Source organism: Meiothermus sp., from assembly GCF_037443965.1.
GTDB lineage: Bacteria > Deinococcota > Deinococci > Deinococcales > Thermaceae > Meiothermus.
The window spans coordinates 1-52,973 of sequence record NZ_JBBINI010000027.1; the positions used below are offsets into that span (position 1 = coordinate 1).

The window sequence follows — 52,973 nt, forward strand, 5'->3', positions numbered from 1 at the left end:
GGCCCGGTCGTTTGCAGGTTTCCTGGCGCGGGTGAACCTGATTCTGCTGGTGCACAACCTCATCCGCAGCCGTCTTCTGCTCAGGATGGCGGGGGTGGAAGGGTAGACTGCAGGTAGCACACGAAGGAATGAGTAAATCGGGTGCGAGGTGGTGGTTTTTTTTGAACTCTGCCCAGGGGTTGAAAGCCCTTGGTTCTAGAACTGTATCGTCTAAATCGAAGAAAACAGCTTTCAATTTTCCCACAGACCCCAGCGTACCAAGTTTTTCGCGAGAGGAGCGGGGAACAAGAGGCGAGGCGACGGGTTGCTAACTGTCTGCAGCAGATAAATGCCTGTTGTGACCTTTATCATTTTCCCCTGACAAAAGAGGTGCTATACTACCCTTCAAGTTGAGACTGCGAACTGCGCTCCTGGAAGCCCGAAAAGTGGAAGGAGCGGGTTTGTCTTTTTGCTCGGCTTAGGTGATAGATTAGTGGAGAAAATCTTTGGTCGCACCAACGGTTTGAAACCCAGCGAAAAGAAGCGCCTTGCCAACCTGTACAACCGCCGTGTAGGGGCCAACCGCCTGCTTACCGCCGAGCTGGCCCGTACCCTGGCGGCTTTGTCGGGGGAGTTGGGCAAGCCCATTAGCCTGCTCCTCGACCGGGGCGGTCGAGTGATGCGGGTGGCGGTGGGGGATGCCAAAGAGCTGCCGGTGCCCGAGAGGGCCCTGGTGGAGACCCGGCTCTCCGGGTATCGCATCCTGCACACCCACCTGGGTTCGGGGGGGCTTTCGCGCCCCGATCTCTCGGTGCTGTTTTTGCACCGCCTGGATGCCATGGCGGCCCTCGAGGTCGAGCAGGGCCACCCCGGCAGGCTGCACCTGGCCCAGCTCTCCCCGCCTAAGGCAGACGAGGAAGATTGGCAGATTTTCGCTCCCAAGCCCTATCACGACTATCTTGACTGGGACGTGACGTTGGCGGTTGCCGCGCTAGAAGAAGAACTCTCGCGCCAAGCCAGGGGACTCGATCTCAAAGATGGCTCCGGTGAACGAGCAGTGCTGGTAGGCATAGATCAAGGCGAAGGTGTGCAGGCCGAGGTAGACCTGGCCGAACTGGCCGAGCTGGCCCGCACTGCGGGGGCGGTGGTGGCCTACGAAGAACTGGTCTTCCGCCCCAGCCTCGACCCGCGCTATGCAGTTGGGCGCGGTAAGGTGGAGGAGCTGGTCTCCCACGCCTACCACCAGAACGCCGGCACCCTCATCTTCGGTATTGACCTCAGCGCGGCCCAGGCCCGCGAACTGGAAACCATTACCGGCCTCAAGGTGCTGGATCGCACCCAGCTCATTCTGGACATCTTCGCCCAGCACGCCCGCACCCCCGAGGCCAAGGTGCAGGTCGAGCTGGCCCAGCTCAAGTACCTGCTGCCCCGCTTGGTGGGTAAGGGCAAAGAGTTGTCGCGTCTGGGGGGTGGTATCGGAACCCGGGGGCCAGGGGAGACCAAGCTGGAAGTGGACCGGCGCCGCCTGCAAGACCGCATCGCCGAGCTTACCCGCAAGCTCCGAGAAATCGCGACTCGCCGTCAGGAAACCCGTCGGCAGCGCGACAAGTCGGGACTACCCATCGTGGGGGTGGTGGGCTACACCAACGCCGGCAAGACCACCCTGATGCACGCCCTGGCTAAAAAGGGCGACGAAGGGGAGAACAAGCTTTTTGCCACCTTGCGCCCCCTCACCCGCCGGGGTTTCATGCCCAGTATTGGCGAGGTGCTGTTTACCGATACGGTGGGCTTTATTCGGCATATGCCAGGCGATTTGCTCGAGGCCTTTCGCTCCACCCTAGAAGAGCTGCGCGATGCTGATGTGCTGCTACACGTGCTGGACGCTTCGCAGGAAGGAGCGCTGGAGCGCTATCAGGTGGTGGAAGACCTGTTGGCCGACCTCGAGGTAGAGGCCCGGCGCGTCTTGGTGCTCTCCAAAGCCGATGCAGCAGGGGGGTATGACCTCGAGTTTCTCAAAGAGCGCCTGGGCGGCTTTCCGGTTTCAGCGGTGCGGGGGCAGGGCCTGACCGAGCTCAAGCAGGCCGTGGCCGAGGCGTTGCTGGCGCAAGGGGTGCGCCCAGCAGCCTGGGCCTACGTTCTAGCAGAACCGCAAGTGGCCGTCCCGGCTTCCGCCGATTGATTTTGCCTCAGAAAGTTTGAAATCCCTTGAGGCCGGTGGCTTCGCTCCACTGTACGTCTACCTGGTCTACTCGAGCCCCCCTGGGCCCCTGGCGCAGGTGGTGGATCAGGTGCTCGAGGTCGGCCTTTTCGCCCTCGGCCACTACCTCTACCCGTCCATCTGAGAGGTTCTCGGCGTAACCCGACAGACCCAGCTCAAAGGCTTTCTTGCGGGTGAAATAGCGATAGCCCACCCCTTGCACCTGTCCGCTAACCAATACCGTAATTCGCTGCACGTCTTCAATCTACAACGAATTATTGCGGTCTTCACTGTTTTGCCGCTTGGAAACTCGAATCCCAAGCACCCGTGGGTCGCTCGCGGCCCACCCTTGTCTGTATTGCGTCTCTTATCGTTTTCGTGCAGAGGCAAAAATAAGCCTGGAAAAGCACATGTTATGACTGCGATGGTGCCATCCTTTCTAAAGACCGCTCTAAACTTTTGCTAAAGAGCACCTCGTTTTGGACTTGGACTAAATTTTCTTCCCAAAAGCTAGATTTGATTGGCTACCGATGGGTTTTTCCTAGATTCCACTCAGAGTTATGGGCTAGACTGAGCACGTGCGGTTTTGGCGCTGGATTCCAGTAATTTTGCTCCTCCTGCTGGTGGGGCTCCCGGCGTTTCCCCCGCTCATCAACTATGCCTTACAAGAAGGGCTCAAGGCGGCCAATTTCACTGGACACTGGCAGGCAGTAGGGGGCTACTTGCTGGGTGGGATTGAGCTGCGGGGGGTTGAACTGGAGGGGAACGGGCTCCGGGTGGAGGCCCAGCGTGTGCGCATTGGCTATAACCTGCTAAGCCTCCAACGCCGCGAGCTGCCTTTGCGAATTCTGGCCGAAGAGGGCGATGTTTTTTTGCGATGGGACTCCATTATTCCACAGCAGCGGCAACCTAGTGCCCCCGCCCCTATTCAGTTGCGAGTAGACGAGATGGTACTCAACCGCGTGGGTGTGCAGATTGAGCAGAGCCAGAAGTTTTTTTTGCCCACCCTGCGTGCTACCGTGCGCGGCAGTGGCCCCTATCAGGTTTCGGTGGCGTTGCCCGATGGAAAACTCAGGGGTACGGTTCAGCGCACTGGGCGCGAGTTTGAGGCCTGGCAGATCGAGGCCAAAGGCGACTTGCGGGCTGCTCGCTACTGGTTTGATGGCTTTGAGTCGGGCGAGCTCGAGGGTACCTGGATCATTGGCCCCAGGGTCAAGAATGGCATTCTGGGAAAGAACCAGATCAAAAACGCCACCGTCAAAATCGTCGGCTTTACCCTCACCGATATTTTTGGCAGCGCCGATTTTGATGGGCAGATGGTCACGGCCAACTTGGTGGGGCGTGGCCTGGAGGGCCCCCTCAAGGGTTCGGCCACGGTGGATCTGCAAAACCAGGAGTACCGCTTTAGGGTCGAGGGAAACCCCACCTTGCCTGCACTTGCTAAAAACTTTGGCTTGCAGCTGCCGGTCAGTGGGGGAGGGCCGCTGGTGTTGGAGGGCCGGGGCTGGCAAAACATCGTGATTGATGGGCGATACAGTGGCCAAGGCCGCCTTCTAAACGAACCCCTGACCTACGAAGGAACCCTGGCCTTCGACAAGAAATTCCGCCTGGATACCGTAGTAGACGGGGCTTTTTTTGATCGAACCTTTCAGGCCAACGTGGCCCTGCGCAATACCGACGAGTACACCGTCACGCTACGCGACTCACTAAGCAGCAGCCTGCGCCTGGTGGGAAAAGGTTCAAACACCCAAGCCGAAGGTACCCTGGTCTGGCCACGCCCTCTGCTGGGAGAGGCCGGGGTGAGCTTTTCCAGTACCGGGCCACGCTGGAGCCTGGGGGTGCAGTCGGAAAACGTCAATCTGCCCACCGCCAAACCTTTCAGCCTGTCGGGCACCTTGCAGGGACAGGGTTCTGGGGTACAGGGTCGGCTGGGGGCGGTGAATCTGAGCGGCACCTGGGACGACCTGCAAATGCAGCTTTTGGGATTGGAACTGCTGGTGGGCCAGCTCACGGGCCAGGCTGCCCTCAAGGCCGGGCGTTTTAGCGGCAATTTGAACTACGACTCACCCTACACCCGCTTTCCCATTGCGGTGCAGCAGGACGGACAAACCTGGCGACTATCCAACCGCTGGGCCAGCGGGCAGTACCGCAACGGGGTGTTTACCCTGGGGGTACGCGACCTGCCCCTGCAGATTCTGGAGGCCTTGAAGCTCTCCGGCGATCTACGCTACGCGGAGGGCAAGCTCTCAGGCAACTGGAACCTGCAGGGTGAGCGGGTGGGCGTAGACGGAGAACTCTATGATCTGGCCACCCGCTACCGTGGCGAGGTGCGTTCCCCTTTCCGGGTCTTGCTCCTCAGCGGAACCGCGGACAGCGCGGGACTTAAAGCCCAACTCGAGACCCTGCGCATCACCGCCGACGGAACCAACGGGTTGCTGCTGCGGGGGCCGCTCGAGCTAGGACAGCAGATTCGCCTGGAATCCAATCTGGGTTTGCAGGGCTCGCTCTATAAGGGCGAGGTGCGTTTTGACACCCCCTGGCTGAGTGGCACCGTGGAGGGACGCGGAGCCACGCTGTGGGCCACCGCCGATGGCTATGCCCAACTTTCTGGCCCGGTCTGGCCCACCACCGCGCTCAGGGGCCGCCTGACCCTACCCCTGGCGGGGTTGGTGGAGGTGCCGGTGGTACCCCTTGAGGTGAGCCGCACCGAGGTGCGCTGGCCGGGGGGGCAGGTGGCGCTACAGGCGGGCTTTCCCTTCGAGGGTACTTTGCCGATTTTGATTAATCGCGAGCCCGGCAGCCTGGAGGCCCGGGGCAATCTCGAGCGCGGAAGCCTAGAACTGCGTACCCCCTACGGAACCCTAAACGGGGAAGGGGCCTGGCGCGACCTATCGGTGCGTGGCAGCCTGAATTATGCCGGGTACGCAGGCCAGTTGCGGGGTCAGGCCGATTTGTTGGGTCTGTCTTACCAAGGGCGGCTGCAGGTGCCCAGGCTCGAGGGGGCGCTGGAGTTCAGGGGGCGCGGCAGCACCCTGAGCTACGCTGGGCGTTTGCAGAACGGTCGCCTTACCCTGGCCGGCGATTATCGTCTGGTGGCTGGAAAACCGCTGGACGGGCTGCGCCTGCGGGTTATTGCCAGTGACTATGACCTGCGCGGCTGGGGACTGCCCGGGACCCTCAAGGGCAGCTGGTCGGAGCGTGGGGGGCGTCTCAGCCTGGACACCCCTTACGGACGGGCCCAGTTAAGCGGCTCGGGCCTGTTGGGGCCGGCTAACCTCGAGGCCCAGAGTCCCTACGGAACAGCGCGTGGTGTGGTCGGTACCGAGGCTATCGCTTTGCGCGGAAGTCTGCGTTTGCCCTATGTGAGCGGCACGGTCGAGGTGCGGGGGCCGTGGAACAACCTCGAGGCCCAAGGCCAAGGGCGCTACAGCTTGCCCTACCTGGAGCCTCAGAACTGGCGGCTGAGCGCGGACGTACTGGCCCAGACCTGGAAGCTGGAAGGGCCGCTGGAGCTCGAGGGAAAGGGCCTGTCCTACGTGGGCCGGGTCAACTGGCCCTACCGGCTGCTCGAGCGACAGGGGGTGTTGCAGGGTAGCCTGGAAGGCCAGAGCCTCTCGGTGCGGGGCAGTCTGCGTACCACCTATGCCGGCCTTCCCCTAAGTGCCACCCTACAGGCCGAAGGCGCCGACCTGGAGCGGTTGCGAGCCACCCTCGAGCTGCCGGAAGGGCGGGTGCAGCTTGCCCAAAAGCAGGCGGTCTTCGACCTCGAGACCGCCCCCCTGGCCCGCCTATGGAACGTCGAGGTGCAGGGTCGGCTGCGGGGCCGCCTCGACCTGGCGGAGGTTTTATCCCGTAGCGGTGCGGCCATCCTTGCACCCGCGGGCGAGCTGGAAGGGGCGTTGCAGGTATACGGCCAGCAGGTGGCACTCGATTACAAAGACCGCTCTCTTTCAGCTTTCCTTCCGGCCTACCGGGTGGGGGCTTTGGTGGAGCTCGAGCCCGGCCAGAATCCCCAGGTAATCGGGCTCGGTAACCTGGAGGGCCGGCTCGAGCTGGGGGAACAGCTCAGGGGCCGGCTGGCCTACCGGGTGGAAGGGCTCGACGTGGAGGCCCAGATTACCGGGCCGCGCCTGCGTCCGGAGTTCACCCTGGAGGCCCAGGCCCCGGCCCTCCAACTACAGGCCCAGGGCAGCTACGCCCTCCAGCAAAACCGGGGGCTGGCGCAGGTGCAGCTCGAGAGCCCCTATGCCCAGGCCAGCCTGGAGCTTTCGAGCGTGGGGAGCCGCTACCAGGCCAGTGGGCGGCTCTCGAGCCTGCAGTACCTGCGGCAAAGCGGCCCGCTGCGGCTCAGCGGCGAAGGGGCCCGCTGGACGCTGGCCTGGGCGGCTCCCATGCGGGTCGAAGCCCAGGGTCAGGCGGCCAGCCCCGAGCAGGTGCGCTTGGCGGGGCAGGGGAACCTCGAGCTGGCGGGACGCTTGTTCGCCCTCTCGGGCAGCATGGCCCTCACCGACGAGGCTTTTACTGGACAGATGCAGGCCCGTGGCGAGCAGATCGCCCTGGAACTGCGGGGCGAGGGGGCCAGTCTGGTGGCCCGCGGAACCGCCTACGAGGCCTACGTGGAAGCCCGCACCAACCGCCGGGGCGACCTGGGTGGCCAGATCGGCTATACCCGTACCCTGGCCGCGAACACCCTCAAGGCCCGTGGGGCCCTGAGCGGCACCCTGTGGGCCCCGGTCTTGCTGGGCGAGGGCAGCCTGGCGGGGCGGGGAGCCGAGGTGGCGTTGCGCTTTGGCTACGGGGTGGAAGCCCCCTGGGGTTCATCCTCCGATACAGCAGGGCCGTCCAACGGCCTGCCGGCTGCACTCTGGGCCCAGGCCGAAGGGGCGGGGCTGTCGGCCCGACTGGCGCAGGGCATCCTCCGGCTTCGCGTGGACAGCGACCTCGAGCCCTTCGTGGGCCTGCCCATCCGCCTCCAGACCCAGGGCGAGGGGCCCTGGGAAAGCCTGCGCCTGCCCCTCACCCTGAGCGGCCCCAACCTCGAGGCCAGCGGGACAGCCTTCCCGGCGGGGCTACAGGTACAGCTTCGGGGCCGCTATGAGCAGCAGCGTTTTGACCTGCGCTACGACCGGCAGGTGCAGTTGCAGCTCGATGGCCCCTACGCCGCCGGCACGGCCCGTTGGGCGGGGAATGCGCCCAGCGGGTTGTTGCAGCTCGACCTTCCCTTACCCGGCGGACGGCTGGTGGGGCAGGCCCGTCTGGACGAGGGCCGGGTGGCGCTCGAGGGCCGCGAAGGCTGGCAGGGGAGCCTGAACGGGCGTCTGCGCGAGGGCTGGGGCCAGCCCACCCGCTGGGCGCTCGAGGCCAGCCTCAAAGGCCCCTATCCAGCCCAGAACACCCCGGCGAGCGTGGAGGGGCGTTTTGAACTCGATGCTGCCCCCCTGGCCTTGCGGGGCAGCGGACGGGTGCAGGTGCCGGAATGGGGAGCGGTGCAGCTTCTGGCCCAGGGCAGCGAGATCGAGCTGCGCGGCCTGGACGAGCTAGCCCCCCTCACTGGGCGCTTGCGGCTGAGTCCTTTGCAGGTTAACTGGTCGTATGTGGGGGCCTTGCCGCGCGGTTTGGGCAGCCTCGAGGCCAGAGGCACATACCCCGGACAGTGGGTGGTGGGCCGCTATCAGATTGCAGGCCAAACCGCCAGTCTCGAGGGGCAGGACACCCGCCTGCGCCTCCGCGCACCGGGGCTGGAAGCCACCCTCACCCCCGAGCGGCTCGAGGCCCGCCTGCAGGACTACAACCTGAGCGGCCTGCGCCTGAGCGGCCAGGTGGCCGGGCCCTGGAGCGGGCTGGAAAGCACCCTGGACTGGGAGGCTTTGGGCCGCAGGGGGGCGGTGCAGGCTGCCTGGCTGCAAAACCGCCTGCAGGCCAGCTTGAGCGGCGACCTGGCGGGTACGGTGAGTTATGGCCCGGCCTGGGCGGGGCGGCTGCGCTTTCGCGAGGGGAGCCTCGAGCTCTCCGGCACCGGAATCCCCATGCTCGAGGGCGATGTCCTGGGCCTGGCCTTGCGCCTGCGCTATCCCATGTTGCAGGTGGCTCCCAACCGCGAGAGCCTGGATAGCCCCACCCCAGCCAGCACCCGCCGGGCCAGCAGCCTGATGATTAATCTCTCCGAGCGCAGCGCTTCGGGGGAACTGGATGTGCGAAACGTCGAGGTGCGGGGCCAGGGGCCCGAGCTCGAGGCGGTCTATCCCTTTGCCGGGGGGCGCTTGGTGGCAGGGCTGGATTTGAAAAGCTATGCAGTACGTCTCTCGGCACCCGAACTGGGTTCGGGTGAACTTGCGTTCAAGCAGGGGAAGCTCAGCGGTGAGCTCAACCTCACGGCCTACGGACTGGGTTTGACCCTCGAGGGGGCCGGGCAGCAGGCCAACCTCCGCGTGGTGCACCCCGCAACCGAGTGGCTGCCCTGGCAAAGCGGCTCCTTGACCGGGCAGATTGGCCTCGATGGGGGCTGGAAACTGCTGTACCGCGACCCCGAACAAAAGCAGCAGATCGAGGCTGAGGGGCGTCTGCTCGAGGCCAAACTCAGCGCCAAGGGGCCCTGGCTTGACGGTCAGATGAATTACTCGGGCCAGGGGGACTGGCAGGGCAGCCTGCGCATCAACCTGCCCCTGGAACTCCTGGCCAGCCGACTCGAACTCGAGGTCGAAGGCAAGGAAACCCTCTCGGCCCAGGGCACCCTGGCCGGCGACCTCGGGCGTTTGGAAGTCGAGGCCCGTCTGGCCCGCGAGGGGCTCCGGGCCCGTGCGGGTTTTAGCAATCTGGCCCTCGAGGAAGTTCCGCAGGTCAGCAGCCGCCTGCCCTTTATTACCGGGCGGGCTACCGGATCACTGGACTACAACCTGGGGCAGCTCGAGTTCAACCTGCAAAGCCCGGCCCTGCGGGTCAGGGGCGACGATCTGGCCCTGGCAACCCAGGCCAAGGGCCAACTGAGCAACGGCCTCCTACAGGCAGAACTCAGCTTCGAACGCACCGGCCATCAGGGCACGCTGGGTGAGAACGGCGCTCTGGGCTCCAACCGCACCACGGCCAAAGTCAGGCTGGAAAATGGCATCCTGAGCGGCGAAGCCAGTGCGGCTTCCTTCCCTTTGCACTGGCTTTTTTCCACCTGGGCGGGCGATCTGGCCGGGCAAGCTTTCTGGACAGGCCAGACCACCTTCAGCTTCAACACCCGCAACCCCTGGGCCTCCAAAGGCATCTGGGTGGGGGAGTACCTGCGCTTCCAGGGCGGGGGCGATACCCTGGTGGGCACCGCCGCCTTGCGCTTCGAGCAGGAGCGGTTGTACATAGACCAACTGGCCCTTTCGGGCAAGGGAACCTGGAGCGGCTCGGGTTATTACGGGCGGCAAGGCAGCAATCTTCGACTGAACCTCGAGAACACCTCCTTTACGCCGGTTCTGCAGGTAATCCCCAACCTCAAACCCCTCACCCCCGAGGGCAGCGGCACGCTTAGGCTGGCTTCCAACGGGCAGGCCTTCGACCTGACCCTGGAGAACTTCAACTTTAGACTGGGGCCGATCCGGGCCGAGACCCCCCGGGCGGTGCTCCGGGTGGGCGAGACCGCCAGCGCCGAGGGAAGGCTCAAACTGACGGTACCCTATCCCGCCGAGGCCGAACTGTCGGGTGAGGGCAACCTCAGCAACTTCACCATTCGGGCCAAAGGCACCGCCGATCTCCCCTTGCTGAGTCCCAAGGAGCCCTTTGTCCTGACTTTTGGCTACCCAGCCTACACCCTGGATGTTCAGCTCGAGCGCCAGAATGCCCGTCTGGCGGGTACAGTTTTCCCCCAGCTTATCCTGGCCTTGCAGGGGCAGGTGCCGGTCAGCTATCCGCAGTATTTCTTGCTCGAGGGCTTGCTCGATACCAACCTGATCCTGCGCTACCAGCGCGGGGCCTACATTGTCCAGGGTTCTGCCGATGTGATCCGGGCCCGGCTGGGCCTGCCGGAAGGCCAGCGCGAGGTCGCCATTACGCCCCCCCCGGAGCCGGGGGCCAGTCGTGCGGCCAGTGCGGTGTCGGTGGAGTTCAGCAATATCCGGATCCTGGCCGAGCGGGGGGTGCTGATTCAAGAGTCGCTGGCCCAAGGCGAACTGGCGGGCGAGCTTTTCCTCAACGGGGATTTCACCAACCCCTTCCTCTCCGGCGAAGTGGTGCCGCTGCGGGGCAACTTTAAGCTATGGGATCGCGATTTCACCATTCGGGATCGCCTGCCGGACGAACGTAGCTATGCCCGCTTCAGCCCTGCAGCGGGCATCCTGCCCGATCTGCAAATCGTGGCCGATACCCAGGTGCAGGACCGGGGTCAGGACAACCGGCGCATCCAGATCAACCTGACCCTCAAGGGTGAGTTTCTCAGGCAGAACGGACGCATCAAGGTCAACCTTACCCCCACCTTTGTAGCCCGGTTCAACAATGAAATCGCCCGCAAGAACGACGGTCAGCCCTATACCGACGCCGAGATCTATGCCCTGCTGCTGCTGGGCCGCTCCGACCTCTCGGCGCTGCCCGCCGATATTGCCCAGACCGGCCTGCAAGCGGCGGTGCAAAACTTCATCGTGGGGCAGCTCGAGCGCGAACTGGCCAAAGCCCTGGGCTTAGATCAGGTTCGGGTTGAAATCCCCGCGCTCAACGGAGGTACCATCGAAGAAACCCGTTTCACTATTGGGCGTTACCTGTTGCCCGAGCTGTTCTTTGCCTACACCGTAGACTTGCGGGGCTACCAGACCATCTTTGCCGAGTATCAGCAAGGTGATTACCGCCTGCGCTTTAGCAGCGAAATCTTCCCTCAACCAAGGCCCGAGCTCTCCTTCGGCTACACCATTCGCCCCATTGGGGCCGATCTGACCTTTGACCTGGCTACCGGTGTGGGGGATGGTTCCCGCAATGATGGGATTAAGTTCGGTTTAGGCTTTACCTTCCGCTTCTAGAATCAAAATCTGACGAATCGGGGTTTGGGATGGGATACCCCGACCAGGAGTTTGACCTCAACACCGAAGTGCCGTTTGGATGGAAATTCCAGATTGGCACCAACAAGAACATCTCGGTCAGAATCGGATTTTTTGGGAAATCGTGCTGGACGAGATTCTTCAAGCTATCGGCTCTAAGCGCGGCCCAATTCCTCTGCAAAGATTGAACTTGGCGCAAAACTGGATTTTCGGCCCCCTCTCGAGAAAACAATCAACCATATGCAAATCTGAGTAATACCAGTTCCGCTTGAATACTTCACCGTTGGACGCAGTCAGAGGTGAAGGATTCAAGCCGATCGAAGGGAGTAGGAATGCGTATAATGTCTACGTTTTTACCTTATTGACCGAACTTCCTTCGATGCAAGAATCAAAAAAGTCGCACTGAAGGCTACGCTTTGAGAAGCTTTAGACTCTTGCCCAACCAAAACTCGGTTTATTTGGCGAAGCGCCCGAGGTGTCCATAAAGCACCATACCCACTGCAGCCAGATGTGGACAGTCGGTCACCACATTGGAGTGGGCTACCTTGGCTCCGCGGATGTTGAGTTTAGACTTGTTGAGCCGTTCTGAAAAACAGCTTGCTGACTTTAGCGCAAATTGGTGAGGCTACCTTGTGGCAGGCGAGGGAAAGGAATCTTGAGGCGGCGTGGTTCAATTTCCACCAGGCGGGTAGCCTCGTCGTAGATGGCTACAATCTGCTCGGCTACGCGACGGGCAGTTCGCTGGTCGGCGAATTTGCGGGCTCCGTCACTAAAGCGTTGCCGAAGGTTCTCATCGTGCAATAGTTCCAGTGCCCGCTCGGCCATGGTTCGGTGGTCTCGAGGCTGCACCAGGTAACCGCTGCTGCCCACCTCTACCCCTTGCAAAGCGCCTTCGGCTCCTACCGCCACCACCGGTACACCTACAGCCTGAGCCTCCCAGATCACCAGTCCCTGGGTCTCAGTCTCGCTGGCAAACAAAAATAACTCGGCCATGCGATAATAACCGCCAATTTTCTCATACGGCACCGGCCCCACGAAGGTAATATGCTCACCCACGCCCAGTTGGTAGGCCAGTTGGGTCAGCTCCTCTCGATCGGGCCCCATGCCCACCAGTGCCAGGTGGGCGTCCGATTCCTTGCGGATCTCGGCCAGGGCACGAATGACCACATCCACACTTTTTTCCTTGCCCAGCCGTCCCACATGCAGCAAGCGGCGTTTGCCGGAAGGCCAGGGCGATATCGGATCGGGGGCAGCCTGCAAGATGTCGGTGTCTATACCCGTTGGAATTACCTTGATCTCCCGCTCGATCTCGTAACTTTCGGCTAGCTTCTTGACGGGGTCGGTGGGGGCAATAACTACGTCGGCACGGTTGTAGAATGCTTGACAGACTTTTTGCATGATTCCAACGTATTTATCCAGCATCGCCACGCCAGGGATGTAGTGGGCGTATTTTTCCAGGTGGGTGTGAAAAGTCGAAACATGGGGCAGGCGGTTGCGGTAAGCCAGCCGGGCACCCCAGATGCCAATAAACAGTGGGGTATGGGTGTGGAAAATCTCAAACTCGGTTGGCAGCAAGCGGCTGCTGGGCATGGCCAGGCGCTGGTTTTCGAAGAAAGGATAGGCCACGCTGGGCACCCGCACCACCCATTCCTCGCGCGGATCGGCATCTGGCATCTCCGGGGCCAGTACCCAGGCCTCATGCCCCATGCGACGTAGCTCACGTTTGAGCAAATAAACGCTGGTTGCAACCCCGTTTGGCCCTGGCAAGTAGGCGTCGGTGAACAGGCCGATGCGGTAAAGACGCACGGGTATATGTTAGCACAGCCCCAATTGGCACTCATTGCGGGTGCATGTTAATGTTCTACTTGTCAGAGTTCTATAGTGCGATGCAAAACCGGACTAAACAGGCTCGAGGGGTGATTAATCTCGTAAAAACCGAAGTAGATCAATCATAAATAAGCACCTAATACGGCCTCAATACTTCTGTGGCCAAGTGGTTTGGTGAGCTAAGGATGGATTTGTGATGAGATCCCCGAAGCGAAATGTTCGGCGCAACTCTCGGGTCGTTGAGGGGTTGAATACATCCCAGAAATTAAGTTATCAGAGCATAATGAACGCTCTAGTGCACAAGGTTGCTTGAAGATACCCCACCCACTGTTCGCTATGATAGCCCCATGAATCCTTCCACGCCTACTTTCGATTTTGATGGCTGGAAACTCAACGGGATCGCCATTGGTGAGGATATTGCCAGACTGGCTTTTCTGGGGGAGGAAGTTCCTACCGAGCGTTCTCGACCAGGCTGGTTTGAAAGGCTGGCTAACCGCTTCGGGGGACGCAAAGCGCGCTATCTGGAAGATAGTATCCTCGAGTACGCCCCCTATGGTCTGGCCATCGAATTCCAGGACAACACTATTCTCGGCTACACGTTTTTCCTCAAACACAGCGACCCTGTTGGCTACGAGGCCTACCGCGGCCAGTTTGTCAATGGCCTGCAACCCCTCAGCCTGACCCCTACACCACCCGCGCCGATCTAATCGCCCTCTTCGGCGAGCCCACTCTACCGGAGGGCGAAGAACTCGATCCCGAAGACCCCTGGCTGACCTATGTACAAGGGGAATGGGACTTGACCTTTTCGCTCGACGAAGATGGGCAGCTCGAGACCATTGAAGCCTACTGGTATAGAGAACTGCCGTGAGCAAACGTCCGTTGGTCATACAGCCCGAACCCCAGCTACCCGAAGCGATCGCGGTATGGATTTGGGCCTTACAAGACACCCGTACCCGCACCAAGCAAATCGTCGAAGATCTGGCCCAAGCCCACCTAGACTATTTGCCCGACGGCTTTGCCAACAGTATCGGAACCCTGCTTTATCACCTAGCCGCCACCGAAATCTCCTGGCTGTATGAAGATATGCTCGGCAAAGAAGGCCAGCAATTACCCGCCGATTTGCAGCAGTATTTCGCCCCAGGCTTCTGGGTCTCCGAGCAGGATCGCCGCTTGGTGCCCATCCTGGGCAAGCCGCTGGTGGAGCACCTGCATTTGCTCGATTACGTGCGCGACCTGCTGCTCAAAAGCTACCAGACCATGAGCCCGGAGGATTTCCGCCGCCCTCGCCGCTACGAACCCTACGATGTGACACCGGAATGGGTGTTGTATCACCTGACCCGCCATGAAGCCGGCCATCAAGCGCAAATGTTGTTCCTGAAACGGCTCTACACCCAGCAGCAAAGGTAATTTCAGCACCCCAGCTCCACCACAACCGGCTAGAATGAAGTATGCAGCCCTCTAAAGCAATGATTTTCTCTGGCAAGGCTGCATGGTATCTTCGCTAAGTACCTGGGCAAAAGTTCCTGAACCTCAAGCCCTTGTACCCAAAGAGGCCGCCTCGAGGGAGGTTATTTATGAAGCTGAGCGCAAAGGTTCGCAGCGAACTCCTCTCCCGTATCAGCTCCAACCCCGATATTCTGCGTGGCAGGCCGCGCCTAAAAGGAACCCGCATCGCGGTGTACATGATTTTAGAAGCCCTGGCTTCGCAAATGTCCATTGAAGAGGTTCTCTTGCAGTGGCCGGAGCTGACCCGCCAGGATATCCAGGCTGCGCTGCTCTATGGGGCACGCTCGGCCAACTACGAGTGGATTGCCCTGCACGAAGAATAATGCGGATTCTGCTCGACGAAAACATACCCCAACGGGTGCTGTGGTGGCTGATTGGCGAAGGCCACGAGGTAGTCACAGCACGGGAGGTAGGCCTTACGGGGCGCTCCGATCAGGTGTTGTACGACTACGCCGAACGTCACAATTACGTGCTGGTCACGCTCGACCTGGACTTTTCCGACCCCGTGCGCTTTCCCCTGAGCTTTCCGCGCATCGTGTTGCGCCCCGGCGTGATTGACCCCGAGCTGATGCGCGAAATCCTGCGCGATGTCTTCCGGCAGGGCTTTCCGCTCTGGGGCGAACTCTACGTGGTACAGCCGGAGGGCTTGGCTCGGTATAGTGAGGAACTGTGAAGTGGGTGGAGTGTCCACGGGACTCCTGGCAGGGTTTTGCCCGGTTCATCCCGACCGAAGAAAAGGTGGGCTATCTGCTGGGGCTGCTCGAGGCCGGTTTTACCAGCCTCGACCTAACCAGCTTTGTATCGCCCAAATGGGTGCCCCAGCACGCCGATGCCGAGGCGGTGCTGGCCGCCCTGCCTGCACCACAAGGGCGGGAGTACCTGGCTATTATCGGCAACCTGAAGGGCCTCGAGCGGGCCCGACAGGCCGCCCACCTCACCACGGTGGGCTACCCCTTTTCCATCTCCGAGACCTTCCAGCGCAAAAACCTCAACCTGGGGATTGAGGAGTCCTGGCCGGTGCTGGCGCAACTGGTGGAAGGGGCCCAGGGGCTCAGGTTTGTGGTCTACCTCTCCATGGCCTTTGGCAACCCCTACGGCGATGTCTGGACACCGGGCCTGACGGCGCAGTTCGTGCAGCGGCTAAAGCAACAACCTGGGCTTGCGGGCATCGTGCTGGCCGACACCTACGGGGTGGCCTCGGCCCAGACCATCGCCCAGACCCTGGAAGCCGTGGCCCAGGCCGGCGGGCTGGACGAGCGCCTGGGACTGCACCTGCACAGCCGCCCGGAGCACACCCTCGACAAGGTGCGGGTGGCCTTGGCGTTTGGGGTGGGCTGGCTCGAGGGGGCCCTGGGCGGGATTGGCGGCTGTCCGTTTGCCGGCGACGACCTGGTGGGTAACCTGGCCACCGAGCAGGTCTTGCCTTACCTGGCCCAGCAAGGCCAGGTTACGGGGGTTGACCTGAACCGGCTGTCAGAACTCGCCAGCCGCGCCCATTTGCTCCGCACCAAGTACGCCTAGCCCCGCCGCAGGCCCAGCAGCAAACCCGCCACAAAGGCCCCTCCGAAGGGCAGGTTGGTGGTGAGCACCCGAACCAAAGCATCCCAGGCGCCCTTGATCTGATCCTGTTGCAGCAAAGGCTCCACATCGCGCTGGATGCGCGTCCAGTCTACGGCGATGTAGCCCATCGAGGCCAGCACCTGCACCACCACAAAGATCAGGCCCAGAATAATGGCCACCCAACGCCCCACAGTCTTGATGGCATAGCCTACGGCGAAACCTGCCAACCCTCCAAAGGTGAGCTGGCCGATGTATGGTTGAATCAGTTCCACGCTTCTATTGTGCCACGCTCAGAGCATATCGAAAGGTCAGCTCTTTTTACGCAAGGCCTCGAGCATATCCCACTGCTCCTTGGTCACCGCGTCCAGCACGTTGAACTCCCCGGCGTTCCAGACTGTCTCGCCCCCGTCAATGGTAATAACATCGCCGGTGATAAAACCGGCATAGTCCGAGATTAAATACGCAGCCAGGTTGGCGAGTTCGATGTGCTGGCCCACCCGCCCCAGGGGAATCTTCTTCTCGAACATCTGGGCAATTTCCGGGGTGGGCATCAGGCGCGTCCAGGCTCCCTCGGTGGGGAAAGGCCCCGGCGCGATGGCGTTGAGGCGGATGCCGTACTTGCCCCACTCCGCGGCCAGCGATTTGGTCAGGGTCACCACCCCGGCCTTGGCGGTGGCCGAGGGCACCACATACCCCGAGCCGGTCTGGGCGTAGGTGGTAGCGATGTTGAGTATGGTTCCTTTCTGTCCTTTGGCAATCCAGCGCTTGCCCACTTCCAGAGTGCAGTACACCGTACCGTGCAGCACGATGTTGAGCACGGCATCGAAGGCCCGGTAGGAAAGCCGTTCGGTGGGTGAAATAAAGTTGCCCGCGGCGTTGTTGAGCAGCACGTCAATCCGGCCAAAATGGGCCCCCACCGCATCTACCATGGTCTTTACGGCTTCGGGATCACGCACATCCACCGGTGTAGCGAATACCTCTCCTCCGGTCTGTTGCATCATCTCCTGAGCGGCCTGCGCGATGGTCTCGACCCGGCGGCTGGTAATGGCCACCTTGGCCCCGAGTTCCAAAAAGCGCGTGCTCATTGAGCGGCCCAGCCCGGTACCGCCCCCTGTTACCAACACCACCTTGTCTTTCAAGAGCCCTGGTTCAAACATACTTTCACCGTCTGTGCCACTGTACAACGAAGGCGAGGAATATGAATAGGGCAGCATCGGTATTGTCGCGCTTAGGGAAGGATGGCGCAGAACCTGCGCCTAAGGATCCCATACAGGAATCCTCGAGCTCCCTCACCCGACACCTGTCATTCCGACGGGAATCTGATAGTGCACGGACGTCGGCGATTTTCTCGAGCGCACCCCAACAGATGCCTCGGCCCACTACGCCTTGGAATGATGGGGTTTTAATGCCCGATGTTGCGTCGTTTGCGCGGTTTTGTATAGCTGCAAGCTTTGAGAAAACCCTATCTTGGGCGTACCGATTTTTATTCCGGCATGGCGCCGAGCGGCGTTTGGGGTTAGGCTGGTAGGGTGAAGCTGCTTCGCTGGGGGCTGCTGGTGCTGGCCTTGTGGGGGATGGCCTGGGCGAGGAGTTATTCCCTCGAGCGGGTCGAGCAGGACGTGTATCTACAACCCGATGGACGGGTGCGGGTGGTGGATGTCCGCACCTGGCGTTTTGAGGGAGCCTACCGTGAGGTTTTTCTGGAAATTGACCCCCGTCCGGGGGGACAGGTGCGTTTTGAGGAAGCCAGCGCCCTCGACGATGGGCGGCCCATACGGTACGAAGTACAGGGCAACCGCATCAGCATCACCGCAGGCCCTCCCGACCGCTCGGGTAACCTGCCGGTGCTGGCCGAGAATCAAAGCCGCATTTTTCGTATCAGCTACACCCTCACGGGCGAGATCACCGTGGCCAGCGATGCTGCCCTCTTTGACCGGCAAGTCCTGGAGCCCGAACACGCGGCGGTGGGCGCCTATGTGCTACGGCTGCATGCGCCGCAGGCCGTGCCCGAGCGATTCCGGGTATTCATCTTCACCGGGCGGGGGCGGATTGGAACCCTCGAGTTCGACGAGGCCAAGCAGGTGGCCACGGTGCAGATTGCGCCCGTCAGCCAGGATGAGTTCGTGCGCTCGAGGGTAATTCTGGCCTCGAGGGTGTTCAATACCCTCACCCTAAACCAGCCCCGCTTCGAGCAGTGGCTGCAAGAGACCGAGGAGGAGACCCGCACCTTTCGCGAGCGCTCCCGCCAGCTAATCGAAAACCAGCGGGTTCCCGGCTGGGCCTGGGGGCTGGCTCTTTTGCCGCTGGGGTTGCTGGTGGTTCTATTTGGCCTCTTCCTACGGGCCTACCAGCGTTTTGGCGCCGAGCCGCCCACGGAAGAGGTGGGGCGCTATTACCGCGAACCTGCCGAGGAGATTCCGCCGGGCATGGTGCCGTACGTGATGACCCAAGGCGACCCTGGGCACTCCATGCTGGGTCGGATGATCTCGGCCACCTTACTGGATTTTGCCCGCCGGGGCTCGGTGGAACTCATCCTCCATGAGAATCCGGGCTTGTTTGGGCTGTTTGGCGGCGTCGAGACCCATTTCAAACTGGTGGCTCCCCCCGAGAATGCCACCGGACTGGAAACCGAGGTCTGGAACCTGCTCCGGGCCGCTGCGGGCAAGGATGGGGTGGTACGGCCCGAGGAACTCAAGAACTACTTCCAGCGCAATCCCAGTCTGCTCGCGCGCATGAGCCACCGTCCTAGGGCCGTCTACGAAGCAGCCCACGGCAAGCTGCTCGATGCCCGGAGTGGGCGGGTCGCGCTCTACTGGGGGGGTTGGCTGTTGGGGCTGGGCTTTTTGTTCCTGCTGCTGTCGCTTATTCTCGGGCCTATTCTGCTCGATAACCTCGGTGGGGCTATCTGGGTAGGGGTTTTGATGGCCAGCGGTTTTTTGAGCGGCGTTGGTCTGATGGCCCTGGGTCTGCTGGCGCTCAACGTCCTGGCCCGCTGGATGCCGGACAAACTGCTCAATGCCAAGCGATGGCAAGCCTACCGCAACTTCCTGGCCGACTTTTCACAGATGGAGTCGGCCCCTGCTGAGCACTTCAAGATGTGGGATTACCACTTCATCTACGCTGCGGCGCTGGGGGTGGCCGAGCGCTACTTGCGGAACCTGCGCCAAATCGCCCAGAAGCGGCCTGATCTGATCGCCGTGCCGCGCTGGATTCCGGGGCAGGGCCTGGGCCAGGCCTCCAACGCGATGGCCTCCAGCGGCGACATGCTGCGGCAGATTAGCCAGATGACCGGGGGCCTCGAGCAGATCACCCGCAACCTAGAGAGCCTCGAGCGCGCCCTCAAGCCCTCGTCCAGTGGCTCGGGCGGGGGGTTCGGGGGCAGCTCGAGGGGGGGTTCCTCCGGAGGTGGGGGTTCCAGTGGAGCCCGGTAAGGATGCACGACGCACCCTGGCGTGATAATAGTGGACAAGGAGGCCTAGACTATGGAAGTCCTGCTGATTCTGGTTCTACTGCTGGTAGCCATCTTCATCTTCTACTACAACCGCATCATCACCCTGGAAAACCGTGTCAATAACGCGCTTTCTCAGGTAGACGTGCAGCTCAAGCGCCGCAACGATCTGATTCCCAACCTGGTCAATACCGTCAAAGGCTATGCCGCCCACGAGACCGGGGTTTTCGACCGGGTGACCCAGGCCAGGGAGCGGATGCTCTCGGCTGGAAGCATCGAGGAAAAATCGGCGGCGTCGAACCAGCTAACCCAGGCGCTGCGCAGCGTGTTTGCCATTGCCGAGGCCTATCCCGAGCTCAAGGCCGACGCCAACTTCCGCGAGTTGCAAGGCCAGCTCGAGGAGACCGAAAACAAAATCGCCTACTCCCGCCAGTTCTTCAACGACACCGTACTGGATTTCAACAACACCGTTACCACCATCCCCGGTATGTTTGTGGCTCAGCCCCTGGGCAAACGGGCTAAACCCTTCTTCGAGACCGATGAAGCCACCCGCCAGGTTCCCAGCGTGAATTTCTAAAGTGGTAGGGGCGGGCGCTATGTCGGCCTGGGCTAGAGGGCTTTTGCTTTTGGCCCTCAGTGCGCTGCTGTCGGCTTGCTTCGAGGCCAACCTCAAGCTCGAGGTCACACCCGGCGGCAGTGTGATCCAGACCCTAACCCTCACCGAGCCCCAAGGTCAGCCACAAAGCAGAGAACTACTAGCCGACTTCGTAAAACAGCTCCAAGCCCAGGGCTGGCAGGTTCGCCTCGAGGGGAACAAGACCATCGCTACCCGCAGGATCGCCCATGCGGACGGTACCACCCTGGGTACCAACGCTTTCCTAGAAGAGCGTTTCAACCTCACGCGGACGGGCTGGTGGCTGCTCGAAAATTACCGGCTGGATGTCCGCCTGGGCCAGCCCAATCCTGTGCTGGCCAGCTTGATACCGGCAGCCCCTATCTTCTCGCTCTTTGCCAGTTCCCTGCTACCCAGGCTATCCCTCTCGCTGCAAACGCCGTTTACAGCCAGCCAGCACAATGCCGATGGGCAGGAGGGCCGTACCTATACCTGGCAAGTGCGGCTCGACCAGGCCAACAATTTCTACGTCGAATACCGGGTGGTGCGTTGGGACAGGCTCTTGCTGCTGGTTCTGGGCGGGGCTTTGCTCCTGATATCCGCCAGGTTTTTGCAGCGCCTGTGGAGGCCATGAAATGCCCGGTTTAGAGTGTCGGTTGCGTTCGTGGGTCGAGGGTACTCGGCTTCTCGCAGCCGGTATGGCCCTGTAAAACTGGGTATGTCGCAGCCGAACCTCCAGGTCATAACGGTTCCGCCTGAACCCTTCACCTTTTGATGTAATTAAAAGTGAAGGGTTCAAGCCGACCGAAGGGAGTTGGAGTGCGTTTCATTGGGCGTTTGCTAAAATCTGCTCTCACTCACACTTCACGCGCTTCGCATATGGTTGGCAGCATGAAGCGATTGTTGCCCCTGGTAATGTTGTTGGGAATGGCCCTGGCGGCCCCCATCGAGGAGGTGGAGGTGCGAGGTACCGATGCGGTGCTGGCCGCACTCGTGCGCATCTCACTGCCCTTTGGCGTTGGCGATGAACCCGGCGATCTGGAGCAGGCCCGGGCTGCGGTTTTGGGTACGGGTTATTTTCGCGATGCCAGGGTTCGAATGGAGGGCAATAAGCTGGTGGTGGAGGTTACGACCAACCCGGCGATTACCAAAGTTACCGCGTCCTCCAAAGCCTTCCCAGAGGCCAATGTGCTGCGTTACCTGGAAACCGAGCAGGCCATTGGGGTCGGTTCGGTATTCAACGCCAAGAAGGCGACCGAGGCGGCCTCTGCGCTGGCCCGGATCTACCGCAACGAGGGTTTCCCGTTCGAGCCCAAGATAACCCCCGAAGCCAAAGATGTGGCTGGGGGAATAGAGCTCAATTTCAAAATCGAGGAGAATCCTGAGCTCAAGTCCATAGAGGTAGGAACAGCAACCTACGTGCCCAAAGAGCGCCTCGAGCCCCTGTTCCAACCGGTGGTAGAGGACGGACGCTTTTCTTTCGATCGTTTCCGTGATGCCGTAGGCCGCACCGCCGATGTGTACGCTTCCGCAGGGTTCCGGGGTAGTGGGGTAGACCTGCTCCGCACCAGCCTGGTTGAGGGTGTGCTCAAGGTGGCTTTTAGCGAGCTTAGGATCGTCGAGATTAACGCCAAAGAGGTGGATATCAGCTCTCTGGGCCTCAAGGTGGGCGATCCGTTCAATGTAGATAAAATCTTAGACGGTGTAAATGCCTTGTCCCGGAGCATCAGTCGGGTGGTTGAGTTCAGACCCGAGCGGGTGAGCCAGGACGGGGTGCGTCTGACTTTTCAGGCCGGTGAGCAGCGCTTTGGCGCTATCCGCGAGGTTCGCATAGAAGGTAATACGGTCATCCCTACCGAACAACTGCTCGCCAAGCTCCGCCTCAAACCAGGCGACGAGTATAATCCCACGCTGGCCAACGAAGATTTCGCTCGAGTCCTGCGTGAATACCGTGACGCGGGCTTCGACCTGGTGGGCCAGCCTGACATCAGCTTCCGTGAAGGGGTTTATGTGCAGCGCCTACGTGAACTGCGCATTGCCGGATACCGTATAGAACCCGCCCTAACCCGTACCGACCCCAGCGTGTTTTTGCGTGAGATGCCTCCGGTGGGCAGCTTGTTCTCGGTAAATTCGCTCAGGCAGGGCATCACCAATATCCTGCGTACCGGATTGTTGCGCGAGCCGCCGGGTGTGCGGCCCCAACAGGGCGAAAAGCCAGAGGACATAATCATCGTGCTGAGCTTTAGAGAGGCCCAGACCGGTAGCTTTATCCCAGGTATCTCCTGGAGCAGCCTGACGGGTTGGGAGGGCAACATCGGTATCAGCGATACCAACTTGTGGGGCCTGGCCCATCAGTACAACGTGACCCTGGGCATCAACCCCAACGATGCGGGCCAGTTCCTGACCTTTAGCGCCTCCTACCGGATTCCCTGGGTTTACCTCGATTTTGCCGATTTCAAGGAGGTGCGTACCTCGTTTGGTGTGAACCTGTACAGCCAGCCCCAGGCCAACATCAACTTCCCCATAGAACAGCAATACGGCGGAGGAACCCCAGACCTGAACGGAGATGGGGTCATTGACGATAAGGACAAAACCTCGGTCTGGCAGTACACCGAGCGCAAAACGGGCATCAATTTCTCCATCTCCCGCCCCCTTAACCGCGATTTCCCCAACCTGCGGCTCTCGGCAGGCCTGGGGTGGGAGTGGAATATCCCCTTGCTGGAGGTGAATGATGCAAACCGTCCGCGGTGTTTGGTGAAGGTGCCGGATTCAAGCAACCAAGCCAACCCGCCCGTGGCCGAGGACACCGCTTGCAGCGATGCTTTGCTGCAGGATGCCCAGAGCAGATTCGAGCAGAACGTGCGCGAGTTTCAGGCCATCACCCTGAGCCTGGGGGCTACCTATACCACCCTCAATAACCCCACCTTCCCCACGCAGGGATTTTCGGTCAATCTCAATACCGGTTACGGTATTACCTTCCCCAAGGGAGGCGATGTCACCCAGTACGTGCCGGTGGTGGTAACGGGTAGAAACTACTTCCAGCTTGATCAGGCGGCCCGCCAGGCCATCGGTCTGCGGGTTTCTTTCGGGACCATTCTAGGCACGGCCCAGGACAGCCAAAAGTTCAGCCTGGGGGGCAACAGTACCGACATCACGACCCTGCGTGGCTACGACCCCCGTTTTCTCGATAAGGGAACCACCGTGCTCAATGGCACCATCGAGTATGGCTACAACTTTGGCCTGAGCCCTACCGGTGGAACCAACCTCTACGGTTTTGTGTTCACCGATTTTGGCCGTCTGTGGCCAGCTCCGCCCGGCCTGGATGCCTTCTTTTTGGGGGCAGGGGTCGGTTTGCAGATCAACCTCGACCTGCTGGGGGCTATCCTTCCGCCGATTCGCTTGGATTATGGCTTTAGTGCGGTCAACCCCACGGGGCGTTTCGCTTTACGGTTGGGGCTTGGTTTCTGAGTGCCCCCACGGGAAGCTTCGCCTCTTGGCCCGTTGCAGCAAGCGGCGTAAGGGATTCTGAATTTGCCCCTCATGTGCTGTATAGGTTCTGGGTTGGCTATTGCACTGCTCCGAGAATGTGCCAGAGACCTGCCCCGGAATACTTCCTAGAGCCTGTTTTATCAACTTTGGGGACCGTCACCAGTAGTATCGGTACCGTACGAGGTGCTTCGAGTACGGGTGATGGTGGTTTTCAGGTTTATGATGGTCGTTGATGAATTCGGTAATCCGCCCAAACCGCACTGTGCTCGAGGAAAGCCCTGAATATTTCTGGGAACGCTTTTCGCAGTATGCCCAGACCTGGCCGGTAAGCCCTGAGCCGCTGGGTAGCCCTTTGCTCGAGGTGCTTACCCCGCTTGGCCCCCTCTTTGCCTTTGACCGTAGCCTGGTTCCCTTTTCTGGCAATGAAACCCCTCTTATTTTTCATGGCCAGGTAGACCGCTGGGAAATCGCCCAAAATGCGGCTTCGGTTCAACACTTGGGTGGCGGGCGTTACCAGATGACGGGTCAGGTAGAGGCTTTACTGGATGCGCTTTTCTTTGTTTTTCATGTACAGAGCTCGAGCGGAGATGCCAGTTTGCGGCTGGTATTGTCCGCCCAGAACCTTCCCACCCCTGGAAGCTGGGTAACGGTGGAACTGCTGCCCCCCCTTATGGTGTTTCGGCCCGATTCGTATTCACGCTGAAGGGGCGTACGAGAATGCGAAAGTAGATCGGTTTTCAGAATAAACTGAACCGAAAGAAATATCAGCGGCAAACATCCTGTCCCCAATACGTGCTTCCCTGCAAGCCGACTAAGTTGCGCCAGGGTAGATTGGCAAAATCAGCGGAATCGGCAAGGCGTACCTGACGCAATTCCCCACTGATCTTTGAGGATCGGATCTCGCATTTCAACTATGGAGACACTTATACCGTTTCCGCTTGAATCCTTCACCGCTGGACGTAGTCAGAGGTGAAGGATTCAAGCCGACCTAAGCGAGTAGAAAAGCATTTCGGTAGTATCCGTTTAGGCTTGCCGAAGTGAACGATACTGCCGAAATGTGTATTAGATTGCTTCGGCCCCGCGGTGCGGCGCAAAAGGCTTTACGAATCTGGTGGTTTGGTAAGTTAAAGATTGATATGCCGTGAAGTTCCCAAAATGAAGCGCTCAAAGCAACTCCCAGATATCAGGGGAGTCAGATTCATCCCAGGAATTAAGTTACCGGAGCACTAGTTGCATTGATAGTCATTGACTCGGTTATTCGAGACCTGCAGCCATATTACGCGCTCGGTGGGGGTTTCGGGCGTGGCTAGACAGTTGGTAGCCCGATCCAAAGCGATGGTTTGGTAGGCATTGGTATTGGCAATAGCCGGGCCGGGACGCGCGATGTAGGTGGGTTGAGGCGGGGTATCACGTACCACCGCCTGGGTACGTTGAACCTGGCGACCAGGGAAGAGGGCTGCGACCCCGCTCGAGCTATCGTTACCGGTAAGCAGATCGAAATTCGCCAAGACCAGCCCAGAAGGCTGCGGAAAGTCTCCAGCGGGGCGGCCCCGCAGGGCCTGCTCGACAAAATCACGCCAGATGGGAGGGTTGACCAGCGAACTGCTGGGCTCGATGCCCCCAAGGCGCTGGGGCTTGTGGTCATCGCGCCCAATCCACAGCGCGGCTGCCAGTCCCCTGGAAGCCCCAGCGAACCATAGGTCAATGGCATCGTCGCTGGTTCCGGTTTTGCCACCTACAATACGCCCCGGGATGCGGGCCTCTGCGGCCAGGCTGCTGCGAAAACCGGGGGGCACATCGTAAACATAACCCTTGAGCATGTCCCAGATCTGATAGGCCACTTGCGGCGTCCAAAGCAGCACCTTTTTGGTTTCGGGCTGATAGATAATCCGGCCTTTGTTATCCTCAACCCTGAGTACTAAGCGTGGCTCCACCCAGTAGCCGCCGTTGACGAAGCTCGAGTAGGCCGCTGCCAGCCCCATGGGGGTGATATCGGCCCCTCCACCAATCGAATTGGCCAGCACCGCCATATTGCCCGTCAGCCTAAAACCTGCCGCCCGCAGCTTGTCGCCCAGACGTTGCACCCCGATGGCCTCGGCGGTGCGGATGGCCGGCAGGTTGAGCGAGCGGTCCAGGGCATAGCGAATGCTGACCGGACGATCCAGGAACTTGCCATCGAAGTTTTTGGGACGCCAGACACCGCGCGGGGTGGGATACTCCACGGGGGAGTCGCGCACGGTGGTGGCTTGCGTCCAGCCGGCTTCCAGCGCAACCCCGTAGGTGAAGGGCTTAATGGCAGAGCCGGGGCTGCGCCAGGCCTGGGTGGCTCGGTTAAATTCACCCTCGGTTCCGGGCCTTGCACCCACCATGGCCAGCACTTCGCCCGAGTTGGGCTCGAGGCCCACCATCGCCAGCTGGGCCAGATCGGGTAGGCGGCGGCCCACCACAGCCTTCTCGGCGGCGGTCTGCATCTTGAGGTCGAGGGTCGTGATGATGCGTAGCCCCCCCTGTTCGCGTAGCTTGTCGGAGCCAATTTTCTCCTTCAAATAACGCTGCACCTCGAAGACAAAGTAGGGGGCCAGCCGCACGTTGCGCTCGGGCACTATGCGCACACTGGGGTCTATAAGTTTAGCGCTTTTGAGATTACCGGCCTCGTCGTAAGCCACTTCCCAACCCTTGGGCACCAGCTTGTAGCGCCAGGCTGCATCGGCATCGGCTTGGCTGACCCAGCCTTCCGTCACCATGTTGCTAAGCAACACCTTCATGCGGCGGCGGGTAGAAGCATAGTCGAGATAGCGGGGGTTGGGAGCGGGCAACAGGATGGCCAGATAAGCCCCTTCGGCCAGGTTGAGCTCGGAGGGTTCCTTGCCAAAATACGCCTGGGCAGCGGCCCAAATCCCCTGAGCATTGCCACCCCAGGGAACCACGTTGAGGTACATCTCCAGGATTTCCTCTTTGGAGTAGCGACGCTCGATTTGAATTGCCAATGGAAACTCTTTGAGCTTGCGCTCGAGGCCGCTGATGCTCCGGCGCTCGAAGGCCAGGTCGCGCAACAAGGTGTTCTTGACCACCTGGGTGGTGATGGTCGAGCCTCCCTGCAGGTCACCGCGTAGGGAATAGTACAGACTGCCGAAAAGGCGCACAAAATCTATGCCGTAGTGCTTGAAGAAGCGCTGATCCTCCGAAACCACCACTGCCACGGCAGCAGCCGGTGAAACCTCGCTCAACCGAACCAGTTGCCGCGCGATGGCCCGCCCATCCTCCACCGAGGCCAGGTCGGCAATGGGAATGCCGTCGCGGGTGTAGAAGGTTGAAGTGGCCGTAAAGCGCAGGTCATCGAGGGTCTCGAGGCTCGGCAGGTCGCGCAGCAGCAGCCAGGCCACATACCCCGCGGCCCCAATCGCCCCTAAAATACCGGCAATAAAAACAATCCGTACCACCTGAAAAAGTCGGCGCACGTCCCACAGTGTACCAGCCGCAGATTAGACTTTTTGTAATTCCGATTCTGCTGGGGAATGACCCTAACGAGGACTTTTGATTGGGCAGGCGGCTGATGAACGAAAGAAGAGCGCCTCACCTAAGGATCTCACGATCATTTTTGCCTATGCGCCGGGTTGATGCTGTGGGAGGTTTCGCAGGATGGAGGAGAATGCTTTGCGATCGACAGGTTTGGAAAGCACATGCTCTACACGGGCAAATTCGGCAGTAAGCTTGGTGCGATCGTCGCTATCCCCAATAAAGAGCACTACCGGCACTTCCCGCAGGCGGCGGCTCATTTTGAGGCGGGAAGCAATGGAAAAGGGATCAATTTCAATCCCGTCGTCCAGCACAATTGCCCGAGGGGTATGAGCCTTGAGGAAATCCAAGCCTTCCTGGGCTTTCTCATAAAACTGGGCTTCGACGCCCTGCTCTTCAATGGCAAGCTCGAGCAAGGCCCGAAGGGTCAGGCTCGAGGTGACGACCAGCACTTTATCAACCTGCACTGCTTCCGCCATATTAACTAGCATAGTATCAGACTTTCCGCCAGAGCAGCACTCATTTGCCACAGTTCTTGTAAGAGGTCTATCCAAAAAATGTCCCTCCGAGCAAGGCCCGGAGGGATTGATGGCTGGGGCACGTGGACTCGAACCACGACCGACGGTTCCAAAGACCGTTGTCCTGCCATTAGACGATGCCCCAGCGCAGAGCGGTCAGACGGTTCGCACTCTGAGCAACTGCGAAACCCGCAGGACAGCAATCGGTATTTTAGGGGTCTGGCCGTCTTGTGTCAAACTTGCCAGCATGTATAAAGGCAGCCGTGCTATTTTGCCGCCACAAACAAAAAAGAATGCGACATATGTGTTGGCGTTACCAGGGGCAAAGGCTGGCTAGACCATCGAACAGCGTAGGGTTCTTTAGGGAAGCTACTCTAACCCGCACATATCAGCATGTGGTTTAGCAGACGAGGGTTTTGGGTGTGGTTCTGCAACTGAGTGGCCAGCAGCTTGAGGTACTCGGCAAAGAAGGGCTCGAGCTGGGGTCGCCAAACTGCCAGCACAGTATCAGACAAACCCAGGTGTAGCGCCCACAACTCTACAAGTTCGTTGGCCTTGATGGGGAGGTGGGCTCGCAAGCGGTATAGCAAGGTTGGAGTCAGGTGCTCAGTTACAAAATGCCGGTCTATCAACCAATCCAGGTGGGTTCCTTGCTTTTGTGCAAACAGGGTGAGGGCGGTAAGGGCGCTTTGCTCCAGATGTTTCGCATTGAGGGCATGTTTCATATTGTTCTCCCCGACTGGCTCGCCTGGAGCCAATATCTTTATGGTAGTGGGCATATTTGCTTATGAAAATGATTTATCGAAAAAAAAGAGGGCTGTAATTGATTAAAAGTAAAGTAATATAAGCTTGTGACCATTGAATCAAAATATCTTGACCAAACTTCCTGGAAAATCCTCGTGCTACTTCAACAAAATGCTCGCTTGCCCTTTAGTGAGATCGGCCGACAGGTGGGGTTGTCGGCCCCTGCCGTTGCTGAGCGGGTGCGCCGGATGGAAGAAGCCGGGATTATCCGGGGCTTTCGGGCTGATATAGATCCAAGCAAAGTGGGCTACACCCTCGAGGTCTTCATTCGGGCCGAGGTAACCCACAGCAACCACGATGCAGCCATTCGCTATATTTCTCAGCTACCTAACGTGCTCGAGTTCTGGAACCTGACGGGCCGCGATGGCTACCTGATTCGGGCCGTGTTTCGTTCCGTGCAGGAGCTCGAGCAAATGCTCAACCAGAAACTGGGTGTATACGGCACGACCACCACCGCCTTGGTACTTTCCAAACCGGTTGCCTTTCGCGTCCTTGGCAATGAGCAGGCTGGTTTGTAGATGGGCCGGATGGAAACGTGACACGGAACTTAGGAGGTGCTAATACCGTTTCCGCTTGAATCCTTCACCGCCATGCGTAGTCAAAGGTGAAGGATTCAAGCCGACCGAAGGGAGTAGAAAAGCATTTCGGCAGTATCGTTTAGGCTTTCAAAAGTGAACGATACTGCCGGAATGCGTATAAGAACCTCTAAAGATCGTACCAGGGGGGTGTGCCCCGAAAGAGCTCGAGGGCCTGGTCAAACACCTCGTCACGGCTGGCTTCCACCAGCGAAATCACCTGTGGTGGGCAGCTTTCTACACAAGCCCCACACCCGGTGCAAGCCGAGACGTTCAGTTTTAGCACATACTCTTCACTTAAACCCTCTACGGCCTCGCGCTCACGCTCAACCGCCTTGGTGGGGCACACATTGGTACAAACCGGACATAGGGTACACCCCTCAGCCACTGCAATACGGGGCCAATGCACAACCTCCGCACGGTGGGCCGCCACCTTCCTCAGGCGCAGCTCCGCAGGACGGTCAGAACGCCGGTCTTCGTACGATTCAGTTTGGGGTAAAGGTAAGTTGGGTACCAGTTCTGCCGCGGAACGCTTGGCCCCACCGAACATAGCACCAAAGAACTCCCGACGGCCCACCTCGGCCCCGCGGAGTGCATCCTGCTGTAAATGCACTTGCATTCCAGGAAAATACTTCCTTGCCTCTTGCGCCGCCCACTGTACCCTTTCCGGGATGGTAGGGCCGCCAATCTTACAGTTTGCGCAGTCGCCATGGGCTAGGGTGAGCACCCCAAAGCGTGAGCCCGCTTCCGCCAAAACACCCGGTGTTAGTTGTCCCAGACAGTGAATTTCGTCACCTGCTCCAGGGGCTTTGGAGCAACGGATCTGGCCCTGCCCCCGGTGTAGCTTTTCCTGTATCGGCCCCAGAGGGAACTCCAGCGCGATGCCTGGGCAAACCGCCGTGCAAAGGCCACAACTGGTGCACTTGACCTCGTCAATTTCCACCGTGAAGCTTTGGAGGTTGATGGCCTCATGCGGGCAGGCTTGCTGGCATTTGTCACATCCCCCCACGCTGTTACGCTCGAGCAGGCAGCGTGGCCCGGTGTACTCCGGGGTGGGGTCGGTCAGTTTTAGAAAGGCGCCAACAAGGTTATCGAAGAGTCCCACAGCTCAAAGCCTACAGGGTAGTGGGGTTGGGGGTCGGGTTACGATCAACAATTGCCCGCCTAGACCCTCGAGGCTTCCTTGGGCATCAGGTCCTCGATGGCTTTCGTGAACTGATCAAACTGTGCGAAGTCCAGTTGCTGCTCGTTGTCCGAAAGGGCCACCTTAGGGTTGGGGTGCACCTCGATGTGTACCCCGTCGAGTCCGGCGGCCAGCGCGGCCCTGGCCAACGGGGCCAGCAGGTCGCGTCGTCCGGCGGCGTGGGTCACGTCCACAATCACCGGCAGGTGGGTGAGTTGCTTGGCCAGGATGGCGGCGGAGAGATCGAGGGTGTTGCGGGTCCATTTTTCGTAGGTGCGGATACCCCGCTCACACAGAATCACCTCGCCATTGCCTTGAGAAAGGATATATTCGGCGCTGTAGAACCATTCCTCGATGGTCTGGGCAAAGCCACGCTTGAGCAAAACCGGTTTGTTGGCCTTACCCACCTCGCGCAGCAGGGCGAAATTTTGGGCGTTGCGGGTGCCCACCTGCAGAATGTCGGCGTACTGGGCCACCAGCTCCACATCGCGGGTATCCATCACCTCGGTAACAAACACCATATCGTGGGCGTCGGCAGCCTGGCGGCCCAGCTTGAGGCCAGGTTCGCCCATCCCTTGAAAACCATAAGGCGAGGTGCGGGGTTTGTAAGCTCCTCCGCGCAGCACCTTAATGCCGTAGCCCGCCAGATACTTGGCGGTAGAGAACATCTGCTCTTCAGACTCAATCGAGCAAGGCCCAGCCACAATCACCTTGCCCTTTCCAAAAACCACCTCGCCCACCTGGACGGTGGTGTCGTCGGGCTTGACCTGGCGGGAGTACAGAAACTTTTGCTTATCCTGCTGTTCCTCGAGGTCGAGCGAAGCCTTGAAAATTTCTTTGAAGAGCCGCCGGATGGTCTCGGCAGGGTAAGGGCCAGGGTTTTCTGAGGTAAGGTAGGCCAGCATCTCATCTTCGCGTTTGGGGTCGTAGTGCGCGAGGCCAAGCTCGGTCTGAACGCGCCCAATTTCACTCACCAGCTTGCCCCGCTCGGAGAGCAGCTGGAGCAGTTCGCGGTTGATACGGTCTACATCCTTACGCAGGTCTGCGATTCGCTGATCCATGAACTCAATGGTATACCAAGATTTAGGGTGCAACGCAAGTCACGGGAATTGAGTAGGGTTCGAGATGCAAGTTCTATGAGCGGTACTGGCTGAAGCCATAAAACATTATTTTCATGTAGCGCTGGCTTCAACTTCTTTTGGACGACTGCGCTCAGCCCACCTGACTAGGAGAATTGAAATCCCGTACAACACCATCAGGGGCACCGAGACCAGGCTCAGGTTGACCACATCCACCGTCGGCGTAATGAGGGCTGCGAGTGAAACCAGCAGAACCACTGCAATGCGCCAGTTATTGATTAGAAAGCGGCTGGTAATGAAGCCAAGCCGAGCCAATAGGTAACTCACCACCGGCATCTCGAACAAAATCCCCATCAAACCCAGGAACGTAAGAATCTGGCCCATATACATCCCGATGGAAATTTGCGGGGTGACCACATCCCCCAAGAAGCCTAGCAGGAAAGGAACCGCAAAGGGCAACAACACAAAGTAGGCAAAAACTGCTCCCAGGCCAAAGCTGAACCCCGCGCCCAGCAAGAAGGGGATGGCCAGCCGCCGCTCGTGGGCGTACAAACCCGGTGCAATGAAGGCCCAAATCTGATAAACGATAAAAGGTAAAGCCAAAGCCAGGCCTCCGAAGGCCGCAACTTTGAAAGCGGTAAGGAAGGGTTCGGTGATGTTTAGAACGATGAGCTCGGCTTTCAAGGAAGCACTGGCATTGTAGGCATCCAATGGACGCCGAAGGGCCTCGAGGATTTGCACGCGGAAGGTGAAGGCCACTGCCGTCATCACCCCCCAGGCCACGATGGCCCAGATCAGGCGGTTGCGCAGCTCTTCCAGGTGTTCCATCAAAGGGGCTTCTCGCATACTCAACCCCATCAGGATTTGCTTTCCTCTTTGACCTCGAGCGGTTTTTTGATCTCCTCGAGGGGCTTGCTAATTTCCTCTTTGATCTCCCTGAACTCCTTCACATCGGCAGCTTTTTCAAACTCCTCGCGGATGCTCTTGGCCCCCCGCTGGAATTCGCGGATGCTCTGGCCCAGGCTGCGCCCCAACTCGGGCAACTTGCGTGGACCAAACAGCAGCAAGGCGATCAGCAAGATAATCAAAATTTCAGTCATTCCCAGGTTCATGGCAGTCTCCTAGCCCCAGTTTACTCGGTTGGCTGAAGCTTGTTTGAAAGCCTAACTACCCACCATCAAAAGAGTGTGAAAAGCCATAGGTCAGAGGGAAAGAGGGTTACAACTCTGTGAGTGAGGGGTGTGTCCGAGGGTTCCTTTCACTTGTTGAATCATATCGGATTCAAAAAAGATAATCTTCCAACAAAGAACCTTACGAGGCTTTCTTTTTGAATCCTACGGTTGCTAAGCTGATCAAAGCAGAGCACACCCCTCGCTCTGCTCGGCGAAGAAAGCGTATCCTCAGAACTTGCAGTTTTACAAAACCGTGCGAGAGGTGGAACGTCATGCAAAAAGGATCCGTCATTCCGAGGCGGAGTTGGCCGAGGAATCTGTTAGGGTGCGGTCAAGGGAATTGCCTGTTTTCGTGCAGTATCAGATTCCTCCTTCGTCGGAATGACAGATGTTCAGTGTTTGGAGTTTGAGGATTCCTGCAGGGAATTCTTAGGTGCAAGTTTTGAGTCTCCCGTTCCAAGGGGCGGTATCGCCCTCCGCTACGCGGATAAATTCGGTCGGGTTCGTTCGCGACCCTTCGGTGACGAACGAACCGAATCTGGTACCAGTCATAAGCAGAAAGGGTAATGTGAGTATGGGAGCGGTGATATGAAACCTGGGCGGTCTCCTGGCTAACCAGATGAGGTTTACACTGAGGTCACTAGCCACTAAACCAGCAGTGGCTGCTCCCGCCCTTTTCCTAGCGCCCGGTGTTGGCGCGGGTTGGAGGAGTTCGGACATTTGGAGCACCCTCTTGCTTGTGTCGCCTTATACCCGAATATTAACCCGCGCCCCACTTTCAAATAGATGAATTGAGTCTATAAAACGCACCACCTTGGTTTTGTAGCCCATCACAATGGAGTGGGTACGAGCCCCGCCCCCAAAGTAGCGCACACCCTCGAGCAGTTCCCCGTGGGTGATGCCGGTGGCTGAAAATACGATCTGCTGACCGGGGGCGAGGTCGTTGGTACGGTAAATCTTCTTTTCGTTGGCCCCCATGGTCTTGAGACGCTCGAGCTGGGCCTCACTATCGGGTAGAAAACGCCCCTGAATCTCACCACCCATGCACTTCAGAGCCGCTGCGGCCAACACCCCTTCGGGCGCACCCCCGCTGCCCATCATGGCATGAACCCCGGTTCCCCGAATCGCTACCGAAACGGCCGCCACCACATCCCCATCTGTAATGAGCTTGACCCTGGCCCCCGCTTCGCGCACCTCCCGGATCAGTTTTTCGTGGCGGGGCCGATCTAGAATGACCACCACCAGATCCTCCACTTTGCGCTGAAGGGAGTCGGCGATGATGCGCAGGTTGGCTTCCACCGGAAAGTCCAGGCTGACCTTACCGGCTGCCGGTGGCCCCACCACCAGCTTTTGCATATACATATCGGGAGCTCCCAAGAGCCCCCCTTTTTCGCTGATGGCAATGACGGTGATGGCGTTGGGAAGCCCTTTGGCCGTGATGGTGGTGCCCTCTACCGGGTCTACTGCGATGTCCACCTCGGGCCCCCCGCGGCCAAGAATCTCGCCGATGTAGAGCATGGGGGCCTCATCCATCTCCCCCTCGCCGATGACCACCCGTCCCTGGATGGGCAGCTCCGAGAGAACCTCGCGCATGGCCTCGGTTCCGGCTCCGTCCACCTCGTCTTTTTTGCCCATTCCGGCCAGCCGGCTTGCGGCCAACGCGGCCTGTTCGGTGACGCGGGCGATCTCGAGCACCAGCAGTCGCTCGATGTCCATTTCCGTCTCGAGTTCCATGTTCAGAGCTTACCAAGGTTTGTGAGGCGGCAAGGCTTGGTAGTGCTTCCAGGCTCGAGGCGCTTTGCAATGGTTTCTGCAAAATTACTACGGTCTGGGTTTGTGCCGGCTCCAGAGGGTTCGAGCGAGGTCGGCGGGTGTCAGACCTTGCTCGGCAAGGGTAAACAACAGATGAAAGAGCAAATCCGAGGCTTCCCACGCAAGCTCCTCCCGATTGGCATTTTTAGCCGCAATAATCACCTCGCCGGCTTCCTCGCCGATTTTTTTGAGCACCCGATCCAGGCCTGCTTGGTGCATTTTGGCAACGTAAGAGCCCTCGGGAAGTGTTTCCAGGCGCTCCAGGATGGTGCGGTAGACCTTCTCCAGCACCTCGCCCAGGGGGGGGTGGCCGGAGGGAGGGCTGACCGAATAATGGAAGCAGCTCTCGGCGCCGGTATGGCAGGCCGGGCCGTGTGGGATTACTTTATACAAAACAGCGTCCTGGTCGCAGTCCAGGGTTACTTCGACTACTTCTTGGATGTTCCCAGAAGTCAGGCCTTTGACCCAGAGCTCACCCCGACTGCGGCTCCAAAAGGTGCTCTGCCGGGTTTGTAAGGTGTTTTCCAGGGCCTGGCGGTTGGCATAGGCCAGGGTCAGCACCTGGCCGCTGCGCGCGTCTTGCACAATCACAGGAACGAGGCCCTGGGCATCGAAATTAACTGAATCAAGGTTCATATCCGTGCAGCTCACATTTTCCGGGGATAGGGGGTGAAACGCAACCACTTTTCATCGGGCAGGAAGGGGTGGCTCAATTCGCATGGGAAGGCCCTGCTGGGCTAGGTAGCGCTTGAGTTCCGGGATGGGAATCTCGCCAAAGTGAAAAACACTGGCGGCCAGGGCAGCATCGGCCACGCCGTCTTGCAAAACCCGGGTGAAGTGTTCCTTGCTTCCAGCACCCCCCGAGGCAATGACGGGAATTCCTACCCTCTGTGAAACAGCCCGGCACAACTCGATATCGAAGCCTGCCTTGGTGCCGTCGGCATCCATGCTGGTCAGCAGAATTTCTCCAGCGCCCAGTTGGGCCCCCTGCTCGGCCCACCTGAGCGCATCCAGCCCGGTGGGGGTACGTCCGCCGGACACGTATACCTCCCAGGAATCCCCCTTTTTTCGGGCATCAATGGCCAGCACCACCGCCTGGTTGCCAAAATGATCCGATAACTCCCGTATAAGCTCGGGGCGCTTGACCGCCGCCGAATTTACCGAAACCTTGTCGGCCCCGGCCAGCAACAAGGTTCTGGCATCCTCGAGGCTCCGCACCCCCCCGCCCACCGTAAAGGGGATAAAAACCTGCTCAGCGACCTGGGTGGCAATATCGAGCAGGATGCCCCGCTCCTCGTGGGTGGCCGTGATGTCCAGAAAAACCAGTTCATCGGCACCGGCCATATCGTAGGCCTTGGCCGATTCCACGGGGTCTCCGGCATCCCGCAGGTTCACGAAGTTGATGCCCTTGACCACGCGCCCGGCGTGGATATCAAGGCAAGGGATAATCCGCTTGGCTAGCACGAAGCTGATTGTCAGGGATTGAAAGGCAAAGCGCAAGGGTTCAAGGCTCCGCTGGGGTCTGGGCTATCTCGACAGCAGGCTGAGAATTTCAACATGGTGGGTAAAGGGGTAAAAATCGTAGGGCCGGACGAAGGATAGCTGATAGCCAGCCTGAACAAGCCTGCCCACATCCCTGGCCCAGGTGGCCGGGTCGCAGGCGATGTAGAGAATCTGGGCTGGTTGACCTTCTATCAAACTCCCCAAGACTTCGGGGGAAAGGCCGGCCCTGGGCGGATCCACCGCGACCAGATCGGCGGGCAGATGCCGGGCGAGTACCCGGGCGTCGTCTTGTTTGAAAACCAGGTTGTTTGCCCCCAGGCGATCCCGGTTGGCCTCACCCCGTTTGACCGCGTTGCGGTTGATTTCGATGGCCACGATCTCCTCAAAATAGGGTGCGAGGTGCAGGCTCAGCACGCCACTTCCGGCGTACAGCTCCACGGCCTTGCGTCCCGAACCGGCAATTTGGGTGGCCTCGCGAAAGAGCAGCCCAGCCGCCTTTGGATTGACCTGGGCAAAACTTTGCACATTGATGGTGAACAGCACCTCGCCAAATGCCTCCAGGAGGTCATATGCGCCTGCCAGGTGTTGAACGCGGCCCCGGAAGCGCCCCTTGGGGCTTGGCTCACCCCAGACCACGCCGGCAATTCCTTCTTGTAACAGTGCTTGGGCAGTTCTCTTGAAAAAACCGGCCTGTCCGCCAATCAGACCGACCTGGACTTTATGCTCGTAAAGCGAGCCACGCAGCACAATTTCCTCGAGGCTCGACAACGGCCAGCCCGAGAGCAGCTCAAACGCGGTTTGTAGCGGTTCGGCAATGAGGGGGTCGTGGATCAGGCGCGTGAGTTGGTTGGACTGGGGCTGGCGGTAGGCCAGGCCGCCCAGGGGGTGCAGCGCGTATTGGGCGGCGGTGCGGTAGTGGAGACCGGCCTCTAGGCCATAGGCTGGTGAGGCTTGAATAGGGAATACCTGAAAACTCAGCTTGGCGATGCGCTCGAGCGATTCCTCCACCAAGCCCTGCTTGATCGGCAACTGCTCCGGGTATTCCAGCGGCAGGTCTGCCGAGGGGGGTAACGCCTTGAGGTAACGCTTGGGATGGGCCTCTAAAACCTTTGTCACGCGGCCCTCGAGGTGGTTTTTGCGCTTCCACAGCTCGGCCTCCACGGTTTCGCCGGGCAACCCACCCCGTACCAGGGCGGTTCCCATAGATGTCCGAGCCAGCCCCAGTCCGCCCGCAACCAGCTTCTCGATATGTAATCTCGGCACACTTCAACTTACCGCATTGTTCATTAACTTGGCATGGGAGGTTGACGTCGCCCTAACACTGGGGAATAATCAACCCGGTTAGCTCAAGGAGGAGACTCAAATGAAAAAGACGCTGTTGCTATTGGCCTCACTTGCACTGGCGGGATCCGCCTTTGCACAAACCTTCGTTACCATCGGCTCTGGGGGTACAACCGGGGTATATTTTCCTGTTGCTACTGGGATTGCACGGCTGGTCAACGATGCCAATATCGGTGTAAGGGCCAACGCTCGCTCGACGGGCGGATCGGTCTTCAACATCAACGCTATTGCTTCGGGCGAGCTTCAGATGGGTCTAGCTCAGAACGACATCGCGTTCTATGCGTTCAACGGCACGGGTATCGCTGCTTTTGATGGTAAGCCGGTAAAGAACATCCGTGCGGTGGGCATCCTCTACCCTGAAGTGGTGCATGTGGTGGCCCGCGCTGGGGCTGGTATCAACACTATCGCCGACCTCAAGGGCAAACGGGTGGTGATTGGCGACGTGGGTTCAGGAACCGAGCAAAACGCCCGCCAGGTGCTCGAGGCCTATGGTTTGGGTCTCAACGACCTGCGCGAAGCCATCCGGGTCAACCCCAACAACGCCCTGGCCCTGATGCAAGACGGCCGTGCCGACGCTTTCTTCTTCACCGGGGGCCTGGGGGCTTCGGTGATTAGCCAGGCGGCCCAGACCTTGCGTGTTCAGCTTGTGGAGGTTGAGGCCAGGCGTGTACAGGAACTGGCCAAAAAGTACCCCTTCTACCGCGCCTTCAACATCCCGGGTGAAACCTACCGTGGTGTGGATGTGACCACCCCATCGGTGGCGGTGCTCTCGATGTGGATTGCGGCCGAGAGCCTGAGCGCCGACGTGGTGTACAACATGCTCAAGGCTACCTTCGATAGCCCCGAGTTCAAGTCCATTCATCCCAACCTGCAGCGCTTTTTCAATGTAAACCTGGCCGCTCGTAACCTGCCGATTCCCCTGCACCCCGGCGCCGAGCGCTACTACCGTGAAAAGCGCATCATCCGCTAATTTCTTGAACCTGTCCGGGCCGACCATCGAGTCGGCCTTACTTTTTGCGGGGCAAAATGGACGTTGTGGGCTTTTGGGTGTAAAACTATGCCAGCTTATGAGCCAGGGAGGTGCGCCCTGCTCGAGTCCAATAGCGTGCGGCATATAGGCCTTAATGGAGGTTATGATGCATAACAATAAGCCGGAGGTTGAAGCGACCCGCTTGGTTGAGGAGACCGAGCTAGGGGGGCGAAAACCAACCGACTGGTCCCGCTGGATCATTCTGGGACTGGCGGTGGGTTGGAGCGTGTTCCAGGTCTGGGCTACCTGGATAGGTTCGCTGGATCAATTGTTCTTCCGAGCAGCCCACCTGGCCTTTGCTTTCGCCCTGGTGTTTTTGGTCTACCCCTTCAACCGCCGTAGCCGCCGCGACCGGATTCCTCTGTTCGATTGGGTGCTGGGCATTACCGCAACCCTTTCGGCAGGCTATGTGATGTGGCAGTACAAGGAGATGATCGAGATCCGGGGTGGGCTGGCCAACCAGACCGACCTGGTGGTGGGAAGTGTCACCATTCTGATGCTGCTGCTGGCAGGCTGGCGCTCGCTGGGGCCGGCCATGCCCATCATCACCGTTGTGTTTATGCTGTTTGCCCTCACCGGGCCCCAGGGGCTCTTCCAGGGACAGTTGCCTGGTGCCTTGGGCCAGCTCCACGCAGGGGTGCAGTGGCGCTCGTTGGTGAGCCAGCTCTTTATGAACGCCTCAGATAGCATCTGGGGTACGCCCATTGGGGTGGCGGCCCGAACGGTGTTTGTGTTTGTGCTGTTTGGGGCCATCCTCGAGCGGGCCGGGGCCGGCAAATGGTTTACCGACCTGGCTTTCAGCATTTTGGGCGGGGTGCGGGGCGGGCCGGCCAAGGCTTCGATTGTCTCCTCGGCGCTCACCGGGGTGGTCTCGGGCTCTTCCATCTCCAATGTGGTCACCAGCGGAACCTTCACCATCCCGGCCATGCGCCGGGCGGGGTATTCTGCCGAGAAAGCCGGGGCGGTGGAGGTGGCGGCCAGCTCCAACGGGCAGCTCATGCCCCCCGTGATGGGGGCGGCGGCTTTTATCATGGCTGACTTTCTGGGTGTGCCCTACTCGTCCTTGGTACTGATGGCCATTGTGCCGGCTTTGCTGGCCTACACCACGTTGTTCATTCTGGTGGATTTGGAGGCGGTCAAGCTGGGTCTCAAGGGGCTGCCCAAGGACGAGCTACCCAAGTTCTGGCCCACCTTCCGGGCTGGAGTGCACTACGTTTTTCCTCTGGCTTATTTGCTGTACGCCCTGCTCATTATCGAGCTGTCACCCGAGCGGGCCGCCCTCAACACCATCTTCTTGATGATTGGGGTGGCTTTGTTGCAAGAACTTTACCTGGCTATCCGCTCGGGACGAGGGGTTGGCAGCGGCCTACGCTCGTTTGCTCAAATTGTCGTTGAGGGATTTGCCAACGGGGCCCGCAACATGGTGGGCATTGCCATTGCCACCGGCCTGGCCGGCATCATCATTGCGGTGGTGCTCATCACCAACATCGGGTTTGGTCTGACCGACCTGCTGCAAACCCTTTCGGGGAACAACCTGCTGGTGGCTTTGTTCCTGGCCCAGCTCATCAGTCTGGTGCTGGGCATGGGTCTTCCCACCACCGCCAACTACGTGGTGATGGCCAGCCTGGTGGTTCCGGTGATTACCAAAATTGCTGAGGAAAACGGCATTGACTATGGCTCCCTGACCTTCTCGGGCATAGAGGTGCCCATCCTGAAAATTGTGGCCCATATGTTTGCCTTTTACTTTGGCATCATGGCCGACTCGACCCCGCCGGTGGCCCTGGCGGCCTATGCGGCCTCGGCCATCGCCAAGGGCGACCCCTTTAGAACTGGTGTGCAGGGCTTCGTCTACGAGCTGCGAACCGCCCTGCTGGCCTACATGGTCTTCTTCAACCCGGGTTTGCTGATGATTGGGGTGGAGAGTGTACTCGAGGGTGGACGCATCATTACAACCGCCCTGTTGGGGCTTACAGCCTTCTCAGCAGCCACCCTGGGATATCTATTGGGGAAGGCCAACTGGCCCCAGCGGCTTTTGTACCTGGTGGCAGCACTCACACTGATGCCCAACAACCCCAACACCGAAATCATCGGAATCGCCGTTTTAGGCATGGCTTTGGCTTGGCAGTGGTTGGCACGTCGGGTAATACCGGCTTCACAAAGATGATCACTCAACCCATTAGGGGTACATTTTTGTGAAGTCTATCGCGCTTCCCACAATTACGCTGCACCCCCGAGCAGCGCAGCTTACCCAGCACAAAACAAAGCGTTGTTCTGGGTATTCGTGGGAATCGCTCGAGTGGATCCCCTCACTACGTTCAGCGAAAAAAGCGTCGTCCTTAGATGAACAGGCGAAACACTGGCCGTGCCCGGTAAGTGTTCGAGGGAAACCCGATTGGCGTAATCGCAATGTATGAAACTTTATTGGGTGGAGTTAGTAGATTCGAGGTCACCTTTGGCCTTGCGCCGGTGGGGCTTGGTGCAACTTAGCGGGCTGACCCTGGCGCTTCAGTTGTTGCACCTGACTTTAGCTTGGCTGGCCTTACCAGCCCTGTCGGGATTACCGCAGGGCGTAGTCTGGGCTGTGAGTGGGTTTTTTTGCCTGTTGCTACTGATTATTGGGGTGCTCAAATCTCGTCCAACCACCAGAAGACCGCACCTCGAGCCCGTTCGGCAAATATTTTTGGAGGCCCTGTGGCTAGGGGTGGCCTGCCTGGCTGCAATTTTTGCTGCACGAATGGGTTTTGGCCTAGTGGTGGTTCTGTTTCTGAGTTTCGGATTGGTTGGCTATGGGGTTGGGTTTGGACGCCTGTGGTTTGGGCTGGGCAAAACGTGACCACCAGGGTCTGCCGGGAAGCGGGGGCTTGGTCAGCAGTTGCTGAATTTTGGGCAGGGCCTCTTCGGCCCGCTTGCGACCCAGTTCGTAGGCCAGATCGGCCTTGGTGTAGTCGAAGGTTTCGATGGGAGGGTCGGCAGCCAGCGAGATCACCACATCGGCCTGGGCTAGGGCCATGCTCAGGAGGCGGCGCCGCGAAGCTTCACCGGCTTGTAAGGCAGCCTCGAGGGCACTTTTGGGTTCGCTGGGCACCACCCGGTTGGAGACATCTACCGCCACCACGGGCCCGGCCTGCAAAGCCTTGGCTGCCGTGACCGGCACTTTTTCGGCTACATCGCCATCCACCAACAACCGCCCATGCCACTGCACGGGTGGGAAAATACTGGGTACTGCACTGCTGGCCGCCAGTGCTTCGGATACCGGTCCGGCCCGCAGCATGACGACCTCGCCCGTATTGAAATCGCAAGCCTGAATGACCAGCGGGATGGGGCTTTCTTCGATACGACTATCGCCAAACAAGGTGCGATATCCCTGGCGAATCTTGAGGCCCTCGGCCAGATAGGGCCGCCGTACAAAATCCACCATCCGACTCACCTGGTACAAGGCCCCGTTTTTTTGTAGACGCTCGAGCTCGGGATCCTTTAGCCACTCACTTAGATCGCTGTGGGGCACGGTAATGCCAAAGGCATAGGTGGCGGCTGCCAGCGCACCGGCAGAACTGCCTGCCAGCCCGACAATGGGAATTTGGGCCTCGGTCAGTACGTCCAGCACAGCCGTGTGCGCTCCCCCACGTACCCCTCCACCCCCCAATGCCAGCACAATGCCTTTCATAAAGAGTATGGTAGCAGAAAGATTAGACCGAGTGCAGTGAGTTTGATTAGGTTGGGCTAAGCACAGGCGCAATGAACTTCTGGTTGTTTGTTCAGATAAGAGTTTGAAGCTGCTCACGACGCGGCCTTCAGAACGACTCTTTTTGATTCCCGTAGCATAGAATACTCTGTCGGTAAGGGAAAAAGCAGACATTACATGGCTTGATCCATGATTGACAGGTTTCTAGGGGGTGGCGTGGGTTTTCGGTTCCGCGTTATGTTCAACCTTTGGTTAGGAACTGGGCCATCCTGAGAGCCGATAGTTTGAAGAGTCCGGTTCTGTACGGTATATCTAGAAATATGATACCGACTGAGGTTTTCCCATTGCCGCTTAACAAGAATTGCCACCTAAACGGCACTTCTAAACTAAGTTTACCTCTCAGACTTAGCCTAGGAGGCGTTTTTGCACCTCTGATACGCATTTCGGTAGTATCGTTCACTTTGACAAGCCTAAACGATACTACCGAAATGCTTTTCTACTCCCTTCGGTCGGCTTGAATCCTTCACCTCTGACTTCGTCCAAGGGTGAAGGATTCAAGCGGAAACGGTATGAAGTGGTGCCGAAGGGGCTGCCACGAGCCCCGGTATCAGAAAACTGTCATGCGGGACTTTCAAGACAAGGGGTAGCATAGGCGATATGGTTCCTGACCTATCAAGCGTGCCGGGCGTATTGGGAGAGATATCTAGACGGCGTTATAGCGAGGCGGTTGCGCTTGAGGGGCTCGAGTTCCCCCTCTCGGCGCTGGCCGTTCCCTCGTTTAGCCAGGCTTTGCAACTGCCAGGCTTATCGCTGATTGCCGAAGTCAAGCGCAAAAGCCCATCGCAGGGCGAAATTGCCGTAGAACTCGAGGCTGCCACCGTTGCCCAGGCTTATGCCGCCGGCGGAGCCCGGGCCATCAGCGTGTTGACCGAACCGCATTATTTTGCTGGTTCCGACCAGGATTTATTGGATGTCCGTCGGTCGGTGGACTTGCCCATTCTGCGTAAAGACTTTACCGTACACCCCGTACAGATCGCCCAGGCCCGGGCCCTGGGAGCATCGGCGGTGTTGCTTATTGTAGCGGTGCTGGGCAGCCTGACCGGGACGTATCTCAGGGTAGCCCAACAACAAGCTCTGGACGCGCTGGTGGAGGTGCATAGCGAGGCCGAACTCGAGATCGCCCTAGCAGCTGGAGCCTCTATAGTAGGTATCAACAACCGAAACCTGGCCGATCTGAGCATTGACCGCTCAACAGCCCCCCGGCTGGGAGAGTTGGCTCGAAAGGCCGGGTTCGCTGGGCTCCTGGTGGCCGAGTCGGGCTACAGCAACCCCACGCAACTGGCCGAACTCGAGGGGCTTTTTGATGCCGTGTTGATTGGGACCAGCCTAGCCCAGAGCGGCAACTGGCAGACTGCGGCGGCTCAGATGACCCGGCCCTAGCCGCACCCCAGGGCTAGACTGGAGGTGTTTGCCGTGCTCTTCTTGCCAGCGACCCCATTTGAACCGTAAGTTCTGGGGAGGGGAATACGCCCGAAAACAGAGGTTTTGTGCGACTTATACTCGAATCAAAGCAAAGATAAAGGGAGGATAAGATGGCCCTCTATCTCAGCTTGCTCGGTCCTCCGCAGCTTTTGTTGGAGGGGAAGCCCGTCTCGAGCTTGCCTCGCAAAGCAGTGGCGATGGCGGCTTATCTGGCCGTGGTTGGCAACCCTGTCGAGCGCGGGCGTTTGGCTGACCTGTTGTGGGAGGGCGAGGAAGAAGCGGTGCGCCGTAACCTTCGCCAGGAACTATTCCGCTTGAAGAACACGGCCTGGGAAGGGGTTTTTGAGCAAAGCCCACAACACATCACCTTGGGCTCGGTGCAGACCGACCTCGAGGCTTTTCTGACCCAGATGGCCAAGGGAGCCTGGTCGGAAGCGCTGGCCTTGTGGCGGGGTGGATTTCTGGCGGGTTTAGATCCCAAGGCCTCGGAGGGCTATTGGGATTGGCTGATTCCTGAACGTGAGCGATGGGATCGCCTCTACCGTGAAGCTATGTTGGGGCTGGCGCGCAGCCAGGAAGCCACGGGCAATTTTGCCGAGGCCCTCAAGATCTATCTCCGGCTGCTCGCCGAAGACCCCCTGCAGGAAACCGAACAACAAGCGGTCATGCGCTTATACCTGCAAATGGGCGATCGCTCGGCTGCACTGCGGCAGTTCGAGCAGTACCGGAGATTACTGAGGGATCAACTGGGCTTGGATCCCAGCCTACAGATACAGGCATTTTTCGAGCAACTGCGCGAAGGGCAGCCCCTGCCCGCCCAGCCACAAAGCATGACCCAACTGTTGAGCGAACCCCCCCTGGTGGGGCGCAGCGAAGACTGGGCCTGGCTCGAGGCACACTGGGGTCGTGGCTTGCTGCTGCTGTTGGCTGAATCGGGGGTGGGCAAAAGCCGCCTGGCCCTCGAGTATGCCAAGCGCCAGGTGGGGGCTGGCCCCTCCGAGACCCTGCGCATCCGCCAGCGAGAGAGCGGACAGGGGATCGGCTTTAGTGGTCTGTCGGAAGCCCTGCGCCAGGCTCTCGAGGAGCAAAAGCTGGACAACCTCGAGCCCACCTGGCGGGAGGAACTGGCCCAACTGCTGCCCGAACTGGGGCTTTCGCCCAGCAATCCCAACAAAGCCCGCTTCTTCGAGGCCCTCTGTCGCGCTTTGCAGGCAATTGTCCGTCCTGGCGGGGTGGTACTCTGGGACGATTTGCACTGGCTGGACTGGGCTAGCCTCGAGTTCTTGCCCTATCTGGTTCGCCGCTCCAGCAGCCTGGGTTTTTTCCTGCTGGGCACCGCCCGGCCCGATGCGCTGCAACAAAGCCAGCCGGTGCGGCTGATCTTACAAGAAATTGCTAGTGATAACCGCCTTTTCCAACGCCTGCTGGAGCCCATGAATCAGGCTGCGCTGGTGCAGTTGCTGCGCCAGCTATCGGGCCAACGCGAAGGCGGCGAGCGTTTTGCCGAGCGCTTGTTTCAGGCCACCGAGGGCAATGTGTTTTATGTCCTCGAGATTCTGCGCTACCTCTTCGACCAAGGTTTGCTCAGGGCCGAAGCGGGGGCCTGGCACACCCCCTTCGACAGCTTCACCACCGACTACCGCGAACTGCCCCTGCCGCCCAGTGTGCGCGATGCCCTGATGGAACGGCTGCAACGGCTGGGCGAAGGAGCCATCCCCATTCTGCAAGCCCTGGCCCTAGCCGATTTCCCCCTGCTGCCCGAACTGGCCGCCGGGTTGTTGCGCCACCTCGAGGCCCCCATCGAAGCCCTGGAAAGCCTGACTCAGAGCGGCTTCTTGCGGTTCGACCCAACCGGCTATACCCTGCGCCACGAACTGGTGCGACAAGCTGTACTGGCCGAGATGAGCGAGTCCCGTCGTCGCTGGCTGCACGGGTGTATTGCCGACGCCTTGCGCGAGGTGGGCGGTCCTTTGCCCCAGCTGGCTACTCACCTGGAAGCGGCCGGGCAACGGGCAGAAGCCTATGTGGCCCACCTGATGGCCGGGCGCAGCCTGCGCCGCGGGGCCTTGGCGCGGCAAGCCCTGGAACACTATCACCGCGCCCAGGTGCTCTGCCCACCCATGGAACCCGATCCAGAGCGCTTTCGCATGCTCATCGAAGCGGCCGAGACCCGCGTTTCGCTGGGACAGTTGCAGATTCCCGAGCGCCTAGAAATGACCCGCCTGGCCGACAATTTGGGCGATCACGAGCGCTTTCGCCTGTTTTTGTTCAATGCCGACGCAGCCCTGGCCTCGGGCCGTGTGGCCGAAGGGATCGAAGCCGCGCGGGAAGCCATGCGCCTGGCCCAGACCCCCTGGCAGCGCGGCCATGCCCTGTTCAAGCTGGCCTGGCTCGAGTACCGTGGAGGCGACCCCGATACCCAGCTCGAGCCGCTGATGGCCTCTATTCGGGCTTTCCACGATATCGGCGACCAGGCCATGGAAACCCTGGCCTTGCGCAACCTGTCGGGCTACTGGTTCCGGCTGGGTGACCTAGCACAGCACGACCAGGTCTATGCACAGGCCTTCAAGCTGGCCGCCCAGCTGCGCGACGACCTGCTATTGCGGCGTTTGCGGGCCGATAAGCTGGTGGTGGACTGGGTTAAGGGTGACTATGCTGCCAGCTATCAGATAGCTGAACTTTTGTACCAGGAAGCCCGCGAGCGGGGCGACTGGTGGGCGGTGTGGGATTCGTTGCAGGGGCTGCTGCTGAACGCCGCCGTGCTGGGTTTGGAGCCCGAACTCGAGGCCACCGTTCAGCGGGCCATGGTCGAAGCGGCTGAAGTCGGGGCCTGGCGCGACCTGGCCTTGCTCCGCTCCGACTACGGCAACGCCCTGATGGTGGCGGGCCGCCTAGAGGAAGCCAGGCACGAACTCGAGGCTGCCCTGCGTGATCTGCGTGAGATGGGTGAGCGGGCCCGTCTGGGTCATGTGCTCTTCAATTTGGGATTTACCTTACTTGAGCAAGCTGACCTCGAGCAAAGCCGGCGAACCCTCGAGGAATCGGTGCAAATATGGCGAGACCGCAAGGAATACCGCCACACCGCCCGCTCACTGGCGGCCCTGGCCCTGAACCACTTGCGGGCCGGTAACCGCAAAAAAGCCCGGCAGACCTCTGCCGAGGCCTACGAGCTGCGCGCACCGTGGGCGCTGGGCATCTACGACCTCCCCCTGGTGCTTTATGCCAGGGCGCGGGCCCTGGGCGACAAACAGGGTAATGCCTACTTGCGCGAGACCCAGAAACGATTGCGCGATTTGGCGCAACAATTACCCCCCCACCTCGCCGAGCGGTTGCTGCAAAACCGCTATGTGGTATGGGCTTTGAGCAAAGTGCCTGGAAGCTGATATGAGCGCTATGCTAAACCGACAATTGCTCGATTGAAGCGCTCTGTGCTGGAAACAGTAACGGCGATATAACGCTGGTCTTGTTAGCCTCTAGCTGGCTACAACCTGAAACCCATCAACATGGTTATGGTTGAGCTTGGAGGTTTGTATGAAACGTTTATTGTGGCTCCTGAGCATGAGTCTAATACCGTTATTAACGGCCTGCCCCGGTGGAGGTGGAGGAACCACACCCACCCTCACGATATCCCCGACCTCGGCAACGCTCACTGCCGGGACGGGAAACCAGGTCTTCAACGCGACCCTTAGCAATGCGTCCGGTACCATCAACTGGGCGCTTAGCCCGAATGTCGGCACGCTCTCCGCAACCACCGGTACCTCGGTCACCTACACGCCCCCAGCTACGATAGCCAGCTCAACTACCGTGCAGCTCACTGCAACCTCGGGCTCGCTAACAGCCACCGCCAACATTACCGTCAATCCGCCTGCCAATATCACTGTTTCTGGTACGGTAATCGGTGCCAACCTACAGCCGGTTGCCAGTGCGCCGGTGGTCATAACCTCTGGTGGCACCAATTTCAGTACAACCACCAACGCAAGCGGACTGTTTAGCGTAAGCGGCGTCACCCCCCCCTATGACGCAACTGTGGTTTCTGGGAACCAGTCGCTCATTTACAAGGGTTTGACCCGCACCGATCCAACCCTGGTATTTCTCGGGTTTTCTCCAGGTGTTTCTAGATCGGCTTCTCTCAGTGGCACGGTCTCGGGTGGTGCGGGCTTCCCCCAACCCGCAAACCACGTAACCCAAACCGCTTTTGGATCACCCGAAGCGGTGGATAGCGCAACAGCCAACACCGCTACCGGCGTCTACAACATGGGTACGGTTAGCTGGTTTGGTCCCACCACCACCACCGGAAATATCCATGCGCTTCAATGGTTGTTTGACGGCACGAACCTTCCCACCGACTACAAAGGGTACGGGGAGAAGCTGGGCGTGGCGCTATCGGATGGCGGAGCGTTTGCTGGTCAGAATGTAACCATGTCTGGGGTAAGCGAAGCCACTATTTCGGGTTCGGTCACCCTTCCGGCTGGATACACCCTCGCAAGCAAGCGCATGGCCGTTGGCTTTGCAGACGGGTCGCTCATCAATGTGCTTACCGATACTGGTGCAAGCACCAATTTTGCCTATACCACGCCCAATGTCACCGGAGCTACTATACGGATGCAGGTTACGGCAGGGAATGCTGCAGGAACCAGTGTGATTACAACCAAACCAGGTCTTGCGGTCAATGCTACCAGCGTTTCGATTCCCCTGCCGGCAGGCTCAGACCATAGCCTGCCGCCCAATGCCGCTACGGGCGTCAACCATAGCACCACCTTCTCGTATACCCCCTTCTCCGGCGGTGTACACTTAGTGGTATTTAACGGCCCGGGTGCAAACCCCGATTATGTGGTGGTAACTGCTGCGGCCAGCACTACCATTCCCAACCTTAGCTCGGTGGGGCTTGGATTGCCTGCCTCCACGGGCTATTCCTGGCAAGTCTATGGGGTTGCGCCATTCGCAAGTGTAGACGCTGCTGCGGGACCTGGAGGTTGGTTGGCGGTGTACCTGGGCGGTGTCGAAGGCAGTAGATCCGTGTCTACAAACCGCACATTTACCACTGCACCCTAGAAGGTCCAAGCGTCAAGGCCGGGGAACTCCCCGGCCTTTTTTGCTGAAAGTTCCGCTAGAACCGGCTGGCCGCTTTGTCCCAGTTAATCACGTTCCAGATGGCCGCCAGGTAGTCGGGGCGGCGGTTTTGGTACTTGAGGTAGTAGGCGTGCTCCCACACGTCAATGCCCAGCAAGGGGGTGTGGCCTTCCATCAGGGGGGAGTCCTGGTTGGCGGTGCTGTAGACCTGCAGCTTGCCCGAGGCGTCCTTTACCAGCCAGCTCCAGCCCGAACCGAAGCGGGTGGCCCCGGCCTGGGTCAGCTTGGTCTTCAGGTCGTCGAAGGAGCCAAAGGTGGCAGTGATGGCCTCGGCCAGTCTGCCGGTGGGTTCTTTGGAGCCACCGGGGGTAAGGATGTCCCAAAACAGGGTGTGGTTGTGGTGGCCGCCCCCGTTGTTGCGCACGGCAGTGCGGATGTCTTCGGGCACCTGGGCAATTTTGGTCAGTAGGTCTTCGATGCTCCAGCTTTGCAGCTCGGGGTGCTTTTCCAGAGCTGCATTCAGGTTATTGACATAGGCCGCGTGGTGCTTACCGTGGTGAATTTCCATGGTTTGCGCGTCAATGTGGGGTTCCAGTGCATCCTTTGGGTAAGCGAGCTCGGGTAGCTTGAACGGGTAACTCATAGTTGAACCTCCAAGGTGTACTCTACGACCCAAAGTCCGGGCCGAGCTGTAACTGAGCTCTCAAAATTACCGCCCAGTTGTGGGTCAGTTGTGGGTCATCTCGAGCGGAATCACCCACCTGTTGAACTCTTCTTCGGTCAAATATCCCAGCGCCAGGGCTGCCTCCTTCAGGCTGGTGCCTTCTTTGTGGGCCTTCTTAGCGATGGCGGCGGCCTTGTCGTAGCCGATGTGGCGGTTGAGCGCAGTCACCTGCATCAGGTTGATGGACAGGTTGTGCTGGATTCTGGGTAGGTTGGGTTCGATACCCACTGCACAGTTGTCGTTAAAGGCGGCGCAGGCGTCGCCCAGCAGTTGAATACTGGTGAGAACGTTGTATACCATCACCGGCTTGAACACGTTGAGCTGGAAATTGCCCTGAGAACCGGCAAAAGCCACCGCCGCATCGTTGCCAAAGACCTGGACGCACACCATGGTCATAGCCTCGCTCTGGGTAGGGTTAACCTTGCCAGGCATGATGGAGCTGCCGGGTTCGTTTTCGGGAATGGTAATCTCGCCGATGCCGTTGCGCGGGCCGGAGGCCAGCCAGCGCACATCGTTGGCCATCTTCATCAGGGCCCCGGCCAGGGTGCGCAGGGCGGCGCTGGTGGTGACCAGGGCGTCGTGAGCCGCCAGCGCAGCAAACTTGTTTTTGGCTGAAACAAAAGGGAAGCCAGTTTCCTTGGCAAAGTAGGAGGCGGCTAAGTCGCCAAACTTGGGGTGGGCGTTGAGGCCGGTGCCCACCGCCGTTCCCCCGATGGCCAGCTCGTAGAGGCCCTGTTCGGCGTAGCGAACCTCGCTCAGGCAGTAGTCTATCTGGGCTGCCCAGCTTCCTATTTCCTGCCCCAGGGTGATGGGGGTGGCGTCTTGCAGGTGGGTGCGCCCGACCTTCACCACGTCCTTGTAGGCTTCGGCCTTAGCCGCCAGGGTGTCGCGCAGCTTTTGTACGTTGGGGTAAAGCTGTCGGTGCAGTTCCTCCACCACGGCAATGTGCATGGCGGTGGGAAAGGTGTCGTTGGAGGACTGGCCGCGGTTGACGTCGTCGTTGGGGTGAATGGGCTTTTTGGAGCCCAGCACGCCCCCGGCCAGCTCGATGGCCCGGTTGGAGATCACCTCGTTGGCGTTCATGTTGGTCTGGGTGCCCGAGCCGGTCTGGAAGACCACCAGCGGGAAGTGGTCGTCCAGCTTGCCCGCAATTACTTCGTCGGCGGCGCGCACGATGAGGTCGGCCTTGTCTCGAGGCAGCTCGCCCAGGTCGGCGTTGGCCAAGGCTGCCCCCTTTTTTAGGATGCCCATGGCCCGGATGATGGAGCGGGGCATCTTGAAGCGCTCCTGCCCAATAGGGAAATTCTGGATCGAACGCTGGGTTTGCGCGCCCCAGTAGCGGCTCCCTTCGACCTGCATCTGACCCATGGTGTCGGTTTCGATTCGGTAGCCCATAGCGTTTTCATTCTAAGAGGTTTCAAAGTAGGTTTGTCACTGCATAAAGCCCGGCAGGCCACCGGGTTTTCATTAATTGGCCTTCCTGAAGTTCTTCTGATATACTCTCAGCTTGCGTGACCCAAAAGGGTCGCTGGTTCGTGTTGTGCCCTGGCCCAAGAGCCGGGGGCAACCTCGGAAAGGAGGTGAATATGCCGCAATATGAAGTCAATGTGATTCTCAACCCCAACCTTGATGGGGCCCAGGCGGCCCAGGAGAAAGACATCATCAAAGCCGCCCTCGAGCGTCACGGTGCCGATATCAAAAACACCGATGATTGGGGCAACCGTCGCCTGGCCTATCCCATCCAGAAAGACCCCGAAGGCAACGTGCTTTTCTACACCGTGGAGATGGCTGGGGGAAGCAATGCCGCGCTTCAGCGTGAACTGCGCTTGCGCGACCATGTACGTCGTGTGACCATCATCCGCGACCGTCCCGAATGGCGAAACAGCAAGAAGAAAAAATAAGCTGTTTGGCCCATCTGAGTTCTGAGGCCAGAGACCGTAACGGAACTCAAAAGGCAGCGATAAGCATGTAACCCACAGCTAATGGCTGAAGGTGAAATGCAAATGCCAGAAGAGATAGACTGAAGCAAGAACCGAAACGAAAAGGACTGATGGATATGGCTCGAGGCCTCAACCGCGTTACCCTCGTAGGCACCCTGACCCAAGACCCCGAACTGCGCTACACCGCCGGCGGACTGGCCGTAATGGAACTGAACCTGGCTGGCAACGATGTCGTCACCGACGAACAGGGCCAGACCCGCGAGCCGGCCTGGTATCACCGCGTCAAGCTGCTGGGCAAAAGTGCAGAGTTCTGGGGCGATACCCTAAAAGCCGGTATGGCGCTATTTGTGGAAGGTAAGCTCGAGTACCGCTCCTGGGAACAGGACGGCCAGAAGAAGAGCAGCCTGGAAATTCGCGCCGACCGGATGGAGATTGTGAGCCTGGAAGGGAAGCGGGGCCAAGTAACCGTCACCGACGCCCGTGGGCAGGAGCGCCTCAAAGACGGCCTCAACCACGTGATGCTGGTAGGCAACCTGACCCGCGACCCCGAACTGCGCTACACCCCCCAGGGAACCGCCGTTACCCGTCTTTCGCTGGCGGTGAACGAAAAGTTCACCACCCGCCAGGGCGGCGATCAGGAGAAGGTACACTACGTGGAAGCTCAGGCCTGGCGCGAGCTGGCCGAGTTTGCGGCAGAACTCAAAAAAGGTGACGGAGCGTTCTTAATGGGACGCTTGGTGAACGACTCCTGGACCGCTCAGGATGGCACGAGGCGCTACACCACCCGTGTAGAGCTTAGTCGCCTCGAGCGACTTGCCCGTGGAACTGGACAAAGCACAGGTGGAAACAGTTCCCAAAGCGCTGCTTCGGCAGCCAAAGGCCGTGCGGGCAAGGTAGACATTGAAGAAGGCTTGGAAGACGATTTCCCACCTGAGGAGGATTTACCGTTTTGAGCACCAAGAAGATGTCCAACCGTGGTGGCCCCAAGGGCGACCGCAACGACCGTGAACGAGGCGAGCGGGGCGAGCGCGGAATGCGCCGTGGCCGCAAGCCCAAAGTAGCCGCCGCCGTTGGGGCTTTCGACCTCAACGACTTCAAGAGTGTAGATATCCTCAAGCGTTTCCTGTCCGAGACCGGCAAGATTCTACCCCGCCGCCGCACCGGACTCAACGCCCAGGATCAGCGCAAGCTGGCCCGCACCATCAAGCGGGCCCGTATGATGGGCCTGCTGCCCTTCACCGAAAAGCTGGTTCGGAAATAGGGAGAGTGGAACTATGAAAGTAATTCTGCTTGAACCTATGGAAAACCTGGGTGATGTGGGGGCAGTGGTCAACGTGAAGCCGGGGTACGCCCGCAACTACCTGTTACCGCGTGGCATTGCCACCCTGGCTACCGAGAGCAACCTCAAGACCCTGGAAGCCAAAATCCGCGCCCAGGCCAAAAAAGCTGCCGAGCGCAAGGCCGAGGCTGAACGCCTCAGGGAACTCCTCGAGCCCATTACCCTGGTGCTCAAGGTGAAGGCCGGCGACCAGAAGATCTACGGCTCGGTGACCAGCCGCGAGATTGCCGCTGCCCTGGAAGCCCAGCACCAGATCACCATTGACCCCAAGAAGCTGGCCCTGGAAAAGCCCATCAAAGACCTGGGCGACTACGCCCTGGCCTATAAGCCCCACCCCGAAGTGCCCATGACCCTAAAGGTTTCGGTGGTGGCGGATAAAGCATAAAGAACCCGAGAACTAGATGACGAATACCGCCAGAAATGGCGGTATTCACTTTTTGCGCTTGTTGTGATGCCACATTCCTTCGTGTGCTACTTGACCTACCCCAGGGGATGTAAAAAAGAGGGGGTGCTATGGAAACCCACAGAGAGCACCCCCTGTACTATCTTGACGCAGAAACCCTCCTGGTGGCTACCTACGTCTGGGTG

Annotated in this window: 40 protein-coding genes and 1 tRNA gene; 22 read left to right on the forward strand and 19 right to left on the reverse strand. The window is 59.5% G+C overall.

The window, feature by feature from the left end; translation table 11 throughout:
• Nucleotides 1–472: 472 nt before the first annotated feature.
• On the forward strand, nt 473–2,158 hold the full coding sequence (gene hflX, locus WKI89_RS13425; RefSeq protein ID WP_337870431.1) for a GTPase HflX: 1,686 nt from the start codon (nt 473–475) through the stop codon (nt 2,156–2,158).
• 7 nt (nt 2,159–2,165) lie between these two features.
• On the opposite strand, the gene WKI89_RS13430 is transcribed toward hflX, so the two are convergent.
• Nucleotides 2,166–2,432, reverse strand: coding sequence for an acylphosphatase (locus tag WKI89_RS13430; RefSeq protein ID WP_337870434.1), 267 nt, complete (start codon nt 2,430–2,432; stop codon nt 2,166–2,168).
• A 322-nt stretch (nt 2,433–2,754) separates the two neighbouring features.
• On the opposite strand from WKI89_RS13430, the gene WKI89_RS13435 reads away from it, so the two are divergent.
• Nucleotides 2,755–11,154: a translocation/assembly module TamB domain-containing protein gene (locus WKI89_RS13435; RefSeq protein ID WP_337870435.1), complete on the forward strand. Its 8,400-nt coding sequence runs from the start codon at nt 2,755–2,757 to the stop codon at nt 11,152–11,154.
• A 624-nt stretch (nt 11,155–11,778) separates the two neighbouring features.
• Here the strand turns inward: WKI89_RS13435 and WKI89_RS13440 are convergent.
• Complete coding sequence (locus WKI89_RS13440; RefSeq protein WP_337870438.1) at nt 11,779–12,978, reverse strand: glycosyltransferase; 1,200 nt, start codon at nt 12,976–12,978, stop codon at nt 11,779–11,781.
• 368 nt (nt 12,979–13,346) lie between these two features.
• Between WKI89_RS13440 and WKI89_RS13445 the strand changes: the two genes are divergently transcribed.
• The 5 genes from WKI89_RS13445 (at nt 13,347) to WKI89_RS13465 (ending at nt 16,026) form a co-directional block, all read left to right on the forward strand.
• A complete protein-coding gene (locus WKI89_RS13445; RefSeq protein WP_337870440.1) occupies nt 13,347–13,706 on the forward strand; it encodes a hypothetical protein in 360 nt (119 codons plus the stop codon).
• A gap of 157 nt (nt 13,707–13,863) precedes the next feature.
• Nucleotides 13,864–14,406: a DinB family protein gene (locus tag WKI89_RS13450; protein ID WP_337870442.1), complete on the forward strand. Its 543-nt coding sequence runs from the start codon at nt 13,864–13,866 to the stop codon at nt 14,404–14,406.
• 167 nt (nt 14,407–14,573) lie between these two features.
• On the forward strand, nt 14,574–14,828 hold the full coding sequence (locus WKI89_RS13455; RefSeq protein WP_337870444.1) for a DUF433 domain-containing protein: 255 nt from the start codon (nt 14,574–14,576) through the stop codon (nt 14,826–14,828).
• Nucleotides 14,828–15,178 carry a DUF5615 family PIN-like protein gene (locus tag WKI89_RS13460; protein WP_337870446.1) on the forward strand — a complete coding sequence of 117 codons (351 nt, stop codon included), beginning with the start codon at nt 14,828–14,830 and terminating at the stop codon, nt 15,176–15,178. The genes WKI89_RS13455 and WKI89_RS13460 overlap by 1 nt, the downstream gene beginning before the upstream one ends.
• Entirely contained in the window at nt 15,175–16,026 is an 852-nt protein-coding gene (locus tag WKI89_RS13465) for a hydroxymethylglutaryl-CoA lyase (protein WP_337870448.1), read from the forward strand. Before WKI89_RS13460 ends, WKI89_RS13465 begins: the two co-directional genes overlap by 4 nt.
• Here the strand turns inward: WKI89_RS13465 and WKI89_RS13470 are convergent.
• Together WKI89_RS13470 and WKI89_RS13475 are read right to left on the reverse strand one after the other, a co-directional pair.
• Nucleotides 16,023–16,337: an FUN14 domain-containing protein gene (locus WKI89_RS13470; protein WP_337870450.1), complete on the reverse strand. Its 315-nt coding sequence runs from the start codon at nt 16,335–16,337 to the stop codon at nt 16,023–16,025. The two genes, WKI89_RS13465 and WKI89_RS13470, sit on opposite strands and share 4 nt — an antisense overlap.
• Nucleotides 16,338–16,373: 36 nt before the next feature.
• Entirely contained in the window at nt 16,374–17,222 is an 849-nt protein-coding gene (locus WKI89_RS13475; protein WP_337870452.1) for an SDR family oxidoreductase, read from the reverse strand.
• Between the two features lie 372 nt (nt 17,223–17,594).
• Between WKI89_RS13475 and WKI89_RS13480 the strand changes: the two genes are divergently transcribed.
• From WKI89_RS13480 to WKI89_RS13500, 5 genes are all read left to right on the forward strand, one after another.
• The gene (locus WKI89_RS13480) at nt 17,595–19,496 is read left to right on the forward strand and encodes a DUF2207 domain-containing protein (RefSeq protein WP_337870454.1); all 1,902 of its coding nucleotides are present in this window, start codon (nt 17,595–17,597) and stop codon (nt 19,494–19,496) included.
• 51 nt (nt 19,497–19,547) lie between these two features.
• On the forward strand, nt 19,548–20,090 hold the full coding sequence (locus tag WKI89_RS13485) for a LemA family protein (RefSeq protein WP_337870457.1): 543 nt from the start codon (nt 19,548–19,550) through the stop codon (nt 20,088–20,090).
• A gap of 19 nt (nt 20,091–20,109) precedes the next feature.
• Nucleotides 20,110–20,760: a hypothetical protein gene (locus WKI89_RS13490; protein ID WP_337870459.1), complete on the forward strand. Its 651-nt coding sequence runs from the start codon at nt 20,110–20,112 to the stop codon at nt 20,758–20,760.
• A gap of 257 nt (nt 20,761–21,017) precedes the next feature.
• On the forward strand, nt 21,018–23,594 hold the full coding sequence (locus WKI89_RS13495; RefSeq protein WP_337870460.1) for a BamA/TamA family outer membrane protein: 2,577 nt from the start codon (nt 21,018–21,020) through the stop codon (nt 23,592–23,594).
• A gap of 253 nt (nt 23,595–23,847) precedes the next feature.
• Nucleotides 23,848–24,318 (forward strand): hypothetical protein, encoded by a 471-nt coding sequence (locus WKI89_RS13500; protein WP_337870461.1) that lies wholly within the window; start codon nt 23,848–23,850, stop codon nt 24,316–24,318.
• A gap of 523 nt (nt 24,319–24,841) precedes the next feature.
• Here the strand turns inward: WKI89_RS13500 and WKI89_RS13505 are convergent.
• The 4 genes from WKI89_RS13505 to WKI89_RS13520 form a co-directional block, all read right to left on the reverse strand.
• The gene (locus WKI89_RS13505) at nt 24,842–27,073 is read right to left on the reverse strand and encodes a transglycosylase domain-containing protein (RefSeq protein WP_337870462.1); all 2,232 of its coding nucleotides are present in this window, start codon (nt 27,071–27,073) and stop codon (nt 24,842–24,844) included.
• 144 nt (nt 27,074–27,217) lie between these two features.
• A complete protein-coding gene (locus WKI89_RS13510) occupies nt 27,218–27,610 on the reverse strand; it encodes a response regulator (protein WP_337870464.1) in 393 nt (130 codons plus the stop codon).
• Nucleotides 27,611–27,720: 110 nt separating this feature from the next.
• Nucleotides 27,721–27,794 (reverse strand) — tRNA-Gln (locus WKI89_RS13515).
• Between the two features lie 229 nt (nt 27,795–28,023).
• Complete coding sequence (locus WKI89_RS13520; RefSeq protein WP_337870466.1) at nt 28,024–28,374, reverse strand: hypothetical protein; 351 nt, start codon at nt 28,372–28,374, stop codon at nt 28,024–28,026.
• A 126-nt stretch (nt 28,375–28,500) separates the two neighbouring features.
• Here WKI89_RS13520 and WKI89_RS13525 point away from each other — a divergent pair, with 126 nt between their 5' ends.
• Nucleotides 28,501–28,971 (forward strand): Lrp/AsnC family transcriptional regulator, encoded by a 471-nt coding sequence (locus WKI89_RS13525; RefSeq protein ID WP_337870468.1) that lies wholly within the window; start codon nt 28,501–28,503, stop codon nt 28,969–28,971.
• Nucleotides 28,972–29,158: 187 nt separating this feature from the next.
• Here WKI89_RS13525 and WKI89_RS13530 read toward each other — a convergent pair whose 3' ends face one another.
• The 8 genes from WKI89_RS13530 to WKI89_RS13565 form a co-directional block, all read right to left on the reverse strand.
• Complete coding sequence (locus tag WKI89_RS13530) at nt 29,159–30,133, reverse strand: 4Fe-4S dicluster domain-containing protein (RefSeq protein WP_337870470.1); 975 nt, start codon at nt 30,131–30,133, stop codon at nt 29,159–29,161.
• Between the two features lie 59 nt (nt 30,134–30,192).
• Nucleotides 30,193–31,272: a bifunctional 3-deoxy-7-phosphoheptulonate synthase/chorismate mutase gene (locus tag WKI89_RS13535; protein WP_337870472.1), complete on the reverse strand. Its 1,080-nt coding sequence runs from the start codon at nt 31,270–31,272 to the stop codon at nt 30,193–30,195.
• Nucleotides 31,273–31,383: 111 nt separating this feature from the next.
• Nucleotides 31,384–32,136 (reverse strand): twin-arginine translocase subunit TatC, encoded by a 753-nt coding sequence (gene tatC / locus WKI89_RS13540; protein ID WP_337870473.1) that lies wholly within the window; start codon nt 32,134–32,136, stop codon nt 31,384–31,386.
• 11 nt (nt 32,137–32,147) lie between these two features.
• Nucleotides 32,148–32,402 (reverse strand): twin-arginine translocase TatA/TatE family subunit, encoded by a 255-nt coding sequence (locus WKI89_RS13545; protein ID WP_337870475.1) that lies wholly within the window; start codon nt 32,400–32,402, stop codon nt 32,148–32,150.
• A gap of 807 nt (nt 32,403–33,209) precedes the next feature.
• Nucleotides 33,210–34,178: a class II fructose-bisphosphatase gene (glpX, locus tag WKI89_RS13550; RefSeq protein WP_337870497.1), complete on the reverse strand. Its 969-nt coding sequence runs from the start codon at nt 34,176–34,178 to the stop codon at nt 33,210–33,212.
• Nucleotides 34,179–34,283: 105 nt separating this feature from the next.
• On the reverse strand, nt 34,284–34,910 hold the full coding sequence (hisIE, locus tag WKI89_RS13555; protein WP_337870477.1) for a bifunctional phosphoribosyl-AMP cyclohydrolase/phosphoribosyl-ATP diphosphatase HisIE: 627 nt from the start codon (nt 34,908–34,910) through the stop codon (nt 34,284–34,286).
• 51 nt (nt 34,911–34,961) lie between these two features.
• Entirely contained in the window at nt 34,962–35,738 is a 777-nt protein-coding gene (gene hisF, locus WKI89_RS13560; protein WP_337870478.1) for an imidazole glycerol phosphate synthase subunit HisF, read from the reverse strand.
• Nucleotides 35,739–35,801: 63 nt separating this feature from the next.
• Entirely contained in the window at nt 35,802–36,980 is a 1,179-nt protein-coding gene (locus tag WKI89_RS13565) for an RsmD family RNA methyltransferase (protein ID WP_337870499.1), read from the reverse strand.
• Nucleotides 36,981–37,140: 160 nt separating this feature from the next.
• On the opposite strand from WKI89_RS13565, the gene WKI89_RS13570 reads away from it, so the two are divergent.
• Nucleotides 37,141–38,088 carry a TAXI family TRAP transporter solute-binding subunit gene (locus WKI89_RS13570; RefSeq protein ID WP_337870479.1) on the forward strand — a complete coding sequence of 316 codons (948 nt, stop codon included), beginning with the start codon at nt 37,141–37,143 and terminating at the stop codon, nt 38,086–38,088.
• Between the two features lie 166 nt (nt 38,089–38,254).
• Nucleotides 38,255–40,312 (forward strand): TRAP transporter permease, encoded by a 2,058-nt coding sequence (locus WKI89_RS13575; protein ID WP_337870500.1) that lies wholly within the window; start codon nt 38,255–38,257, stop codon nt 40,310–40,312.
• 582 nt (nt 40,313–40,894) lie between these two features.
• Here WKI89_RS13575 and WKI89_RS13580 read toward each other — a convergent pair.
• Nucleotides 40,895–41,812, reverse strand: a complete 918-nt coding sequence (locus tag WKI89_RS13580) for a patatin-like phospholipase family protein (RefSeq protein WP_337870480.1) — start codon at nt 41,810–41,812, stop codon at nt 40,895–40,897.
• 675 nt (nt 41,813–42,487) lie between these two features.
• Here WKI89_RS13580 and trpC point away from each other — a divergent pair.
• The 3 genes from trpC (at nt 42,488) to WKI89_RS13595 (ending at nt 48,364) form a co-directional block, all read left to right on the forward strand.
• Entirely contained in the window at nt 42,488–43,270 is a 783-nt protein-coding gene (gene trpC / locus WKI89_RS13585) for an indole-3-glycerol phosphate synthase TrpC (protein ID WP_337870482.1), read from the forward strand.
• A 152-nt stretch (nt 43,271–43,422) separates the two neighbouring features.
• Nucleotides 43,423–46,695 carry a BTAD domain-containing putative transcriptional regulator gene (locus WKI89_RS13590; RefSeq protein WP_337870484.1) on the forward strand — a complete coding sequence of 1,091 codons (3,273 nt, stop codon included), beginning with the start codon at nt 43,423–43,425 and terminating at the stop codon, nt 46,693–46,695.
• Between the two features lie 148 nt (nt 46,696–46,843).
• Nucleotides 46,844–48,364, forward strand: a complete 1,521-nt coding sequence (locus tag WKI89_RS13595) for a carboxypeptidase-like regulatory domain-containing protein (RefSeq protein ID WP_337870486.1) — start codon at nt 46,844–46,846, stop codon at nt 48,362–48,364.
• 55 nt (nt 48,365–48,419) lie between these two features.
• Here WKI89_RS13595 and WKI89_RS13600 read toward each other — a convergent pair whose 3' ends face one another.
• Together WKI89_RS13600 and fumC are read right to left on the reverse strand one after the other, a co-directional pair.
• The gene (locus WKI89_RS13600) at nt 48,420–49,025 is read right to left on the reverse strand and encodes a superoxide dismutase (protein ID WP_337870488.1); all 606 of its coding nucleotides are present in this window, start codon (nt 49,023–49,025) and stop codon (nt 48,420–48,422) included.
• Nucleotides 49,026–49,109: 84 nt separating this feature from the next.
• Nucleotides 49,110–50,501 carry a class II fumarate hydratase gene (fumC, locus tag WKI89_RS13605; RefSeq protein WP_337870490.1) on the reverse strand — a complete coding sequence of 464 codons (1,392 nt, stop codon included), beginning with the start codon at nt 50,499–50,501 and terminating at the stop codon, nt 49,110–49,112.
• 191 nt (nt 50,502–50,692) lie between these two features.
• Here fumC and rpsF point away from each other — a divergent pair, with 191 nt between their 5' ends.
• The 4 genes from rpsF (at nt 50,693) to rplI (ending at nt 52,770) form a co-directional block, all read left to right on the forward strand.
• Entirely contained in the window at nt 50,693–51,007 is a 315-nt protein-coding gene (gene rpsF, locus WKI89_RS13610) for a 30S ribosomal protein S6 (protein ID WP_337870492.1), read from the forward strand.
• Between the two features lie 155 nt (nt 51,008–51,162).
• Complete coding sequence (ssb, locus tag WKI89_RS13615; protein WP_337870501.1) at nt 51,163–51,999, forward strand: single-stranded DNA-binding protein; 837 nt, start codon at nt 51,163–51,165, stop codon at nt 51,997–51,999.
• Between the two features lie 80 nt (nt 52,000–52,079).
• Nucleotides 52,080–52,307: a 30S ribosomal protein S18 gene (gene rpsR / locus WKI89_RS13620; RefSeq protein WP_337870502.1), complete on the forward strand. Its 228-nt coding sequence runs from the start codon at nt 52,080–52,082 to the stop codon at nt 52,305–52,307.
• A gap of 13 nt (nt 52,308–52,320) precedes the next feature.
• Nucleotides 52,321–52,770, forward strand: a complete 450-nt coding sequence (gene rplI / locus WKI89_RS13625; protein WP_208013905.1) for a 50S ribosomal protein L9 — start codon at nt 52,321–52,323, stop codon at nt 52,768–52,770.
• The last annotated feature ends 203 nt before the right edge of the window (nt 52,771–52,973 follow it).

Bases quoted from the DNA above. Each gene is read 5' to 3' on its own strand.
- WKI89_RS13510 (WP_337870464.1), bottom strand. From the start codon at position 27,610: ATGGCGGAAGCAGTGCAGGTTGATAAAGTGCTGGTCGTCACCTCGAGC.
- WKI89_RS13455 (WP_337870444.1), top strand. From the start codon at position 14,574: ATGAAGCTGAGCGCAAAGGTTCGCAGCGAACTCCTCTCCCGTATCAGC.
- WKI89_RS13595 (WP_337870486.1), top strand. From the start codon at position 46,844: ATGAAACGTTTATTGTGGCTCCTGAGCATGAGTCTAATACCGTTATTA.
- WKI89_RS13590 (WP_337870484.1), top strand. From the start codon at position 43,423: ATGGCCCTCTATCTCAGCTTGCTCGGTCCTCCGCAGCTTTTGTTGGAG.
- tatC (WP_337870473.1), bottom strand. From the start codon at position 32,136: ATGCGAGAAGCCCCTTTGATGGAACACCTGGAAGAGCTGCGCAACCGC.
- WKI89_RS13600 (WP_337870488.1), bottom strand. From the start codon at position 49,025: ATGAGTTACCCGTTCAAGCTACCCGAGCTCGCTTACCCAAAGGATGCA.
- WKI89_RS13475 (WP_337870452.1), bottom strand. From the start codon at position 17,222: ATGTTTGAACCAGGGCTCTTGAAAGACAAGGTGGTGTTGGTAACAGGG.
- rpsF (WP_337870492.1), top strand. From the start codon at position 50,693: ATGCCGCAATATGAAGTCAATGTGATTCTCAACCCCAACCTTGATGGG.
- hisIE (WP_337870477.1), bottom strand. From the start codon at position 34,910: ATGAACCTTGATTCAGTTAATTTCGATGCCCAGGGCCTCGTTCCTGTG.
- fumC (WP_337870490.1), bottom strand. From the start codon at position 50,501: ATGGGCTACCGAATCGAAACCGACACCATGGGTCAGATGCAGGTCGAA.
- WKI89_RS13570 (WP_337870479.1), top strand. From the start codon at position 37,141: ATGAAAAAGACGCTGTTGCTATTGGCCTCACTTGCACTGGCGGGATCC.
- WKI89_RS13485 (WP_337870457.1), top strand. From the start codon at position 19,548: ATGGAAGTCCTGCTGATTCTGGTTCTACTGCTGGTAGCCATCTTCATC.
- WKI89_RS13500 (WP_337870461.1), top strand. From the start codon at position 23,848: ATGAATTCGGTAATCCGCCCAAACCGCACTGTGCTCGAGGAAAGCCCT.
- WKI89_RS13490 (WP_337870459.1), top strand. From the start codon at position 20,110: ATGTCGGCCTGGGCTAGAGGGCTTTTGCTTTTGGCCCTCAGTGCGCTG.
- WKI89_RS13520 (WP_337870466.1), bottom strand. From the start codon at position 28,374: ATGAAACATGCCCTCAATGCGAAACATCTGGAGCAAAGCGCCCTTACC.
- WKI89_RS13445 (WP_337870440.1), top strand. From the start codon at position 13,347: ATGAATCCTTCCACGCCTACTTTCGATTTTGATGGCTGGAAACTCAAC.
- WKI89_RS13495 (WP_337870460.1), top strand. From the start codon at position 21,018: ATGAAGCGATTGTTGCCCCTGGTAATGTTGTTGGGAATGGCCCTGGCG.
- trpC (WP_337870482.1), top strand. From the start codon at position 42,488: ATGGTTCCTGACCTATCAAGCGTGCCGGGCGTATTGGGAGAGATATCT.
- WKI89_RS13460 (WP_337870446.1), top strand. From the start codon at position 14,828: ATGCGGATTCTGCTCGACGAAAACATACCCCAACGGGTGCTGTGGTGG.
- WKI89_RS13575 (WP_337870500.1), top strand. From the start codon at position 38,255: ATGCATAACAATAAGCCGGAGGTTGAAGCGACCCGCTTGGTTGAGGAG.
- rplI (WP_208013905.1), top strand. From the start codon at position 52,321: ATGAAAGTAATTCTGCTTGAACCTATGGAAAACCTGGGTGATGTGGGG.
- glpX (WP_337870497.1), bottom strand. From the start codon at position 34,178: ATGGACATCGAGCGACTGCTGGTGCTCGAGATCGCCCGCGTCACCGAA.
- WKI89_RS13580 (WP_337870480.1), bottom strand. From the start codon at position 41,812: ATGAAAGGCATTGTGCTGGCATTGGGGGGTGGAGGGGTACGTGGGGGA.
- WKI89_RS13565 (WP_337870499.1), bottom strand. From the start codon at position 36,980: ATGGGAACCGCCCTGGTACGGGGTGGGTTGCCCGGCGAAACCGTGGAG.
- ssb (WP_337870501.1), top strand. From the start codon at position 51,163: ATGGCTCGAGGCCTCAACCGCGTTACCCTCGTAGGCACCCTGACCCAA.
- WKI89_RS13545 (WP_337870475.1), bottom strand. From the start codon at position 32,402: ATGAACCTGGGAATGACTGAAATTTTGATTATCTTGCTGATCGCCTTG.
- WKI89_RS13535 (WP_337870472.1), bottom strand. From the start codon at position 31,272: ATGGATCAGCGAATCGCAGACCTGCGTAAGGATGTAGACCGTATCAAC.
- rpsR (WP_337870502.1), top strand. From the start codon at position 52,080: ATGCGCCGTGGCCGCAAGCCCAAAGTAGCCGCCGCCGTTGGGGCTTTC.